At 65.2% G+C, this 56485-nt stretch carries 54 protein-coding genes and 1 pseudogene (1 of these 55 cut by a window edge); 35 read left to right on the forward strand and 20 right to left on the reverse strand.

Translation table 11 applies throughout. The features are described 5' to 3' along the window. Window positions 1–328: 328 nt before the first annotated feature. On the forward strand, window positions 329–646 hold the full coding sequence (locus BRX37_RS17935; RefSeq protein ID WP_125988541.1) for a reverse transcriptase-like protein: 318 nt from the start codon (window positions 329–331) through the stop codon (window positions 644–646). 109 nt (window positions 647–755) lie between these two features. Beyond that, a pseudogene (locus tag BRX37_RS27645) lies at window positions 756–1109 on the forward strand (tyrosine-type recombinase/integrase); the annotation flags it as partial. 620 nt (window positions 1110–1729) lie between these two features. Here BRX37_RS27645 and BRX37_RS17945 read toward each other — a convergent pair. Next, window positions 1730–2404, reverse strand: a complete 675-nt coding sequence (locus BRX37_RS17945; protein ID WP_125988543.1) for a DUF2490 domain-containing protein — start codon at window positions 2402–2404, stop codon at window positions 1730–1732. Between the two features lie 274 nt (window positions 2405–2678). Here BRX37_RS17945 and BRX37_RS17950 point away from each other — a divergent pair, with 274 nt between their 5' ends. Beyond that, window positions 2679–4793, forward strand: coding sequence for a TonB-dependent siderophore receptor (locus BRX37_RS17950; RefSeq protein WP_125988545.1), 2115 nt, complete (start codon window positions 2679–2681; stop codon window positions 4791–4793). A 19-nt stretch (window positions 4794–4812) separates the two neighbouring features. On the opposite strand, the gene BRX37_RS17955 is transcribed toward BRX37_RS17950, so the two are convergent. From BRX37_RS17955 to mnmA, 8 genes are all read right to left on the reverse strand, one after another. Further along, window positions 4813–6783 carry an alpha/beta hydrolase family protein gene (locus BRX37_RS17955; protein WP_486056647.1) on the reverse strand — a complete coding sequence of 657 codons (1971 nt, stop codon included), beginning with the start codon at window positions 6781–6783 and terminating at the stop codon, window positions 4813–4815. A 74-nt stretch (window positions 6784–6857) separates the two neighbouring features. Beyond that, complete coding sequence (locus tag BRX37_RS17960) at window positions 6858–8981, reverse strand: sodium-translocating pyrophosphatase (RefSeq protein ID WP_125988547.1); 2124 nt, start codon at window positions 8979–8981, stop codon at window positions 6858–6860. A 227-nt stretch (window positions 8982–9208) separates the two neighbouring features. Continuing rightward, window positions 9209–10126 carry a thiamine-phosphate kinase gene (gene thiL, locus BRX37_RS17965; protein WP_125988549.1) on the reverse strand — a complete coding sequence of 306 codons (918 nt, stop codon included), beginning with the start codon at window positions 10124–10126 and terminating at the stop codon, window positions 9209–9211. 155 nt (window positions 10127–10281) lie between these two features. Continuing rightward, window positions 10282–10728 (reverse strand): transcription antitermination factor NusB, encoded by a 447-nt coding sequence (nusB, locus tag BRX37_RS17970; RefSeq protein ID WP_125988551.1) that lies wholly within the window; start codon window positions 10726–10728, stop codon window positions 10282–10284. Window positions 10729–10812: 84 nt separating this feature from the next. Then, the gene (hisD, locus tag BRX37_RS17975) at window positions 10813–12099 is read right to left on the reverse strand and encodes a histidinol dehydrogenase (RefSeq protein ID WP_125988553.1); all 1287 of its coding nucleotides are present in this window, start codon (window positions 12097–12099) and stop codon (window positions 10813–10815) included. Then, window positions 12089–12751 (reverse strand): ATP phosphoribosyltransferase, encoded by a 663-nt coding sequence (hisG, locus tag BRX37_RS17980; protein ID WP_125988555.1) that lies wholly within the window; start codon window positions 12749–12751, stop codon window positions 12089–12091. The genes hisD and hisG overlap by 11 nt, the downstream gene beginning before the upstream one ends. A gap of 65 nt (window positions 12752–12816) precedes the next feature. Then, window positions 12817–14280, reverse strand: coding sequence for a CYTH and CHAD domain-containing protein (locus BRX37_RS17985; RefSeq protein ID WP_125988557.1), 1464 nt, complete (start codon window positions 14278–14280; stop codon window positions 12817–12819). 101 nt (window positions 14281–14381) lie between these two features. After that, window positions 14382–15488, reverse strand: coding sequence for a tRNA 2-thiouridine(34) synthase MnmA (gene mnmA / locus BRX37_RS17990; RefSeq protein WP_125988559.1), 1107 nt, complete (start codon window positions 15486–15488; stop codon window positions 14382–14384). A gap of 126 nt (window positions 15489–15614) precedes the next feature. Here mnmA and BRX37_RS17995 point away from each other — a divergent pair, with 126 nt between their 5' ends. From BRX37_RS17995 to BRX37_RS18005, 3 genes are all read left to right on the forward strand, one after another. Then, window positions 15615–15911, forward strand: a complete 297-nt coding sequence (locus BRX37_RS17995; RefSeq protein WP_097384715.1) for a hypothetical protein — start codon at window positions 15615–15617, stop codon at window positions 15909–15911. Between the two features lie 107 nt (window positions 15912–16018). Then, window positions 16019–16318 (forward strand): CtrA inhibitor SciP, encoded by a 300-nt coding sequence (gene sciP / locus BRX37_RS18000; protein ID WP_004208844.1) that lies wholly within the window; start codon window positions 16019–16021, stop codon window positions 16316–16318. Between the two features lie 195 nt (window positions 16319–16513). Continuing rightward, window positions 16514–16771: a GlsB/YeaQ/YmgE family stress response membrane protein gene (locus BRX37_RS18005; protein WP_004208845.1), complete on the forward strand. Its 258-nt coding sequence runs from the start codon at window positions 16514–16516 to the stop codon at window positions 16769–16771. Between the two features lie 60 nt (window positions 16772–16831). On the opposite strand, the gene BRX37_RS18010 is transcribed toward BRX37_RS18005, so the two are convergent. Beyond that, window positions 16832–17080 carry a GlsB/YeaQ/YmgE family stress response membrane protein gene (locus BRX37_RS18010; protein ID WP_069336366.1) on the reverse strand — a complete coding sequence of 83 codons (249 nt, stop codon included), beginning with the start codon at window positions 17078–17080 and terminating at the stop codon, window positions 16832–16834. A gap of 233 nt (window positions 17081–17313) precedes the next feature. Between BRX37_RS18010 and BRX37_RS18015 the strand changes: the two genes are divergently transcribed. The 3 genes from BRX37_RS18015 to BRX37_RS18025 all read left to right on the forward strand — a co-directional run bounded on the left by BRX37_RS18015 (window position 17314) and on the right by BRX37_RS18025 (window position 23090). Next, the gene (locus BRX37_RS18015; RefSeq protein WP_037521299.1) at window positions 17314–18486 is read left to right on the forward strand and encodes an efflux RND transporter periplasmic adaptor subunit; all 1173 of its coding nucleotides are present in this window, start codon (window positions 17314–17316) and stop codon (window positions 18484–18486) included. A 92-nt stretch (window positions 18487–18578) separates the two neighbouring features. Next, window positions 18579–21743 (forward strand): efflux RND transporter permease subunit, encoded by a 3165-nt coding sequence (locus tag BRX37_RS18020; protein WP_125988561.1) that lies wholly within the window; start codon window positions 18579–18581, stop codon window positions 21741–21743. An 81-nt stretch (window positions 21744–21824) separates the two neighbouring features. Beyond that, on the forward strand, window positions 21825–23090 hold the full coding sequence (locus BRX37_RS18025; protein WP_125988563.1) for a DUF445 domain-containing protein: 1266 nt from the start codon (window positions 21825–21827) through the stop codon (window positions 23088–23090). An 89-nt stretch (window positions 23091–23179) separates the two neighbouring features. Here the strand turns inward: BRX37_RS18025 and BRX37_RS18030 are convergent, their stop codons facing one another. Next, window positions 23180–23788, reverse strand: coding sequence for a hypothetical protein (locus BRX37_RS18030; RefSeq protein WP_125988565.1), 609 nt, complete (start codon window positions 23786–23788; stop codon window positions 23180–23182). A 186-nt stretch (window positions 23789–23974) separates the two neighbouring features. On the opposite strand from BRX37_RS18030, the gene BRX37_RS18035 reads away from it, so the two are divergent. The 6 genes from BRX37_RS18035 (at window position 23975) to ribH (ending at window position 28636) form a co-directional block, all read left to right on the forward strand. Further along, a complete protein-coding gene (locus BRX37_RS18035) occupies window positions 23975–24664 on the forward strand; it encodes an energy transducer TonB (protein ID WP_125988567.1) in 690 nt (229 codons plus the stop codon). A 49-nt stretch (window positions 24665–24713) separates the two neighbouring features. Then, a complete protein-coding gene (locus BRX37_RS18040; protein WP_004208853.1) occupies window positions 24714–25214 on the forward strand; it encodes a hypothetical protein in 501 nt (166 codons plus the stop codon). 35 nt (window positions 25215–25249) lie between these two features. Further along, window positions 25250–26203 (forward strand): bifunctional diaminohydroxyphosphoribosylaminopyrimidine deaminase/5-amino-6-(5-phosphoribosylamino)uracil reductase RibD, encoded by a 954-nt coding sequence (ribD, locus tag BRX37_RS18045; protein WP_125988654.1) that lies wholly within the window; start codon window positions 25250–25252, stop codon window positions 26201–26203. A gap of 36 nt (window positions 26204–26239) precedes the next feature. After that, window positions 26240–26848 (forward strand): riboflavin synthase, encoded by a 609-nt coding sequence (locus tag BRX37_RS18050; RefSeq protein ID WP_048938115.1) that lies wholly within the window; start codon window positions 26240–26242, stop codon window positions 26846–26848. Between the two features lie 73 nt (window positions 26849–26921). Beyond that, entirely contained in the window at window positions 26922–28202 is a 1281-nt protein-coding gene (ribB, locus tag BRX37_RS18055; RefSeq protein ID WP_125988569.1) for a 3,4-dihydroxy-2-butanone-4-phosphate synthase, read from the forward strand. 11 nt (window positions 28203–28213) lie between these two features. Next, the gene (gene ribH / locus BRX37_RS18060) at window positions 28214–28636 is read left to right on the forward strand and encodes a 6,7-dimethyl-8-ribityllumazine synthase (RefSeq protein WP_017501105.1); all 423 of its coding nucleotides are present in this window, start codon (window positions 28214–28216) and stop codon (window positions 28634–28636) included. Window positions 28637–28711: 75 nt separating this feature from the next. Here ribH and BRX37_RS18065 read toward each other — a convergent pair whose 3' ends face one another. Beyond that, window positions 28712–29803, reverse strand: coding sequence for an alkene reductase (locus BRX37_RS18065; RefSeq protein ID WP_125988571.1), 1092 nt, complete (start codon window positions 29801–29803; stop codon window positions 28712–28714). 68 nt (window positions 29804–29871) lie between these two features. Here BRX37_RS18065 and BRX37_RS18070 point away from each other — a divergent pair, with 68 nt between their 5' ends. The 7 genes from BRX37_RS18070 (at window position 29872) to BRX37_RS27355 (ending at window position 35607) form a co-directional block, all read left to right on the forward strand. Continuing rightward, the gene (locus BRX37_RS18070) at window positions 29872–30753 is read left to right on the forward strand and encodes a DMT family transporter (protein ID WP_125988573.1); all 882 of its coding nucleotides are present in this window, start codon (window positions 29872–29874) and stop codon (window positions 30751–30753) included. Between the two features lie 9 nt (window positions 30754–30762). Next, window positions 30763–31428, forward strand: coding sequence for a COQ9 family protein (locus tag BRX37_RS18075; RefSeq protein WP_125988575.1), 666 nt, complete (start codon window positions 30763–30765; stop codon window positions 31426–31428). A gap of 75 nt (window positions 31429–31503) precedes the next feature. Further along, the gene (locus tag BRX37_RS18080; protein ID WP_037521316.1) at window positions 31504–31761 is read left to right on the forward strand and encodes a FeoA family protein; all 258 of its coding nucleotides are present in this window, start codon (window positions 31504–31506) and stop codon (window positions 31759–31761) included. Next, entirely contained in the window at window positions 31758–33614 is a 1857-nt protein-coding gene (feoB, locus tag BRX37_RS18085; RefSeq protein ID WP_125988577.1) for a ferrous iron transporter B, read from the forward strand. The genes BRX37_RS18080 and feoB overlap by 4 nt, the downstream gene beginning before the upstream one ends. A gap of 89 nt (window positions 33615–33703) precedes the next feature. Then, window positions 33704–34330: a single-stranded DNA-binding protein gene (ssb, locus tag BRX37_RS18090; RefSeq protein WP_125988579.1), complete on the forward strand. Its 627-nt coding sequence runs from the start codon at window positions 33704–33706 to the stop codon at window positions 34328–34330. Between the two features lie 29 nt (window positions 34331–34359). Then, window positions 34360–35313: an NAD-dependent epimerase/dehydratase family protein gene (locus tag BRX37_RS18095; RefSeq protein ID WP_125988581.1), complete on the forward strand. Its 954-nt coding sequence runs from the start codon at window positions 34360–34362 to the stop codon at window positions 35311–35313. Between the two features lie 162 nt (window positions 35314–35475). Further along, a complete protein-coding gene (locus BRX37_RS27355) occupies window positions 35476–35607 on the forward strand; it encodes a hypothetical protein (protein ID WP_318276759.1) in 132 nt (43 codons plus the stop codon). Window positions 35608–35653: 46 nt separating this feature from the next. On the opposite strand, the gene BRX37_RS18100 is transcribed toward BRX37_RS27355, so the two are convergent. The 3 genes from BRX37_RS18100 to BRX37_RS18110 form a co-directional block, all read right to left on the reverse strand. Continuing rightward, window positions 35654–36532, reverse strand: a complete 879-nt coding sequence (locus BRX37_RS18100) for a UTP--glucose-1-phosphate uridylyltransferase (protein ID WP_004208866.1) — start codon at window positions 36530–36532, stop codon at window positions 35654–35656. A gap of 90 nt (window positions 36533–36622) precedes the next feature. Next, window positions 36623–37102, reverse strand: coding sequence for a hypothetical protein (locus BRX37_RS18105; RefSeq protein ID WP_069336381.1), 480 nt, complete (start codon window positions 37100–37102; stop codon window positions 36623–36625). A gap of 158 nt (window positions 37103–37260) precedes the next feature. After that, window positions 37261–37434, reverse strand: a complete 174-nt coding sequence (locus tag BRX37_RS18110) for a DUF1674 domain-containing protein (protein ID WP_125988582.1) — start codon at window positions 37432–37434, stop codon at window positions 37261–37263. 108 nt (window positions 37435–37542) lie between these two features. On the opposite strand from BRX37_RS18110, the gene htpX reads away from it, so the two are divergent. The 7 genes from htpX (at window position 37543) to BRX37_RS18145 (ending at window position 44610) form a co-directional block, all read left to right on the forward strand. Further along, window positions 37543–38490 (forward strand): zinc metalloprotease HtpX, encoded by a 948-nt coding sequence (gene htpX / locus BRX37_RS18115; RefSeq protein WP_125988656.1) that lies wholly within the window; start codon window positions 37543–37545, stop codon window positions 38488–38490. Beyond that, window positions 38490–38807 carry a hypothetical protein gene (locus BRX37_RS18120; protein ID WP_125988584.1) on the forward strand — a complete coding sequence of 106 codons (318 nt, stop codon included), beginning with the start codon at window positions 38490–38492 and terminating at the stop codon, window positions 38805–38807. Before htpX ends, BRX37_RS18120 begins: the two co-directional genes overlap by 1 nt. Window positions 38808–38844: 37 nt before the next feature. Continuing rightward, window positions 38845–40155, forward strand: coding sequence for an RsmB/NOP family class I SAM-dependent RNA methyltransferase (locus BRX37_RS18125; protein WP_125988586.1), 1311 nt, complete (start codon window positions 38845–38847; stop codon window positions 40153–40155). 51 nt (window positions 40156–40206) lie between these two features. After that, entirely contained in the window at window positions 40207–40692 is a 486-nt protein-coding gene (locus BRX37_RS18130; RefSeq protein ID WP_125988588.1) for a diguanylate cyclase, read from the forward strand. 72 nt (window positions 40693–40764) lie between these two features. Beyond that, on the forward strand, window positions 40765–41427 hold the full coding sequence (rpe, locus tag BRX37_RS18135; RefSeq protein WP_004208872.1) for a ribulose-phosphate 3-epimerase: 663 nt from the start codon (window positions 40765–40767) through the stop codon (window positions 41425–41427). Beyond that, window positions 41424–43190 carry a heparinase II/III family protein gene (locus BRX37_RS18140; RefSeq protein WP_125988590.1) on the forward strand — a complete coding sequence of 589 codons (1767 nt, stop codon included), beginning with the start codon at window positions 41424–41426 and terminating at the stop codon, window positions 43188–43190. The genes rpe and BRX37_RS18140 overlap by 4 nt, the downstream gene beginning before the upstream one ends. Before the next feature lie 232 nt (window positions 43191–43422). After that, window positions 43423–44610, forward strand: a complete 1188-nt coding sequence (locus BRX37_RS18145; protein WP_125988592.1) for a glycosyltransferase family 87 protein — start codon at window positions 43423–43425, stop codon at window positions 44608–44610. On the opposite strand, the gene BRX37_RS18150 is transcribed toward BRX37_RS18145, so the two are convergent. Next, on the reverse strand, window positions 44583–46529 hold the full coding sequence (locus BRX37_RS18150; protein ID WP_125988593.1) for a S9 family peptidase: 1947 nt from the start codon (window positions 46527–46529) through the stop codon (window positions 44583–44585). The genes BRX37_RS18145 and BRX37_RS18150 overlap by 28 nt on opposite strands. Window positions 46530–46688: 159 nt before the next feature. Here BRX37_RS18150 and purH point away from each other — a divergent pair, with 159 nt between their 5' ends. From purH to BRX37_RS18175, 5 genes are all read left to right on the forward strand, one after another. Further along, on the forward strand, window positions 46689–48281 hold the full coding sequence (gene purH / locus BRX37_RS18155) for a bifunctional phosphoribosylaminoimidazolecarboxamide formyltransferase/IMP cyclohydrolase (RefSeq protein ID WP_125988595.1): 1593 nt from the start codon (window positions 46689–46691) through the stop codon (window positions 48279–48281). Between the two features lie 228 nt (window positions 48282–48509). Continuing rightward, window positions 48510–48842 (forward strand): UrcA family protein, encoded by a 333-nt coding sequence (locus BRX37_RS18160; RefSeq protein WP_004208877.1) that lies wholly within the window; start codon window positions 48510–48512, stop codon window positions 48840–48842. Window positions 48843–49036: 194 nt separating this feature from the next. Beyond that, the gene (locus BRX37_RS18165; RefSeq protein ID WP_125988597.1) at window positions 49037–50563 is read left to right on the forward strand and encodes an NAD(P)/FAD-dependent oxidoreductase; all 1527 of its coding nucleotides are present in this window, start codon (window positions 49037–49039) and stop codon (window positions 50561–50563) included. A gap of 4 nt (window positions 50564–50567) precedes the next feature. Further along, window positions 50568–50987, forward strand: coding sequence for a GtrA family protein (locus tag BRX37_RS18170; RefSeq protein ID WP_010338689.1), 420 nt, complete (start codon window positions 50568–50570; stop codon window positions 50985–50987). After that, complete coding sequence (locus BRX37_RS18175; RefSeq protein WP_125988599.1) at window positions 50965–52734, forward strand: hypothetical protein; 1770 nt, start codon at window positions 50965–50967, stop codon at window positions 52732–52734. Before BRX37_RS18170 ends, BRX37_RS18175 begins: the two co-directional genes overlap by 23 nt. On the opposite strand, the gene msrB is transcribed toward BRX37_RS18175, so the two are convergent. From msrB to BRX37_RS18190, 3 genes are read right to left on the reverse strand one after another with little or no spacing between them, the layout of a single operon-like run. Continuing rightward, window positions 52721–53197 (reverse strand): peptide-methionine (R)-S-oxide reductase MsrB, encoded by a 477-nt coding sequence (gene msrB, locus BRX37_RS18180; RefSeq protein ID WP_037510022.1) that lies wholly within the window; start codon window positions 53195–53197, stop codon window positions 52721–52723. The two genes, BRX37_RS18175 and msrB, sit on opposite strands and share 14 nt — an antisense overlap. An 18-nt stretch (window positions 53198–53215) precedes the next feature. Beyond that, a complete protein-coding gene (locus BRX37_RS18185; RefSeq protein WP_125988601.1) occupies window positions 53216–54406 on the reverse strand; it encodes an ABC transporter permease in 1191 nt (396 codons plus the stop codon). Further along, window positions 54403–55368, reverse strand: a complete 966-nt coding sequence (locus BRX37_RS18190; protein WP_037522117.1) for an ABC transporter ATP-binding protein — start codon at window positions 55366–55368, stop codon at window positions 54403–54405. The genes BRX37_RS18185 and BRX37_RS18190 overlap by 4 nt, the downstream gene beginning before the upstream one ends. Before the next feature lie 22 nt (window positions 55369–55390). Here BRX37_RS18190 and queG point away from each other — a divergent pair, with 22 nt between their 5' ends. After that, window positions 55391–56449: a tRNA epoxyqueuosine(34) reductase QueG gene (gene queG / locus BRX37_RS18195; RefSeq protein WP_125988603.1), complete on the forward strand. Its 1059-nt coding sequence runs from the start codon at window positions 55391–55393 to the stop codon at window positions 56447–56449. Here the strand turns inward: queG and BRX37_RS18200 are convergent. After that, on the reverse strand, window positions 56430–56485 hold the end of the coding sequence (locus tag BRX37_RS18200; RefSeq protein WP_125988605.1) for a hypothetical protein. It continues 313 nt past the right edge of the window; the window shows 56 of its 369 coding nt (coding positions 314–369); the start codon falls outside the window, past its right edge; it ends in the stop codon at window positions 56430–56432. The two genes, queG and BRX37_RS18200, sit on opposite strands and share 20 nt — an antisense overlap.

The raw sequence follows: 56485 nt of genomic DNA on the forward strand, positions 1-56485 counted from the left end.
GCGAGGGCCGCTGGCCCTCCTGCCTTTCGAAACCTGTTTCGAATGTTCTTACATCATCAGCCACTACGATACCCCTCGGATGAGGGGCAAAACATAGACAGATCAGCAGCTACGAAAATGTGGGGAGATTTTGGCGCTTACGATTTTCGAGGTGGAAGCGCATCTTAACTATTTGTTAGTATGTTGCGTTGTATGCGTAGACGCATCAGGATGTTAGACCTGTGCAAACTATTCATATTTACTTTTCAATTAGTGTTGAATATATATTCACGCAGCTGAATTTTCGTGTGCATTCCAATCCTGCTCAACCGAGAATGAAAGGATTTGCATGAAAATTACTCCGCATGGCACCCTACATCGCCTGTCCAACGGACAAAATCTGATGACGGCTTTCGTCGATGGCGTGGCTTTTGATCAAGTCATTTGCTCGAACGGATCATCGACCGAAGCTGCCTATATCGCTACCGAATGCGCGTTGCGATTTGCTCGGGCGATTGGCGCGCGCAGCGTGACAATCTTCACGTCCAGCCGTCATGTCGTTCATCAGATGAATGGCTACTGGCGAGCGCGAAAGCGAGCGACCCGTCGGATGCGCGATAGGTGCCGCAGCTTGTGTGATGGAATGAAAGTCACTTTCCAATTCTGATATAAAAAAGGAGGCCAGGGCCTCCTTTTTTATATGCTTAGTCGATGTCGTACTTTGCCAATGGCACAGCTCTCGGCTCAAACCTTAGCGCGAGATCCAGAACGCCCTTCACAAGGTTCTGCTCTCCCGTCAGGTTCTTGGCCTGCTGGAAAAGCTGGAGGGCATGACCGGGAGCGGTCAGCTCCTGTTTCCCAGCCCCCGATCCGACAAACGCGCCATATCCGATAACACGCTCAATGCAGCGCTTCGCCGGATGGGCTTCAAGCAGGACGAGATGACTGCGCATGGCTTCCGGGCCATGGCGGCGACCTTGCTCAACGAATGCGGCAAATGGCATCCGGATGCCATTGAACAACAGCTGGGCCACATCGAAGGCAATGATGTCCGGCGCGCCCATGTGCGCGGCGAGCATTGGAGCGAACGCGTGCAGATGATGCAATATTGGTCGGATCGGCCCCGATGATGTCGTAGGCGCAGCGGACTCGAAGCTGACAGGGATATGCCCAATTCTTTGCACCTGCGCCGGCAACGAGGGAAAAACCGCCCTCGCGACCCTGGATGACGAGTGATTTGGGCCGTGGCTCGATCGCAGGGCGCGGTCGGACCGACTTTCGCCTGCGTTTTGCCTTTGGTTCAGCATTCTCATCGATGAGCGAGAAGAAGTCCACCAGGGCATCGGGATCCTTCTGCTCGATCCTGCCGCCGATCATCTGCTGAAGCTGCCGGGGCGCGTGAGGGCTCGGCCGCTTGCTCGCGCATCTAGTTCAGGCAAAGTCGAGCTAGCCAATGGAATGTCATACGAATTGTTGGAATTCTCCGGATTTCCTTAGATAATTTATAGATTATTTAAGAAAATAATTGACCGTGAGATCTAACCTAAATTATAATTTTCGGATACTGGTAGTATAACTGGTATGAAATTTTTGCTTTTGTGAAATTTGATCGTAAGATCGGAAAGATTTGTCATGGCAAATGCTCCGTACCCGGCACCATTTCCCAAATCATCGCAATTTCTTTCCTGCCAAGGGGCGGCGTTGATTATTTCAGCATTCGCCGCGGGATTCCCTCGACCCAGTCCAGCGATCAGAAACTAAAGCTGAGCGAGAGCGAGGCGACATTGTCGTTGCTGTCGTCGGCATCGGGGCGGAAGCCATGCTGATGGAGATAGCCGATCTCCGCATTCACATTCTTGGCCAGCGGCGTGGTGATCGCGATGAGGTTGCGCATCCGCTCCTCGCCCTGGACACGCTGGAAATTGGTCTTGTTGAGATCGATGAAGCTTTCATGGCTGAGGATCAGCGCGGTCTTGCCGCCTTCCTTGAAGGGCATTGTCAGCTTCACATAGGGACGCAGGCGCCAGGCGGTGCCGTCAATTCCTTCGCGCCAGCGCTGCTCCATCCGCATCCGCGCGCTGACCGACACCGGGCCGAGCTTGAGGATATTGTCGACCGTCACCTGTTCGCGGACGCGATGCTCCATCACGGTGAAATCGCCGCCATCATATTGCGGGTCATGGGTGTAGCCCGCCCAGACCGTCACCTGCTTGTCGAGCTTGTAGCCGACCAGCGTGTTGCTCTCGATCTCATACAGGCCATTCCGATCATTGCTGAAGCGGGCGACGATCTCCTGCTGGAGGCGCCAATGGTCGGACAGTTTCACCGTCGCGCTGGTCGTGGTCCAGAGTTGCTCATCCTCGCTGGCATGGGCGGTCGCGGGCAGCACCATCAGGGCGAAAAGACAGAGGGATAGGCGGCGCATCGGGCATTGCTCTCCAACAGGGTTGGCGGGCCTCTATGACGATTCGATTACATAACAGCGTCAGTTTGACTGCCATTTTGTGACAATGGCAGTCTGGACCATTGCTGATGCGCACATCCTCCGTGCGGCATTCAGCAGACCCGAACATGTCGTGCCAAATCAGCCTGTTACATATTGCAATATAGTCGCAATATCATTAGCCGGGCGACATTGGGGAGAGGCCAGAGGGAGCGAACGGGCTCCATTCTTCGTCCATTTCAACGGGATCGCCGCCTTGCCCAGCCTCCGCCTCGCGCGTCTTTGCGCCCTCCCCTTCCTGTTTGAACCGCTGCCCGTGCTGGCGCAGGCCCCGCTCGATGCGGCCGCCGGCGACAGCGACATCCTGGTAACCGCCCGCGCGCAGAAACTCTATCGCGTCGAGGATAGCGAGATCGGCAAGATTCCGGCTGATCCTATGGACATTCCCCAGTCGGTGCAGGTCATCACCAGCGAACTGATCCGCGATCAGGGCGCACGCGACATCACCGATCTTTATCGCAATGTCGCCGGCGTCAGCGCCAACCAATATGCCACCGTTACCTATCGCGGTTTCCGGCAGGAATCGATGTTCTATGACGGGCTGCGCGGCGACCCGTTCCAGGGCTTCGCCGTGCCGAACCTGTTCAGCATCGACCGGGTCGAGTTTCTGAAAGGGCCGGTCGGCATGCTTTACGGCGCCAGTTCGCCCGGCGGCATGGTCAATTATGTGACGAAGAAGCCGCAGGACAAGTTCGCCGCATCGGTGCGCGCGGTGGTCGGCAACTATGATCGCTATGGCGCGTCGGGCGAAGTGACCGGGCCGATCGACGCCAATGGCGTGGTCGCCGGGCGGGCCGGCCTGTTCTATGAAAGCTTCGACCCGGTGCAGCGCTTTTCCGGCAGCCGCAGCCTGGTCGCGGACGGCGGGCTGAAGTTCAAGCTGGCGCCCGACACCAGCCTGACGGTGCAGGCGACCCGTTATGACCAGGATCTGCCCGGCAACCGGCTGCGCGGCGTGGCGATCGATGCGGACGGGAATTTCCTGGCCGACCGGAGCTGGACCCATAATGAAAAGAACGACAGACTGGACCTGAAGGGCACCGTGCTGCAGGCGCGGCTCGACAGCCGGCTGTCGGATGCGGTCAGCATCAATGCATCGGTCCGCTGGTTCCGTTATACCGAATATCAGCGCTATCATGAACCGCTGGGGCCGATCGACACCGACGGCGATGGCGTGGTCGATACCCAGCCGCGCGAATTCCGATCGCAGCATCGCACGATCGAGGGCGCGAGCCTGGCGAGCAACATGATCGCTAGGCTGGAGACCGGCGGGATCAAGCATACATTGCTGGTCGGCGCCGACTGGTATCGCGAGACCCAGGATTTCAGCGGCGTGACGATCAAGGGCGTGCCGGGCCTGTCGCTGAGCAATCCCGTCTATGGCCTGAGCAACCCGACCGAGGCGGATCTGGCCGGCCTGATCCCGGAAGTGAATGCGTCGCGCGCCCATCGCTACGGCGTCTATGCCCAGGAACAGGCCGATATCGGCGACCATGTCATCCTGGTCGGCGGCGTGCGCCATGACTGGTTCGACGACAAGGACGAGATTGGCGGCGCCTATGCCGATGGCGGTCGCTGGAGCTGGCGCGTCGGCGGCATCTACAAGCCGGTGCAGTCGGTGTCCCTTTATGGCAGCTATGCCCAGAGCTTCGAGCCACAAAGCCCCGGCAACCAGAATCCGGCGGTCGGCGGCCCCTTCGCCCCGATCGCCAGCCGCCAGTTCGAGGTCGGCGCCAAGGGCGAACTGATGCAGGGCAAATTGCAGCCGACGATCGCGCTCTATCATATCGTGCGCAACGGCATCGTGCAGGTCGATCCCGATCTGGAACCGGTCAATGGCCTGGACCAGCTGTCGCCGGTCGGCGAAGTCACCAGCAAGGGGATCGAGCTGACGCTGGCGGCCGATATCAGCAAGAACTGGGTGCTGACCGCAAATTACGCCTATAATGACGCGCGCATCACCGACAGTGCGGACGGCGCGACGATCGACAATGCGGTCGGCGGCCGCTTCCCCAACGCCCCGCATCATCAGGCCGGGCTATGGTCCCGCTATCAGATCCCGGCCTGGGGCACGGCGCTGGCGCTGGGCGGCCAATATGTGTCGGGGCAGATCGACCGGCGCGGCGCGCATATTCCCGGCTTTACCGTGTTCGACGGCAGCATCACCCAGGATCTGGGCTTTGCCGAGGCGATGATCCGGGTCGAGAATATCTTCGACAAGACCTATGCCGTCGCCACCTTCGACGCGCGCAAGGGCGCCTTTGTCGGCCGGCCCCGCACCGTGTTCCTGGAATTGCGGCGCGACTTCTGACGGTCGCGCCGCGCCCCGATCAGGCGGGGTTATGCGCTTTCAGAAAGGCTTCGAGCTGTTGGAGAAATTCCAGCCGGTCGGCCTGGCGCGAGAAGAAATGGTCGGCCAGCGGCTGTTCGACATAGATATAGTCGCGGCCGTCCACCTTGCCGGCAGCCTTGAGCTTTTCCGCCATTTCGCGGGACTGGCCGACCGGTACGCGCCGGTCCTTCTTGCCATGCATCAGCAGGATCGGCGTCGAGAAGCCGGCAGCATAATTGATCGGCGAGACGACAGCAAAATCGGGCGCCTGCTCCTTCAGCCAGTCGCCGCTGGCACCGGAATTCAGGAAGCGCCGGTCATAGCGCATCATCGCGCCCAGATCCGACACGCCGGCATAGGAGACGGCGCAGCGATATTTGCCGCCATCGCGCTGGGCCGCGCGCATCGCGGCATAGCCGCCATAGGAGGCGCCGACGACGCAGACCCGCTTGGCGTCCGCAATGCCCTGCTTCACCGTCCAGTCGACCGCGTCATTGAGATCGTCCTGCATGGCACGGCCCCATTGCCCCTCGCCCTTGGCCGCGAACTCCGTGCCATAGCCCGACGAGCCACGATAATTGGGCTGGATCACCGCATAGCCGCGATTGGCCAGGAACTGCACCCACCAGTCCCAGGTCTCCGCATCGCGGGCGAAGGGGCCGCCATGAGGCATCAGGATCAAAGGAAGATCCTTCGCCTCCTTGCCATAAGGCAGGGTCAGCACCGCCGCGATCTCCAGACCGTCACGCGCCTTGTAGCGGATCGTCTTGACCGGGGAGAGTTGGGGCCGGACACCCAGCGTCTCGCTGACCTTCGACAGCAGCGACATGGCGCCATAATCGGTGTCATAATAATAATAGGCCCCCGGCTGGCTGGCGGCGCCGACATGCACGATCAGTTTCTTCAAATCCTGACTGGTCGAGATAATGCGCGCGCGGCGATCACCCACGGCCTTGTCGATATCCGCCTGGATTTTCGCCAAAGTCGGGTCGAACCAGTGAACGGCTGGCGCGTCGGCCGTGTAGCGCACGCCCGCCATGCCGGTGCCAGCGGCATCAACCTCCAGCCCGCCAAGATCGAAGCCGGGCGCTTCATAGAGCTTTTTGCCCAATTCAAGCGTGCCTAGGTCCAGTTCATAGAAGGCATCGGTGCCGTCGCGATCGTCGCTGGCGATCGCCTTGCCCGGATCGGCAGTGAACAGCATCGGCACGATCAGCGATTCATGGCGACGCCGATTGGCCTTGTCGACCACGCGAAAACTGCCGCGACCATCGGGGCGGTAGAGCAGTTTCGAGGAACGGGCCGTGTCATTATAGCCCACCCCCATGCGCACCGCGCCAGTCGCATCGGCATACCAGCTGCGCACATATTGGCGCGACGCAACGACGGTGCGCATCTTGCCGGTGCTGACGTCCACCTCGCTAACCTGCGGCCAGAAACCAAGATCATCATAATAGATGGAGGTCTGGTAGGAGAGCAGGATGCGCGGGCTGCCATCACGGGCGACCCAGATGACATCGTCGCCATTTTGCGCGGCGACAGCCTTGGCAAGGATGCTGGCCTTGGTGCCGTCCGCCTTGATGCTGGCGACGCGGCTGATCGACCAGGGCATGCCCTGCACATTGGTTTCTGCGCCGATGCCGACGATCAGCCAGTCATTATTGACCCAGCGCCACCAGTTGAGGTCATTTTCGCCCAGGCCCATGGTGCGAACATTGCCGCCTTTCACTTCGGCGATCACCAATTGCTGCACGCCCTTGATCGCGATCCGCGCGGCGACGCGCGCGCCATTAGGCGAGAGTTCGGGTGAATCCATTGCCGGCAGTTCGGCGAAGGCCTCGATCGGCCAGGTCTTGGCGACGGTCGCCGGCACCTTGGCAGCGTCGGCCTTGGTCGCATCGGTTTGCGCAGAGACAGCAGGTGCAAAAGCCGCGAGCGCGCAGGCTGCGGCGGATAGAATCGGTTTCAAACATACCCCCAGTCAAACATGACCCCGCCCGTTGCCGGGCGGGGTCATCGTCAGTCCGGCGATTTAAAACCGGGTTAAGCGCCGTGCGCAAGCGCCGCGAGCAGCAAGAGCGCGACGATGTTGGTGATCTTGATCATCGGGTTGACCGCCGGGCCGGCGGTGTCCTTGTAGGGATCCCCCACCGTGTCGCCGGTCACCGCGGCCTTGTGCGCCTCGCTGCCCTTGCCGCCATGATGGCCATCCTCGATATATTTCTTGGCATTGTCCCAGGCGCCCCCGCCCGACGTCATCGACAGGGCCACGAACAGGCCCGAGACGATGACGCCCAGCAGCAACGCGCCCAGCGCGGCAAAGCCGTTGGGCACGCCCGCGACCGCCGCGATGATGAAATAGACCGCGATCGGCGCCAGCACCGGCAGCAGCGAGGGGATGATCATTTCCTTGATCGCGGCGCGGGTGACCAGATCGACGGTGCGGGCATAATTGGGGCGCGACGTCCCTTCCATGATGCCCTTGTTGGTGGCGAACTGGTCACGCACGTCCTTGACCACGTCGCCGGCCGCGCGGCCGACCGCCGTCATCCCCATCGCGCCGAACAGATAGGGCAGCAGCGCCCCCAGCAGCAGGCCGACGATGACATAGGGGTTGGACAGGCTGAAATCGACCGGCTCGGTGAGGCCAAGGGCCGAATTGTAGAATTTGAGATCCTCCGTATAGGCGCCGAACAGCACCAGAGCCGCCAGGCCGGCCGAGCCGATGGCATAGCCCTTCGTCACCGCCTTGGTGGTGTTGCCGACCGCGTCGAGCGCATCGGTCTTCACCCGGACGCTGTCATCGAGATGGGCCATTTCAGCGATGCCGCCGGCATTGTCGGTGACCGGGCCATAGGCGTCGAGCGCGACCACCATGCCAGCCAGCGCCAGCATCGCGGTAGCGGCAAAGGCGATGCCGATGAGACCCGCCAGCTGATAGGCGACGATGATGCCAATCACGATCACGATCGTCGGCAGCGCCGTCGATTCCAGGCTGATGGCGAGACCCTGAATGACATTGGTGCCATGACCGGTTTCCGATGCCTTGGCGATCGAGCGGACCGGGCGATAATTGGTCCCGGTATAATATTCGGTGATGACGACCAGCAGCCCGGTGACGGCGAGGCCCACCATCATCGACCAGAACAGCGCCATGCCGGTATAGCCGCCAACGCCATCCAGGTCAGTGCCGAACGGCGTGCTCAGATCACCCAGCGTATAATGGGTGACGAACCAGAGCGCCGGGATCGACAGGATCGCGGTGGTCCAGAAGCCCTTGTAGAGCGCACCCATGATCGACTGGCTGACGCCCAGGCGGACCATATAGGTGCCGATGATGGAGGTGATGATGCACACGCCGCCGACGATCAGCGGCAAGGCCATCAAGCGCATCAGGAAGGCGTTGTCGACGCCGGTCACCAGCAATGCGGTCAGCACCATTGTGGCGCCGACGGTGACGACATAGGTTTCGAACAGGTCGGCCGCCATGCCGGCGCAGTCGCCGACATTGTCGCCGACATTGTCCGCGATCACCGCCGGGTTGCGCGGGTCATCCTCCGGGATGCCGGCCTCCACCTTGCCCACCAGATCGGCACCGACATCGGCCGCCTTGGTGAAGATGCCGCCGCCCAGTCGCGCGAAGATGGAGATGAGGCTGGCGCCGAAGGCCAGCGCGACCAGGCTGTCGATCACCAGCCGGTCATCGGGGGCATGGCCGGCCGGGCCGGTCAGATACCAGAAGAAGGTGCTGATCGCGAGCAAGGCGAGGCCCGCCACCAGCATGCCGGTGATCGCGCCGGCGCGGAAGGCGACGGTGAGGCCGCTCTGCAGCGTGCCGCGCGACGCCTCTGCCGTGCGCACATTGGCACGCACCGAGATGTTCATGCCGATGAAGCCGGCCGCACCCGACAGGATCGCGCCGATCAAGAATCCTACCGCAGAGGTGATCCCGAGGAAGAGGAAGACAAGGACGGCGACAACGATGCCGACCACCGCGATGGTGGTATATTGGCGGCCGAGATAGGCCTTCGCCCCCTCCTGGATCGCCCCCGCGATCGCCTGCATCGTATCGTTGCCCGCCGGTGCGGCCAGCACCTGGCGACTGGTGAAAAGCCCGTAGAGAACGGCCAGCAGGCCGCACCCTATGGCGATATGGACTATCTGCATGCTTGTTCCTCTCCCCCTATTGTTGCTGTCATCGATCGCTCCGCAGGGAATGACGGGCGGGCGAAGGGCGCAACAGCGGGCGGCCGGACGGAGAAACGCCGGCATCGGGCACCGCGTCAATCAGCAACAGGACGATGCGCATCGGGCGCTCCAACCGGCTGAGAATAGGGTGATAGGAAGCTACAGGTCAGGCGCCGCGCGTCAAGCCGGTAGCGCAATGATCCAGATCAGCCATGTTCCCAGCCGAGCCGGTCGGGCAGCGGCATGACCGCGCCGTCGATCAGCAGGGTCAGGCCCGCCCCTTCTGCGAAACGGCCGATCGGGATCGCGCGCACCGGCGGCGACATACCGGGCGGCAGCGCGAAAAGCAGTTCATAATCGTCGCCGGCACGGGCGGCGGCGAGCTGGATCGCGGTGCTGGCGCCGCGCACGCTCTCGAGCGCCGGGGAGAGCGGGATATGGTCGATGGTGACGGCGAGGTTGCTGGCCGCGCCCATGCGCGCGGCATCGATCAACAGGCCGTCGGACAGGTCCATCATCGCGGTCGCGACGCGAGCAAGCAAAGCCCCCTCTGCCAGACGCGGGCGCGGTCGGCGATAGGCGGCGACCAGCGGGCCGGACGCGGCAGGATCGGCGCGGGCAAGGTCGAGACCGATGCCGGCATCGCCGACCGGCCCGGTGACATAGAGGCGATCGCCCGCCTGCGCGCCGGCACGGCTGGGGACCAACGTGCTGGTCGCCTCACCAATCGCAGTCAGGCTGTAGCTGCGCGGTGCGCCGGCCGGCATGCTGACCGTGTCGCCACCGAGCAACGGCATGGCGTAGCGCTCCAGCGCCTCACCCAAACCTTCGAGGAAAGCTGCGTCCCAGCCATCGTCGCCCGACAGGCTGTAGTTGAGCAGGCAGCCCACGGGCTTCGCGCCTTTGGCGGCGAGGTCCGACAGATTCACCGCCGCCAGTTTCCAGCCGATATCGGCCGGCGGATCGGTGGGGAGATAATGAACGCCCTCCACCATCGTGTCGCTGGTGAGGATGAGGCGCGTGGCGCCGACCGGCAGCACCGCGACATCGTCCTGCAACCCCTGCGCGGCGGGATCATGGGCGAGCAGGCGCAGCAGGGTGAGGAAGCGGGATTCGGCGGACATGATGTAATCTCTATCCCAGCACCCGCTTCTACAGAAATCATCCGCCATCCCCGCGGACGCGGGGATCCATTGCGCGCTATGTTGGCGGGGAAGCGCTGAATGGATCCCGGATCAAGTCCGGGGTGACGTCCATTACAGAACGCGTCCGTGCAACCTTATTTCCGCACGTCCTTCGACACGCCGTCGAGCAGGCCGTTGACGAAGCCGGCTTCGCGCTTGTCGTAGAAGGCGTGGGCGACATCGACATATTCGCTGATGACGGTGCCGGTCGCGACATCCTGGCGGGCGAGCAGTTCATAGGTGCCCGCGCGCAATATCTGGCGCATCGGCTTGTCGAGGCGGTCGAGGGTCCAGCCGCTCGACAGGCGCGAACTGATCAGCCCATCAATTTCGGCGCGGCGGCGATCGACGCCCGACACGACATCATCGAAGAAATTCTGCTCGGCCTCGGCATAGGTCACGTCCTCGATCGTCGCGCCCAGGCGATGTTCGTGGAATTCGTGCAGCAGCAGATGGAGCGGCGTGCCCTCCATTTCGAGCTGATAGAGCGCCTGGACCGCGGCGAGGCGCGCGGCGGAGCGGGATTTGGAGCGGTCGTTCATGCGGCTTTCTAATCCGTGAATATCATGCCTGTCGAGAAGCCCGCATAACCGGTTCTCGACAGGCTCGAACCGAACGGGAAAAAATCAGAGCCGCAGCGCGACCGATGCGGCGTGAGCGGGCAACCCTTCCGCCTCCGCAAGAGCGACGGCCGCGGGGCCGATCGCCTGGATCGCGTCGGGGGTAAGGCCAAGAAAACTGGTGCGCTTCATGAAGTCGAGCACCGAGAGGCCCGAGGAGAAGCGCGCGCGGCGACCGGTCGGCAGCACATGGTTGGGGCCAGCGACATAATCGCCCACCGCCTCGGGCGTCATACGGCCAAGGAAGACCGAGCCGGCGTGGCGGACCTGCGCGAAATAGCGGTCGGGATCGTCTACTGCCAGTTCCAGATGTTCGGGCGCGAGCCGATCGACCAGCGGCATCGCTTCATCCAGGTCGCGGACCAGGATGATCGCGCCATTGGCGGCCCAGCTGGTGGTGGCGACGGCCTGCGTCGACAGCAACGGCAGGCGGCGCATGACGGCCTGTTCGACGGCGTCGGCAAAGGCGGCATCGTCGGTAAAGAGGATCGACTGGCTGGTCGGGTCATGTTCCGACTGGCTCAGGAGATCGGCAGCGATCCAGTCGGCGTCGTTCCGGCCATCGGCGACGACGACGATTTCGGACGGGCCGGCGACCATGTCGATGCCGACCACGCCATAGAGCTGGCGCTTGGCTTCGGCGACCCAGGCATTGCCGGGACCGGTGATGACGTCGACCGGCTTGATCCGTTCGGTGCCATAGGCCAGCGCGGCGACGGCCTGCGCGCCACCGACGCGCCAGATCTCCTCGATCCCCGCAATCTGGGCAGCGGCCAGCACCAGCGGGTTGATTTCCCCTTTCGGCGTCGGTGTCACCATGGCGATGCGCTGCACGCCCGCGACCTTGGCCGGGATGACGTTCATCAGCAGCGAGCTGGGATAGGCGGCGCGGCCACCCGGCACATAGAGGCCGGCAGCATCCACCGCGGTCCAGCGCGCGCCGAGGCGCACGCCGGCGGCGTCGATACCGTCACTATCCACCGGCCTTTGCTTTTCATGATAGGCAGTGATGCGCGCGGCCGCGAGTTCGAGCGCATTGCGCAGCGGCGTAGACAGGCCATCGAGCGCGGCGCGGCAATCGGCCGGGGCGACCGCCCAGCCGCTGACGTCCAGATCATGATGGTCGAAGCGGCTGGTATAATCGGCCAGTGCGGTGTCGCCATGGGCGCGCACCGCCTTCAGGATGGCGCCGACGTCGCGCGACACATCCTCGTCCGCCTCGCGCCGGGCATCGACCAAGGCGGTGAAATCGGCGGCGAAGCCGGCGACCTTACTGTCGAGCCTAAGCGGCATCGCGCACCTCCACGGCCTTGCGGAACGCCTCCACCAGCGTGGTGAGATCGGCCGAACGCATCTTGTAGGCGGCGCGATTGACGATCAGCCGGGCCGAGACCGGCATGATGATCGCGGTTTCAACCAGGCCATTGGCCTTGAGCGTGGCACCCGAGGACACAAGGTCGACGATGCGGCGCGACAGGCCGAGCGAAGGCGCCAGTTCCATCGCGCCATTCAATTTCACGCATTCGGCCTGAAGCCCGCGCGCCTCATAATATTTGCGGGTGAGATGGGGATATTTGGTGGCGACGCGGACATGGCTCATCGCGGCCTGATCCTCGTCCCCGGCATCCGCCGGTTCGGCGACCGACAGACGACAATGGCCGATATTGAGGTCCACCGGAGCGTAAAGTTCGGAATAATCGAACTCATCCACTACGTCGGAACCGACGATGCCGATCTGGGCTGCGCCATGGGCGACGAAGGTCGCCACGTCGAAGGCGCGCACGCGGATGATCGAGACATTGGGCCGGTTGGTGGCGAAGCGCAGCGCCCGGCTCTTCTTGTCATGGAATTCCGCCTCCGGTTCGATACCGGCTTTGGCGAGCAGGGGCAGCGCCTCTTCGAGGATGCGGCCCTTGGGGATGGCGAAGGTGATCGGGCGAGTCATGACCGGCGGGCCTTAGCCATCGACGCGCCAAAGCACAAGATTTTCGGGCTAGGAGAACGGGAAGCTCAGCCCCAGAAGCGCCTGGTGTCGAGCAGAGCGGCATAGGCCTTTTCGGCGCGGCGCAGCAGACGGCGCTGCGCCTTGTCATCTGGCGCGGGCCAATCGAAGCCGATGCCGGCCGCCGCGAGGGTGGCGGGCGCGGTCGCCAAATCGTTGAGCGCGCCCAGATCATCCTGCAGCTTTTCCAGCATGGCGGAGAAGGCCGCATGGCGTCGCTGCTGTTTGTTCTTCGGAAAAAGCGGCGCGAAAAATTCGTTGGCGTAGCGGAGTTTCTTGGCGGCGATGCGAGCCTGGTGGCGCCGCTCGTCGCTGCGCTTGGCAAGATTCTTCCCCTTGCGCTTCAGCCGCTTGCGTCGATCCGACAGGATTTCGGCAGCAAAGGGCCTGACAGGCGCATGCAGCAACGCGGCATCGGCCGGTCGGCTACACCAGTCACCCAGCGCCAGCCATTCGGCGAGATCCAGCATCAGGATGCGGGTCTCGCGCGCCTGCAGGCGAAGCTCGGCATCTGCCAGCGCTTCCGCACGAACAAGCGCGAGGCGGGCGGTGGCATCATCAGGCAGGCTGGGCAACAGCACGTCGATATTGCGGACCCGGCCCAGCGTGGCAGCGAGCGCACGCAGACCATCCTTGAGCGGCGCGAGCGCGAGATCGCCCGCCAGCACCGGCGCAAAGATCGACAGCGCCGAGCGCAGCCGGCGCAACCCCACCCGCGCCTGATGCAGCGCGCCGGGCGCACCGGTGGTGAACAGAAGATCCTCGTTCAGGCGGAATTGGCGGATGCAGCCCTGGGCGATGGCACGAAAGGCCTGCTCGACGGTTGCGTCGGGCGCAATCGCAATGGGTTCGGCCTTGGCCGGCTTGCGCCGTTCCTTCGCGAGCAGGGCATAGCCGCGCTCCGACTTGGAGCGCATGCCCAGACGCAGCGGCACCAGGTCGTTGAGCTGGCGGGCCATCGAAAAAAGCAGGGCCGGTTCACCCGACAATAATTCCAGTTCCACCTCTGCCAGCGGGGTGGCACGACGGCCGACCCGAACCCGGCCGATATCGATTGCGCATTCGACCCCCTGCCCGTCCCGATCGAGCCGATGCACGGTGCGTTCGATGTCGGTGACGAAAATCTTGTCGGCGGTCGCGACGGTGGCGGCGCCGACGGCCCGATCGAGCGGATCTGGAATCGCATCGAACAGCGGGACATTGCCGTCGACCGGCTTTTCCCATTCCGAGCGGGCAAAGAGGCCAGCCGCCCTGCCGCCATCAGCCTTGATCGTCTGGACATGGGCCCGCCCCTTGCGCCGGACGCGCAGCGAAAAACCGGCACGGTGCAGATCGAGCGCGGGCGTATCGAAATAGGTCGCAACCAGATGGGCCGCCTGCCCCTTCTGCCCTGCGAACAAAGGTGCATCGGCCAGCAGGGCGCGATCGGCCGGGTCAAATTCCAGCTTCAGCTCGACTTCGCGGTTGTCCATCCGTGCGCCCCTTGTTGCGAGCGGTGCCGTCAGGGCAGGGACGCTAGATCGAATCGGGCACGAAAGGAAATATAATTGTCACAATTGGCCGTGCCGCCGGCTCAGGCGGCCTCGGCCAGCGCAGCCTCGGTCGCGGCGATCCAGCCGCCGCCCAGTAACTGATCGCCGGCATAGAGGACTGCGGCCTGCCCTGGTGCGACACCATATTCGGGCGCGTCGAAGATCAGCCGATCGCCTTCGAGGCGCGCCGGAACCGGCTTGGCCATGGAGCGGACCTTGGCGGTCAGCGGCCCGGTAAAATCGCGACCAAGCCAGTTGATGTCGCTGAGGCGCGCGCCCGACACGGCCAGCGCAACCTTTGGCCCGACGATCACCCGCCGTCCTTCGGCATCGAGCCGCACGACATAGAGCGGTTCGGCCTGGCCACCGATTTCCAGCCCCTTGCGCTGGCCGACCGTGTAATGGATCAGCCCCTTGTGCCGGCCCAGTACCCGGCCGTCGACATGGACGATGTCGCCGCCCTCGTCCGCATTGGGGCGCAGCTTGCGCACGATCTTGGCATAATCGCCATCGGGCACGAAGCAGATATCCTGGCTGTCCGGCTTCAGTGCCACCGACAGGCCGAGTTCAGCGGCAATTTCGCGCACCTGCGGCTTGGGCAGACCGCCCAGCGGGAAACGCAGATAGTCGAGCTGGGCCTGAGTCGTGGCGAACAGGAAATAGCTCTGGTCGCGGGCCGGATCGGCAGCGCGGTGCAGTTCGGCGCCCTGCGGCCCTTCGACCCGGCGGACATAATGGCCGGTCGCCAGACAGTCGGCACCCAGGTCGCGCGCGATCTGGAACAGGTCGGTGAACTTCACCCCCATATTGCATTTGACGCACGGGATGGGGGTGCGCCCGGCCATATATTCATCGGCAAAGTCGGCGATCACCGAATCGCGAAACTGGCTTTCATAATCAAAGACATAATGCGCAATACCGATGCGATCAGCGACGGCGCGCGCATCGCGGATGTCCTGGCCCGCGCAACAGCTGCCGGTACGGCCGACGGCGGCGCCATGATCATAAAGCTGGAGCGTCACGCCGATCACTTCCGCGCCGGTCTTCGCGGCGAGCGCTGCGACGACGCTGCTGTCCACGCCGCCGGACATGGCAACGACAATGCGCCGCTGCGAGAGCGGCTCTGGGAGCTGAAATTCGGGCTGCATGGCCGCCCATATAGTCGCAGGCGGCGCCGCGTTCCAGCATCTTCCCCAAGAGGCGCATCGTTTCGATGACGAAAATGTGTCCGGCATTTACCGGACCTTATCGATTAGCCCGGTAGAAGCCTGGTCATGGATCTGAGTTTTCTCCGGACAGGCGGGCTGAAACCCGCCCTGACAAGGCCGACAGGCCGGGCACGCGTCCCGGCCTGGCCTTTCCTGCGGGCGGCTTCGGCTGCGGCGCAGGCGGCCAGTCCCACGGCCTTGGCGGTCGCGGGCGTCCTGCGGGGGCAGGACGGGATGGAGGACTGGATTCAGGAACTGGCCGAGCTTTTCGCGCCACGTTCCGACGGCAAGATCGAAGCCGTTCGTCTCGCAGGAAGCTTTAACCCGCTGATCGCGAGCCATTTAGGGGTGGGGCAAGGATGATGAAGCCTGTGTTTACCTTGGGGCTTTAGCCGATCTTCAGGGCTGATGTGACAACGAGGTTTCGCTGCTGAATTCGGCAACGCCAATGCCGCTAATTGAGGGTAAAGATGATAGAGAACCAGAAAATCAGGCCTGCACAGGTCGTAGGACCGCTCGGCGAACCCCTGACGCTGGAAAATCTGCCGCCCGTGAACACCACTCGCTGGGTGGTGCGTCGCAAGGCAGAAGTCGTCGCTGCCGTCAATGGAGGTCTACTGACCGTGGACGAAGCATGCGCCCGCTACAGTCTGACGCTGGAAGAATTTGCCAGCTGGCAACGCGCGGTGGACCGTTCGGGCATGCATGGCCTGCGCGTCACGCGCATCCAATATTATAAGTCGCTCTACGAGCGGCAGCAGAAATATTGAGGGATCGGGTGCCGCCGGCGGGCGGACACCGTAGAAAATGATGCGGGGGCCGCCGGACAGACCGTCCGGCGGCCCCTTTCGCGTTGCGGGTCGGGGATGGTTTCCAAGGCGGAATCATTTTGTGCGGGAACGCGAAGCCATGTTCCGGGTTGAATAGCCAGCAAACCCGTTGGGGGTGTGGTCAAGGAGAGTAACATGGGCATCATCTTGTGGCTTATCGTCGGCGGCATCATTGGCTGGCTCGCCAGCATGATCATGCGCACGGACGCGCAGCAGGGCATCTTGCTGAACATCGTGGTCGGCATTGTCGGCGCCTTCATCGGCGGCCTGATCTTCAGTGGCGGCTCGATCAACAATGCCGGGCTGACACTCTACAGCTTCCTCGTTTCGCTGCTGGGCGCGGTCATCCTGCTGGCGATCGTCAACTTGGTACGGCGCGGATCGGTCCGCTAACGACCGGACATTCCATATCAAAGGCCGTGTCCTTCCCAGGAAGGACGCGGCCTTTTTGCGTCAGCGCCGGACGCTGAACCAGCGATAGAGCGCCAGCACCGCGATCGCGCCCAGCACGGCGGCGATGAAGCTGGCACGCTGACCCGGTGCATAAAAGCCCATGATCTGCCCGACAAAGGCCGCCAGCAAGGCCCCGGCCATGCCCAACAGGATGGTGACGACGCAGCCCCCCGGATCGCGGCCCGGCATGACCAGCCGCGCCAATGCTCCAGCGAGCAGGCCCGTCATGATCCATCCCAGCAATTCCATGGCGCGCATCCTTCTTGTACTGTCCAGCCCGCCCCAAGGCGCGGCATAGCGACATAGTCCGGCCCCTTTGGCAAGAGACGGACAAGATGCAAGAGCCCGCCAGCCCCTTCGCAAGGGCACAATTGGCTTTGCGAAGGCCCGTCCAACCGTGATATTGGGGCTTGAGGGCGGTGATATATTCATATAACACAGTTCCGAGTTTGGGCGGAACCCGCCGGAGAGATGGAAACGGCATGAATTACGAAACTACGCTGACGGGCGAATCGTCCGCGATCCTGGTCGATGACGAAGACCGGATTCGCCGTCGCCGGCGTCTGCTGATCATCGGTGGCGTTGTTGCGGTTGCGCTGGTGGCGGCGGCTGCCGCGCTGTCGATGCGTGGCAAGGATGCCGCCGCCCCCGACGCCGCACCGCAGGCGCCGGTCGTGACCGTGCTGACCCCCGGCCAGACGATGGTCGCCCGCACCGTGAGCAGCACCGGATCGCTGGCCGCCCGTGTCGACATGCCGGTCGGCGTGGTCGGCGAAGGCGGCATGGTGACGCGCGTGCTGGTGCAGCCGGGCGACTGGGTCCGCGCCGGTCAGGTGCTGGCCACGGTCGAACGATCGGTCCAGAGCGAGCAGGTCAATTCGCTGGCCGCACAGGTCGAGGTGCAGCGTGCCAATGCCAAGCTGGCCCAGGCCCAGCTGGAACGCGCCAAGGCGCTGGTCGGCCGCGGCTTCATCAGCGCCGCCGACATCGACCAGCGCACCGCAACCCGTGACCAGGCCGTCGCCCAGGTCCGCGTGGCCGAAGCGCAACTGGCCGAGCAGCGCGCCCGCACCGGCCGGCTGGACATCCGCGCGCCGGCATCCGGCCTGGTGCTGACCCGCACGGTCGAGCCCGGCCAGATCGTCCAGGCCGGCGGCGGCACATTGTTCCGCATGGCCAAGGATGGCGAGATGGAAATGCAGGCACAGGTGGCGGAAGCCGATCTGGCGACGCTGCGCGCCGGCAACAGCGCGACCGTGACCCCAGTCGGCAGCAACCAGCATTTCAGCGGTCGCGTCTGGCAGGTATCGCCGGTCGTCGATCCGCAGACCCGCCAGGGCATCGCCCGCATCGCGGTCGCCTATAATGACGCGATCCGCCCCGGCGGTTTCGCGTCGGCGACGATCACCAGCGGCTCGGGCAATGCCCCGCTGCTGCCGGAATCGGCGGTACAGAGCGACGCCAAGGGCAGCTATGTCTATATCGTCAACGGCAAGAACCAGGTCGAACGGCGCGACGTGAAGGTGGGCCAGGTGTCCGACACGGGCGTCGCCATCACCAGCGGCATCACGGGTGCCGAGCGCATCGTGACGTCGGCCGGCGCCTTCCTGACCGTGGGGCAGAAGGTGAAGCCGGAAGCGCTCAAGGCGCGCTGACGCAATGGTCCCGGCCGGGTCACCATGCCCGGACCGGCAGGACTGACAATATTGGAAGCGGACGCGGTCGCGTCCGGTGAGGGAAGCCCGTCATGAGTTTTCGCAATATCTCCGCATGGGCGATCCGCAATCCGGTGCCGCCGCTGGTCCTGTTCGCCGCGCTGATGCTGGCCGGTGTCGTCAGCTTCCTGCGGATGGACATCAACCAGAATCCCGACATCAGCTTTCCCATGGTCAGCGTCACCGTGTCCCAGCCGGGCGCCGCGCCGACCGAACTGGAAACCCAGGTGACCCAGCGGGTCGAGGCCGCCGTGCGCGGCATCAGCGGGGTCGAGGACATCACCTCCTTCGCATCCGAAGGCCAGTCGCTGACCAATGTCCAGTTCAAGATCGGCACGCCGGTCGATCGCGCAGTCAACGACGTCAAGAATGCCGTCGACCAGATTCGCAGCGACCTGCCCGACGGCATCTTGGAACCGCAGGTCCAGCGCATTGACGTGGATGGCGGCCCGATCGCCTATTTCAGCGCCGAAGCGACCGACATGACGCTGGAGGAACTGTCTTGGTATGTCGACAATACGGTCGCCAAGCGATTGCTGTCGGTCAGCGGCATGGCGGCGGTGCGGCGCGGTGGCGGCGTCAGCCGCGAAATCCGCGTCATCCTCGATCCCGCCCGCCTGCAGGCCTATGGCGTCACTGCCGCGCAGGTGAATGCGCAGTTGAGCCAGGTCAATATCAACGCGGCCGGCGGTCGCACCGAAATTGCCGGTGCCGAACAGTCGATCCGCGTGCTGGGCAATGCGCGTAACGCCCATGATCTGGGCCAGACGCAGATCGCCATTTCCGGCGGCCGCACGGTCAAGCTGGCCGATATTGCCGATGTTCGCGACATGTATGCCGAACAGCGCAGCCTGGCGCTGATGAACGGCCGGCAGGTGACCAGTTTCAGCCTGGAAAAGGCCAAGGGATCGTCCGACGTCACCGTCTATGACGATGCCATGAAGGTGCTGGACAAGCTGAAGAAGGAAAATCCCAAGGTCCAGTTCAAGCAGCTCTATTCGAGCGTCGAATATACACGCGGCCAGTATCACAGCGCCATGTCGGCGATGATCGAGGGCGCGGTGCTGGCAGTCGTCATCGTCTTCCTGTTCCTGCGCGACTGGCGCGCGACGATGATCTCTGCCCTCGCCATCCCGCTGTCGGCGATCCCGTCCTTCTGGTTCATGGACATGCTGGGCTTTACGCTGAACGGCATTTCGCTGCTGGCATTGAGCCTGGTGGCGGGCGTGCTGGTCGATGACGCGATCGTGGAGATCGAGAATATCGTGCGCCATATGCGCATGGGCAAATCGGCCTATCAGGCGTCGATCGACGCGGCCGACGAAATCGGCCTGGCCGTGCTGGCGACCACCATGGCGATCGTCGCGGTGTTCCTGCCGGTCGCGCTGATGCCGGGTATTTCGGGCCAGTTCTTCATCCAGTTCGGCATGACCGTGGTCGTGTCGGTGCTGATGAGCCTGGCCGTGGCGCGCCTGATCACGCCGATGATCGCCGCCTATTTCCTGAAGGCTCATGGCGAGGCGAGCCATGGCGAAGGCTGGCTGATGGACCGCTATATGAGCGTGCTCCACTGGTCGCTGGACCAGCGCAAGGCGAAGGCGCGGCGCGCGCGCGGCGGGTTCCGCAATCGCTTCGTCGCCTTCTTCGTCGACCATCGCGTGTGGACGCTGGGCATCGGCATGCTGGCCTTCGTGGCGACCCTGTTCGCCTTCGGCACTTTGCCCATGACCTTCCAGCCGACGATCAACACCGATTTCAGTCAGGTGAAGATCGAGACCGTGCCGGGCAGCACGCTGGAGCAGACCACCGCCATCACACGCAAGGTGGCCGACATGCTGGCCGCCGACACGGATGTGGTCGAGGCCGCCTTTGCCGATATCGAGCCGACCAGCGCCGACATCTTCCTGACGCTCAAGAAGACCCGGCCGATGTCGTCGGTGGAATGGGAGCGCAAGATCGCGCCCAAGTTCCAGACGATCGCCGACGCACGGGTCAATTTCCAGTCGCAGTCGGGTGGTGGCTTCGGCCGCGACATCATCATGATGTATGGTTCGGACGATCCGGAGCTGCTGGAAAAGACCGCCAACCAGCTGGTGCATGAAATGGCCGGCATCCGCGAACTGCGCGCGCCGCGCGTACAGGGCGACATGCAGCGGCCCGAGATCATCATCAAGCCGCGCCTCGACCTGGCCGCCAGCATGGGCGTGACGACCGCTGCACTCAGCCAGTCGATCCGCATCGCCACGATCGGCGACATCGACCAGAATGTCGCCAAATTCTCGCTGTCCGATCGCCAGATTCCGATCCGCGTCGCCTTGGCCGAAGATAGCCGCAAGGATATCGCCACGATCGAGAATATGCCGGTGCCGACGGTGTCGGGTGGTTCCGTGCCGCTCAAGGTCGTGGCCGACATCAGCTTTGGCGCAGGCCCGACACAGATTCGCCGCTACAACCAGATCCGCCGCGTCGTCGTCGGCGCGGATCTGGCGCCCGGCATCGTCACCAGCCAGGCCAACCAGAAGATCAACGAACTGCCGACGATGAAGGCCATCAAGGAAGGCCGCATCCAGGGTGTGCAGAAGATCGAGGCGGGCGACAGCAAGTTCCAGGCAGAGATGCTGACCAACTTCGTGATCGCCGTCTTCTCCGGCATCATGCTGGTGCTGGCGGTACTGGTGCTGCTCTACAAGCGGATCATGCCGCCCTTCGTGAACCTGGGGTCGCTGCTGCTGGCGCCGCTGGGCGGCGCGATCGCGCTGCACATTGCCGGCCAGCCCATGTCGCTGCCGGTGTTCATCGGCCTGCTGATGCTGCTGGGCATCGTCGCCAAGAACTCGATCCTGGTGATCGACTTCGCGCTGGAGGAAATGGAAAAGGGCGTACCCAAGCAGGAGGCGATCCTCGACGCCGGCCACAAGCGCGCCCAGCCGATCGTGATGACCACGGTCGCGATGGTCGCGGGCATGGTGCCCACAGCCCTGTCGCTGTCGGGTGACGCCGCCTGGCGCGCGCCGATGGGCATCACGGTGATCGGCGGCCTGCTGCTGTCGACGGTGCTGACGCTCGTGATCGTGCCGGCCGTGTTCAGCCTGGCGCTGGGTGTCGAACAATGGGCCGGGCCGCGGCTCAGCCGCCGCTTCCTGACCCACAAGTCGCATGACGACCATTCGGGCAGCCATGCCCAGCCGGCGGAATAAGGAGCCGGGATCGCGCGAGCAGCCCCATGGCAAAATATAGGGCTTGCCTGAACGAAACGGGCGCGTAACCGTTTCACCGTCATGAAGCTGCTGCGCATGCCCCGTTCGCCCCTCGACGCCGCCGCCCATCCCGCGCGGCGCATGCGGCTGGTGGCGACGGGGATGTTGCTGGCGATGGCGGCGATCTTCATCGCGGCGCGCGCCACCGTCCATCTCCATCCCGCGATCGGCTTCGTCCAGGCCTTTGCCGAAGCGGCGATGGTCGGCGGCCTGGCAGACTGGTTCGCGGTCACCGCCCTGTTCCGCCATCCGCTTGGCCTGCCGATCCCGCATACGGCGATCATTCCGCGCAACAAGGACCGGATCGGCGACACGCTGGCGATCTTCCTGCGCGACAATTTCCTGACCCCGGCCGTCGTCGCGCGGCGGATGCGCGGCATGGACGTGGCCGGCGCGGCCGGCCGTTTCCTGGCCAGCCCGTCCGCCGGCGACGGGCGACTGCGCGTCGGCGCATCCCGGTTGCTCGCCGACATGCTGGAGGCGCTGGACCAGGAACGGCTGGGCGGGATGGTGAAGGGCGCGATCGGCCAGCGACTGCGCGCGATCAATGTCGGCCCGCTGGTGGGGCAAGCAATTGAGGCGGCGATGCGCGACGGCCGCCATGCGCCGGTGATGGATGGCATCATCCAGTGGGCGGACAGGGCGCTGGAGGCGAACGACCATCTGATCCGCCAGATGGTGCATGAGCGCGCCGGCACGGTGCTGCGCTGGACCGGGCTGGACGAAAATCTGGCCAATGCCATCGTCAACGGCCTGCGCAAGTTGCTGGCGGACATGGCCGCCGATCCCGGCCACAGCCTGCGCCTCAAGGCCGAGGAAGGCATGGCCAAGCTCGCCTTCGACCTGCAATTCGACATCGAGATGCAAGCGAAGGCCGCAAAGATTCGAGACGAGATACTCGACAATCCGGCAATGCAGCGCTGGATCGAGGGGATGTGGGAACAGGCCCGCACCGGCCTGCTGCGTGCGGTGCGCGATCCGGGCAAGGCGATGGCCGGGCGACTGGGCGAGGCGTTGCAGCAACTGGGCGGCACATTGCAGGAGGATGCCCGGCTGAAACTGGTGATCAATCGCTTCGTGCGGCGCGGCGCGGTCGGCGCCACGGCGACCTATGGCGATTCGATCGTCAAGCTGGTGAGCGAGACGGTGCGCGGATGGGATGCCGGCACGGTCACCAGCCGGCTGGAGAATGCGGTCGGCCGCGACCTGCAATATATCCGCATCAACGGCACGCTGGTCGGCGGACTGGTAGGGCTCGCGATCCACGCCATCGACACATTCTTCTGAGAAATGGTCGGGGGCGCCGGGCCAAAATCGGCGCACCCCGACCGGAACCGGTCGCACAGAGGAGACGGCTTCCGGTTCCTAGCTGAACATCAGTCTTCGGGACCGCCCTCTCCCCCCGGTGGCGGCGGCGATGGCGGCAGTTCGTCGGCGCTCAGTACGCCGTCACCATTGCGGTCGAGATCATGAAACATGGCGAGCGACGGCGCGGAAAATTCGGCGCGATCGATCACGCCATCCTCATTGCCATCCTCGGGATAGGGCATGGCGCGGCCCGGAGGTGGGGGTGGCGCGGTCTCGCCACCTTGGCCGCCCGGTCGCGGGCCGGGTGGCGGACCGCCGGGCGGAGGGCCGCCGGCGCCACCGGGGCCACCGCCAGGACCGCCTCGGCCATGCCGGCGTTCGCCCTGCCCTTCCTGCCGCGGGCCGCGCTGATGCCCCAGCATCTGCTGCATGGCTTCAGCCGAAATCGCGCCATCGCCGTCCGAATCCATCGCCGAGAAACGGCGGTCAAGCCAGGCCTGCATCTCGTCCCGCGTGATCCGGCCATCACCGTCGGCATCGGCAGCCCAGGGCCCATCGGGTCGTGCCCCGCCGTCATGCGGACCTTCCGTCCGCGCAGACAGGTCGGCCGGCTGCTGGGCGAACAGTGGCACCGGCAGCAACAGGGTCGACAATAGCAGCATCGTGGGAAGGCGCATCGGGGTTCCTGGATTTGCGTTGCCGCAGTGTCTCGCATCGCCGCATTGCCCCGATATGTCCCGAGGCGACGCGAATATTTCAGGCGCACCGCCCCTTGAAAATTGATGTTGCAACATATCATGTTTTGATGTTGTATCATTCCATGGACGCCAGAGAGTTGGCGCCGCGAGAGGAGGGTGCAGTCCATGTATATGACGATGCAACCGACACAGGATGCGACCCGGTCGGGCTATGCCGCGCGGCGCAAATCACCGATCGGGATCGGCGGAGCAATTGCGGTCCATGCCGTGGTCGTCGGTGCCTTCCTGCTGATGCCCAAGGAGGTCATCGACTGGGTCCGCCCGACGCCGCCGATCACCGGCTATCCCGTACCGCTGCCTCCGCCGCCTGAACCGGCACCACCGGAACCGACCACCCAGACGGTCCAGACCAACCCGCTGCCGCAAAAGCCGACCATCACCGATCCGATCGTACCGATGCCCGTTCCGGCCGGCCCGACGATCGAAACCGGCCCCTCCTCACCCTTTGACGGCTCCGGAACCGGGACGGTCATCGATCCCCCCCTGCCCCCGCCACATATCCCGGTCCTGATCGATGCGACGATAGCGCCAAACGCGCTGGGGTCTTTCCAACCCGATTATCCCGGCGCGATGATCCGCCAGGGGCTGGAAGGCAACGTCACCGTGCGTGTCACCATCAGCCCGGAAGGGCGCGTCAGCGACATCGTCAAGATTTCGGCGACCGACGAGAGCTTCTGGCTCGTGACCCAGAAGCATGCGCTGCGCAAATGGCGCTTCCGCCCGGCGACGCGCGACGGCGTCGCCGTGAGCAGCGTCAAGACGCTGACCGTGCGCTTCACCCTGACCGATCGCTGAGCAAAGGACGGGCGGGCATAGCCCGCCCGTCCTTCATGGAGGGAGTTCGATGGATCATTTTGCATCCGCGCCCGCCCTGCCCTATAAGCGCGGCATGGCGATATTTCCCCGTCCCGTTTCTCCCAAGAGCGCCTTTGGTGATTTCTGGAGCTATTTCCGGCAGCAGCGCCAGCATAAATGGCCGCTGCTCGGCGTGTCCGCGGCCTTCACCTATGTGATCGTCTGGGCCTTCATCGTCGACGCGAACACCAACACGATGCCGACCCGCAACAAGATCATCTATGTCCAGAGCTGGGACGCGAACCGGTCCGACGCGGCGGTAATCCTGCAGCAGAAGATCGACTTCGCCAAGCGCGAAGCGGCCCTCGTCAAGCAGCAGAAGAAGATGCAGGGCTTTGCCGACGCCTTCGGCATCGAATGGCGCGACGAAGAGGCCCGCAACACCGCGCGGCGCAAGGAAGCCGTCCGCCAGATCAATGGCTTGCTGGACCAGCGGCTGGCCAAGGCGGAGGCCGAGCAGAAGGTCGACGCGGCGACCGCCAAACCCTGACCATGACCACCGACGTCGCCGCTGACCGTCGCTATATGGCGGCGGCGATCGCCCTGTCGGAACGTGGCCGGGGCCTGTCCACGCCCAACCCCAATGTCGGCTGCCTGATCGTGCGCGACGGCCATGTCGTCGGCCGCGGCTGGACCCAGAAGGGCGGCCGCCCCCATGCCGAGGCACAGGCGCTGGACGAGGCGATGGACCGGGCCGAGGGGGCCACCGCCTATGTGACACTGGAACCCTGTTTTCACCTGAGCCCGCGCGGACCGCGCTGCGCCGACCTGATGGCGCGGGCGGGTATTGCCCGAGTCGTGATTGCGCTGCGCGATCCCGATCCGCGCACCGATGGCCAGAGCGCAGCCTGGCTGCGCGAGCGTGGCGTTGCGGTCGAGATGGGGCTGATGGCGGCTGAGGCCGCCGAAGCGATGCGCGGTTTCGTGCTGCGCCAGACGCTCGGGCGCCCGGCAGTGACACTGAAGCTGGGACTCTCGCTCGACGGACGGATCGCGCTGGCTGACGGGTCAAGTCGCTGGATCACCGGGCCGGATGCCCGTGCCCATGCCCATCTGGAGCGGGCGCGACATGACGCCATCCTGGTCGGCGGCGGCACGCTGCGCACTGATGCGCCGAGCCTGAACGTGCGCCTGCCAGGGCTGGAAGATCGATCGCCCCGCCGACTGCTGCTGAGCCGCGGTCCAGCGCCCGAAGGCTGGAGCGCGATTGCAGACCCGGAGGATATCGCGACGCTCGACCGGGTCGATCATCTGATGATCGAGGGCGGCGCCGAAACTGCCGCCGCCTTCCTGCGCGCCGATCTGGTCGACCGGCTGCTGCTCTATCGCGCGCCGATCCTGATCGGGTCGGGCCTGGCCGGGATCGGCGATATCGGCCTGACCGACCTGGCCGATGCCCATGGGCGCTGGCGCCAGACCGAGGAGCGCCGGTTCGGCCCGGACCGGCTGGAGGTTTACGCGCGCACGCGCAGCGCCTAGATCAGCGCAAATTTCTTTCCCAAGGATCTGGGCACCATGTTCACCGGCATCATCACCGACATCGGCACCATCCGCACCCATGAGCAGCGCGGCGACCTGCGCCTGGTCATCGAAAGCGGCTATGACATGGATACGGTCGCGATCGGCGCATCGATCGCCTGTTCGGGCGCCTGCCTGACGGTGGTGGAAAAGGGGTCGGGCTGGTTCGCGGTCGACCTGTCGGCCGAGACCGTCGCCCGCACCGCGCCGGGCCTGTGGGCGCAGGGCGGCAAGCTCAACCTGGAACGCGCGTTGAAGGTCGGCGACGAGCTGGGCGGCCATATCGTCACCGGCCATGTCGACGGCATCGGCCATCTGGTGTCGGCCAGCCGCGAGGGCGATTCGATCCGCCTGGTCATCAGCGCACCGGCAGAACTGGCCGCCGCACTGGCCGCCAAGGGATCGATCACATTGGACGGTATCTCGCTGACCGTGAACAGCGTCGAGGACCAGCCCGACGGCAGCGTGCATTTCGGCCTCAACATCATCCCGCACACCGCGATCGCCACCACGCTGGACAGCCTGCCCGACGGCCGGGCATTCAATCTGGAGATCGATGTGCTGGCCCGTTATCTCGACCGGATGCAGAGCCTTCGCAGCAAATGATGTGATTTCACCCTTGAAGAAATCACATTGCAGTGTGATATAACCCTCATACCCGATCCGGGAAGGAGTGTTTATGTCGTCCTCGCTTATCGATTCCGTCCGCGCCCTCGTCACCGATGGCGGCATGTCCCGATCGGGCCTGGCGCGCGCCGCCGGACTGCACGCCAACAGCCTGCGCAAGCTGGGCGAAGGCGACTGGAACCCGACGGCCGAGACGCTGGGCAAGCTGGAAGCCTATCTGCTCAAGCGCGAGGGCGGCACCGCGCTCGCAAGCCCCGAGGAAATCATCAACGAGGCCCGCAACGGCCGCATGTTCATCCTGGTCGATGACGAGGATCGCGAAAATGAGGGCGATCTGGTCATCCCCGCCCAGATGGCGACCCCCGACGCGATCAATTTCATGGCCACCCATGGCCGCGGCCTCATCTGCCTGGCGCTGACCAAGGATCGCGTCGACCAGCTGGGGCTCGACCTGATGAGCCGCAACAATGGCACCCGCCACGAAACGGCGTTCACCGTGTCGATCGAGGCGCGTGAAGGCGTCGACACCGGCATCAGCGCCGCCGACCGCGCCCGTACCGTATCCGTCGCCATCGACGCATCCAAGACGCGCGCCGACATCGTGACGCCTGGCCATGTCTTCCCGCTGATCGCCCGTGACGGCGGCGTGCTCGTGCGCACCGGCCATACCGAGGCGGCGGTGGATGTCGCCCGCCTGGCCGGCCTCAATCCGTCCGGCGTCATTTGCGAAGTGATGAAGGACGACGGCACGATGGCGCGCCTCGACGACCTGATCATCTTTGCCCAGAAGCACAAGATGAAGATCGGCACGATTCGCGACCTGATCGCCTATCGCCGCCGCCACGACCATGTCGTCGAGCGTCGCGCCGAAACCAGCTTCGAAAGCAAATGGGGCGGCGAGTGGAAGGCAATCACCTTCTTCAACCGCGCCACCCAGTCCGAGCAGCTGGTTTTACAGAAGGGTCGCATCAGCCCCGACCAGCCGACCCTGGTGCGCATGCACCAGCTGGCTCCGCTGAGCGACATTTTCGGTGCCGAAGGCCCGCGTGGCGACATGCTGGCCCGATCGATGGAAATCATCGACAAGGAAGGCGCCGGCGTGGTCGTACTGCTGCGTGACGGCGAACCCGACATGCTGACCCGCATGATCCAGGCCCATGCCGGCAAGGCACCGGCGGGCATGGACGAACTGCGCGACTATGGCGTGGGCGCGCAGATCCTGGCGGAGCTGGGCGTGCATGACATGATCCTGCTCAGCAACACCCAGCACAGCCTGATCGCCCTTGACGGCTATGACCTGGCCGTGGTTGGGCAGCGTCCGATCGAGCTCTGAAGGATATTCGCATGGCCAAGTTTCTCATCGTCGAAGCCCGCTTCTACGACCATCTCAACGACCTGCTGATCGAAGGCGCAAAGGCTGCGCTGGATGAAGCCGGCCACAAATATGAGGTGGTGACCGTTCCGGGCGCGCTGGAAATCCCCGGCGCGATCGCACTGGCAGCCGAGACCGGCCGCTATGACGGCTTCGTCGCGATCGGCGTGGTGATCCGCGGCGAAACCTATCATTTCGAAGTGGTGTCGAACGAAAGCGCGCGCGGCCTGATGGCACTGAGCATGGACGCGATCGCAATCGGCAACGGCATCCTGACCGTCGAAAATGAGGAGCAGGCCCTGGTCCGGGCCCGTCCCGACCAGAAGGACAAGGGCGGCGAAGCGGCCAAGGCAGCGATCGCCATGTTGGGCCTGCGCGAGCGTTTCGCGATCTGATCCCCGGCCTTTTGGCAGACACAAGGAAGGGCGCGCTCCGCGAGGAACGCGCCCTTCTTCATGGGTGACGAGGGATCAGGCGGCCGCCTTTTCCTCGGCTAGGGTCGGGTAGTCGGTATAGCCTTCCGCACCTTGGCTGTAGAAGGTCGCCATCTGCGCCTGGGTCAGCGGCGCGCCTTCGCGCAGGCGATCGACAAGATCGGGATTGGCGAGGAAGGGACGACCAAAGCTGATCGCGTCGGCCAGGCCAGAGGCGAGATCGGCCTGCGCGCGACCCAGCCCATAATCGCTGTTGAGAACCAGCGGCCCCTTGAAATGCTGGCGGATCAGCGGCGACAGACGCGGCACGTCGGTGGCGCCGAAGGTGCCGTCCGGGCCGGGCTCGCGCAGTTCGAGGAAGGCGATGCCGATCTGATTCAGCACATCGGCGGCGGCAGCAAACAGCGGCTCGGGATTGCTGTCATTGACGCCTTGGGTATCGCCATTGGGCGACAGGCGTACGGACACGCGATCGGCGCCGATCGCATCGACCACCGCCTGCGTCACTTCACGCAGCAGGCGGACGCGATTTTCGATGCTGCCGCCATAGATGTCATCGCGGAAATTGCTGTTGTCGCGCAGGAACTGGTCGATCAGATAGCCGTTCGCAGCGTGGATCTGGACCCCGTCGAAGCCGGCGGCGATCGCATTGTTGGCCGCCTTCACATAGTCGGCGATGATGCCGGGAATTTCGTCGATCGCGAGCGGACGCGCGACCTCATAAGGCTTCTTGCCCTCATAGGTATGGGCGTCGCCCGGCGTCGCGGTGGCACTGGAGGAAACCGGCTGCTCGCCGGTGACGGCCGAATGGACGGCACGGCCCATATGCCAGAGCTGGGCGACGATCAGCCCGCCCTTGTCATGCACGGCCTGGGTGACCGGCTTCCAGGCCTCGACCTGTTCGTCGGACCAGAGGCCCGGCGCATAGGGCCAGCCCAGGCCCTGGTGCGAAATGCCGGTCGCCTCGCTGATGATGAGGCCGGCCGAGGCGCGCTGCGCATAATAATCGACCATGATCGGGGTCGGGACATGATCGCGGGTGGCGCGGCCGCGGGTGAGCGGCGCCATGATGGCGCGGTTGGCGGCGGTGTCGGCGCCGAGCTGTATCGGATCGAAGATTGTGGTCATGAAACCTCCCTCATGAACGTTGCAATTTGCAACGGGACTTGATGCAGAAAGCCAGCTAGGGAGCCGCCATGGCCGCTTCAACCCCCATGGCGCATATCGCGACGCCCAGACTCGCTTTTCCGGCGCTGATCCTGGCCAATATCATTCTGGCGCTGGGACCGGTGCTGGTAAGGCTGGCCGATGTCGGGCCGGTGGCTGCCGCCTTCTGGCGGCTGGCGATCGCCATGCCCTTCCTGTTCATCCTGGCATTGCCAATACTGCGCAAGAGCCGCTTGTCGCGCGGCCAGTGGACGATCGTGATTCTGGCCGGCGTCTGCTTTGCCGCCGATCTGGCTGCCTGGCATCTGGGCATCGGCCATACCAAGGTCGCCAACGCGACGCTGTTCGGCAATATGAGCGCACTGATGCTGCCGCTGTGGGGCCTCATCGTGCTGCGGGAGCATGTATCGAAGCTGCAGATCGGCGCACTGATCCTGGCGGCGATCGGCGCGGCCATATTGATGGGCAGCAGCTATGAGCTGTCGCCTGTCAACTTGAAGGGCGACCTGTTCTGCCTGCTCGCCGGGCTGCTCTACACCACCTATCTTCTGCTGATCCAGGGCGCACGCAAGCGGCTGGACAGCTGGTCGGTGCTGGCGGTCGTCAGCGCGGCCGGGGCCTTGCCGCTGCTGCTCGCCGCCAATGCGATGGGCGAAACAGTGATGCCGCAAGACTGGACGCCGCTCATCATCCTCGCCCTGTCCAGCCAGATCGTCGGCCAGGGGTTGCTCACCTATGCGCTTGGCTGCTTTTCACCGCTGGTGCTGGGGCTCAGCCTGTTGCTGCAACCCGCCGTCGCCGCGCTGGCCGGGTGGCTGCTGTTCGGCGAAACATTGAGCGCGACCGACATTGTCGGCGGCGTGGCCGTGGCGGTCGCACTGGTGCTTGTGCGCCTGCCCCGACGGGCCTAGGTTACGACCATGAGCGACCAGACCCAAGACCTGACCCTGGACGAAATCCGCGCACTGCTGGCGCCGGTACTGCCGCGCCACGCCGCCTTTGATGGCTGGCGCCCCGAAGCGGTGGCGATGGCGGCGGCGGAAAAGGGCATCGATGCCGATGTCGCCGCGCTGGCCTTCGACGGCGGCGCCATGGGCATGATCGAGGCCTGGTTCGCCAGCATCGACGCACGGATGCTGGAGGCGTTTCCGCCCGAAAAGCTGGCCGCCATGTCGATCCGCAAGAAGATCAGCGCGCTGATCGAGACCCGCCTGGCCCTGCTGGCGCCCGACCGCGAGGCACTGCGCCGGGCGCAGGCGATCCTGGCGATGCCGACCAATGCCGTGCGCGCCGCCAAGCTGGGCTGGCACGCCGCCGATATCATGTGGCGCGCGGCGGGCGACACCGCCACCGACCTCAACCATTATAGTAAGCGTGCGACGCTGGGCAGCATCTATGCTGCGACGCTGCTGACCTTCGTCAATGACGAGAGCGAAGATCATGCCGATAGCCGCGCCTTCCTGGCTCGGCGGATCGAGGGGATCATGCGTTTCGAGAAGATGAAGGCCCGGTTCAAGGGCGTGGGCGATGGCGAGCATCTCAGCCTGTCGCGCTTCATCGGCCGGCTGCGCTATCCGGCGGTGTGAAGTTCGGGCTGGCCTTCACCAGACGTAATTGATAGTCAGTCGCAAATCTGATTTCTGGTTAAGAGTCCATCCTCCTTGCGCCTGACCGATCTGCCCCTGCGCCAACCCGCATTTGTTGAAACCATCGACTGGGAGTCGCTGTCGTCCGTGGAAGGACAGCGACTGCGCGAGTTCGGCCTGTGCGAAGGCGCCAGCGTCGAGGCGCTGCATCATGGCGGCCTGCTGGGTCGTGGACCGCTGGCGGTGAAGATCGGGCGAATGACGGTGGCTATGCGGCGCGCCCATGCCGCCGCCGTGGAGGTCAGCACCGGCCCGCAGGAGGCGCAGGCATGAGCGGCCTTCCCCTCGTCGCGCTGGTCGGCAATCCCAATGCGGGCAAGAGCGCCCTGTTCAACGCGCTGACCGGCGCGCGGCAGAAGCTGGGCAATTATCCGGGCGTCACGGTGGAGCGCAAGGCGGGCCGCCTGTCGCTGGCCGACGGCCGGCCGGTCGAACTGGTCGACCTGCCCGGCACCTACAGCCTGTCGCCGGCCAGCCCCGACGAACAGGTGACGCGCGACTTCGTGCTGGGCAAGCAGGTCGGCGAGAAGCTGCCCGATGCACTGGTGATCGTCGTCGACGCGTCGAACCTCGACAATCATCTGCGCTTCGCGCTGGAACTGATCGCACTGGGCCTGCCCACCGTGGTCGCGCTCAACATGGTCGATCTGGCCACCCGCGACGGGCTGGAACTGGACGCCAATGTGCTGGCGCAGGAACTGGGCGTACCGGTGGTGTCCACCGTGGCGGTGCGCAAGCGCGGCCTGGATCATCTCAAGACCGAACTGGAAACGCTGCTCGGCGCCCAGACGGGCATGTTGCGCGCCTCTGCCGGTGAGCCCGATTTCGACGCCGTGCGCCGCGAGGCCCGCCGCATCGCCCGCGCCGCGATCGTGCGCGAAACCCCGTCGCGCCGGCTGACGGCGGCGGTCGACCGGGTCGCGCTGCACCCGGTATTGGGCCTCGCCCTTCTACTGGGCCTGCTATTCGTGATGTTCCAGGCGGTCTTCTCTTGGGCATCGGTGCCCGCCGACATGCTGGAAGGTTGGGTCACGGCGCTGGGCGAGGCGGTGACCAACACTTTGCCGCCGGGCATCATCCACGATTTCCTGCTGCAAGGCGTGGTCGGCGGCGTCGGCGCGGTGATCGTGTTCCTGCCGCAGATCCTGATCCTCTTCTTCTTCATCCTGATGCTGGAGGCAACCGGCTATATGGCCCGTGCCGCCTTTCTGATGGATGGCATCATGGCGAAGGTCGGCCTGTCGGGCCGGGCCTTCATCCCGCTTCTCTCCTCCTTCGCCTGCGCGGTGCCCGGCATCATGGCGACGCGCACGATCAGCGATCCCAAGGACCGGCTGACCACGATCCTGATCGCGCCGCTGATGACCTGTTCGGCCCGCCTGCCGGTCTATGGCCTGATCATCGCCGCCTTCATCCCGGCGCGCAGCGTGGGCCCCGGCATCGGCCTGCAGGGGCTGGTGCTGTTCCTGCTCTATGTCGCCGGCATCGTCGGTGCCATGCTGGCCGCCTGGGCGCTGCGCCTGACCGTGGCCAAGGGCCGCAGCGGCGGGTTCCTGATGGAAATGCCGAAATATCAGTGGCCCCGGCCGCAGGATATCGTGATCGGCCTGTGGCAGCGCGGCGTCATCTTCCTCAAACGCGCCGGCACCATCATCCTGGCCACCAATATCGTGCTGTGGGTGCTGGCCAGCTTCCCCCATGCCCCCGAAGGCGTGCGGCAGAGCGAATATTCGATCGCCGGGCGGATCGCGGGCGGCATCAATGTTCTGGTCGAGCCGATCGGCTTCAACCGCGACATTTCGCTGGCCCTGCTACCCAGCATGGCGGCGCGCGAAGTCGCCGTCTCCGCCATCGCCACCGTCTATGCGATCGATGCCGAGGATGATGCCGAGGCGCTGGAACAGGGACTGGGCGACCGGCTGGCCGGCCGCTGGAGCCTGGCCACAGCCCTCGCCTTCCTGGCCTGGTTCGTGTTCGCACCGCAGTGCATTTCGACCATCGCCGTCACAAGGCGCGAGACCAATGGCTGGAAATGGCCATTGTTCATGATCGGCTATCTGTTCGTGCTGGCCTATGCGGCGGCGGGCGTGACATATTGGGCAGCGGTCGCGATGGGACTCGGCTGATCCCAAGCCCCGGACATTTGGCCTAGCTTTGTTCTTTACCGCCAAGGCGAGGCTTCTATAACGGCGCCTTTAGTGCTTTCGGAGGAATCATGGCAGGCTCGGTCAACAAGGTCATTCTCATCGGGAATCTGGGGGCCGACCCGGAAGTGAAGAGCTTCCAGAATGGCGGCAAGATCTGCAACCTGCGGATCGCGACCTCGGAAAGCTGGAAGGATCGCATGTCGGGGGAGCGCAAGGAGCGCACCGAATGGCATAGCGTCGTCATCAATTCCGAAGGCCTGGTCGGCGTCGCCGAGCGCTTCCTGCGCAAGGGATCGAAGATCTACATCGAAGGCCAGCTGCGCACCCGCAAGTGGCAGGACAATAATGGCAATGACCGTTACACCACCGAAGTTGCCCTGTCGGGCCCCGGCGCGGTGCTGACCATGCTGGACGGCGCGCCGGGTGGCGGAGGCGGCCAGGGCGGCGGCTTTGGCGGTGGTCGCTCGTCGGGCGGCGGCAACCAGGGCGTCAGCGACTGGGGCGCGAGCAGCGGCGGCTTCGGCGGCGGCGATTATGACGATTTCGGCGGCGGCAACAGCGGCGGCGGCTTTGGTGGCGGGCGCTCTTCGGGCGGCGGCAACCAGGGTGGCGGCTTTGGCGGCGGACGCTCCTCGGGCGGCGGTCAGGGCGGCCCGAACTTCGACAACGACCTGGACGACGAAGTCCCGTTCTGATCGGTCCTTTCCACAGGGATTGACCTGACATGCATGTCCTGCTGACCGGATCGTCGGGCTGGCTGGGCCGTTTCCTGGCGCCGATGCTGCGCGCGGCGGGACATGCAGTGACCGGCCTGGACGTCGCGTCAGGCCGGGGCACCGACATCATCGGATCGGTCGCCGACCGGGCGCTGATCGACCGGGCCTTTGCCGAGCGCGGGATTGAAGCGGTGATCCATGGCGGCGCGTTGCACAAGCCGGACATCGCCCGCTACCCCGCCCAGGCCTTCATCGACGTCAATGTCACCGGCACGCGCAACCTGCTGGAAGCAGCGACCGCGGCTGGGCATGACCGCTTCGTCATGACATCCACCACGTCGCTGATGATCAGTCAGGCAGTACGCGACGAGGCCGGCGAGGCGGCGGTGTGGCTGGACGAGCAGAGCGGGCCGCTGGAGCCGCGCAACATCTATGGCGTGACCAAGCTGGCGGCCGAGGGGCTGTGCCGGGTGCAGCAACTGGAGTGCGGCATCGGCTGCACCATCTTGCGCACTGCCCGCTTCTTCCCGGAGGATGACGACACGGACGCCAGCCTGACGGGACAAAATCTGAAGGCCAATGAATTTCTCCATCGCCGGCTGACGGTCGAGGATGCGGCGCGGGCGCATCTGGTTGCGCTGGAACGGACGCCGCCAGCGCGCTGCGAAACCTATCTGGTTTCCGCGCCGACGCCTTTCGCCCGCGAGGAAGCGACGGAGCTGAAACGCGATGCGGCAGCGGTGATCGCGCGGCATTTTCCCGAAGCTGCGGAGCTATATGCCCGGCGCGGCTGGCAACTGCCCGCGTCGATCGGCCGGGTCTATGATGCGGGATTGGCGCGGCGCCAGATGGGGTTTCGCTGCGCGACGGACTTTGCCGCGATCCTGACGGCGCTGGCGAATGATGCGGCGATGCCGTTCATCCACGACGCCGATTATGTGTCACCGGCGGTGCAAAGTTGACAGCGAAGCTGACAGTTTGAGCCCATTGTTGCGTTACTGATTTGAGAGCGGCCATTCCGATCATTCGTTACTTATAATCACGAATGATGATCGATCCGCTGCATCAGTGTGAGTGGAGAGATGGGTGTGACTCTCCGTTCGCTTTATGCGATAATGATTTGCATGAGCAAGATTGAAGCTGCCATCGGTGTGCCAATCCGGCAGATAGTCCGCCCGCTGCAGCTGGCCATCGGGGGCACCATCACCCTGTCGGGCATCGGAATTCTGCTGGCACAGGCCGTCCGCCTGTTCTGACGGGCAGCAGCAGGGGTGACCAGCGGCCACCCCTGCGGATCGAAGCTTAGTTGGCCAGTTCGGCCTTCGCGAAGTCGCGAATATGGGCGCCGATATCCTCGCGCTCCAGCGCCAGGGCGAGGTTCGCCTCGATATAGCCGGCCTTGGAGCCGCAGTCGAAACGGCGGCCATCGAAGGTGACACCGTGGAAGGGCTGCTTGCCGATCAGCGAGGCCATGGCATCGGTCAGCTGGATCTCGCCGCCCGCGCCCTTTTCCTGGGTTTCCAGGATCGTCATGACGTCGGGCTGCAGGATATAGCGGCCGGGCAGGATGAGGTTGGAGGGGGCGGTGCCGAGCTTGGGCTTTTCCACCAGGCCCTTCACCTCGGTCAGGGCGCCGTCGCGCGCGCCCGGATCGATCACGCCATAGCTGGGCGTCTGGTCCATCGGGATTTCGAGCGCACAGACCAGATTGCCGCCGACCTTTTCATAGGCCTCGACCATCTGTTTCATGCAGCCATTGCCGGGCGCGCCCTTCATGAACTCGTCGGGCAGGATGATGGCGAACGGCTCGTCACCGACGATATCGCGGGCGCACCAGATCGCGTGGCCCAGGCCCAGCGGCTCCTGCTGGCGCAGGAACACTGCATCACCGGGCGCCAGGCGCGTCCCTTCCAGCGCCGACAGATCCTTGCCGCGCTCGCGCTGGGTGATCTCGCATTCGAAGGCGATGTCGAAATAATCCTCGATCGCGCCCTTGCCGCGTCCGGTGACGAAGATCATCTGCTCGATCCCGGCCTCGCGCGCTTCATCCACGGCATATTGGATCAGCGGACGGTCGACCACGGGCAGCAATTCCTTGGGCACCGACTTGGTGGCGGGCAGGAAACGCGTGCCAAGACCGGCGACAGGAAAGACGGCTTTGCGAATCGGTTTGTTCGACATGGGACTCCGTTCTCGATGAGTGCCGGCTCGCTGGGGGGATCGCGAACCGGGAGAAAAAGGTCAAGCGCTACGGCAACTTGTCTTTATGGGTCAGATCGTCAGAAGACGCTGTGCAACCTGTTCCAGCGCCGCAATTTCATTATCCAAATGCTCCAGGCTTACATATTGAGCATTGTTACGTAAGTCGCGGCACAGAAAGCCTTCAGGTGACGGCTGCTGAAAGCCGCCGATGATGAGGGTACGGAAACGATCGATCCGCTGGAGATCGCGCTCGACCTCCGCAATTTCGGTCAGCCCGGCCGCGTTGCGCCGATCGCGCATCGCGACGGTCGTGCGCAATTCGGTCATCAGCTTGGTCATGGTCGGCCGGGTGCGCGCGCCCACGGTGCGCACATCGCCCATGGTCTCGCGCAACTCGGCCAGCCGTGCCTCCAGACTCTGTTCCAGCATCGTCCAGGCGCAGACCAGCCGACCGATACCGCACAATAATGCCGCATCTTCCGGCGCATAGGCCGCAACCGGCTTCGTCACCTTGTCGTCCTGCGCCAATTCCGCGCTCACGCCCCGCATACTCCTCATGCCCCTGAATCTGCGCAGACCCAGCCGGAAAGGCCAGAGCAAGGGGTCGCGCTCGCCCGCTAGCCGGGCACGGGCCAGCGGAATATGTGCTGAAACGTCGGCAAGCCGAACTAGTTGCGTTCAGCGCTGGCCGATTAGAAGGCGCCAGATCAGAAATCGATGGCGATGCCCTTGCGCTCCCAGTCGCCATAGCGGACCGGGCTCAGTTCCTCGTCCAGCACCGGCTGCTGGTCGATCGGATCGGGCTGAGGCACGGGCGGGCTCTTGGAGAGGTGCTCGGGGGCCTTCACATGCGCCGGGCGCTTGCCGTTGAAATGTCCCATGTCGGGCCTTTCGATTGCGGAGCGCGCGCGGCAACCCCATATTCAGTACAAGGCCCGCTATCTGGGCCGCAAAGGAGCGATGTGCAAGTGAGTGGTTTTCGCACGGTGATGCTGTTGTCGGCGCTGACGGCGCTGTTCATGGCGCTGGGCTATACGCTGGGCGGCAGCGGCGGCGCGGTGATTGCCCTGCTGGTGGCGGCGGGGATGAACCTGTTCACCTTCTGGAATGCCGACAAGATCGTGCTGTCCATGCACAATGCGCGCGAGGTGGATGCCCAGAGCGCGCCCGAATTTTACGGCCTGGTCCAGGCGCTGAGCCAGCGCGCCGGCCTGCCGATGCCGCGCGTCTATGTGATCGACCAGGATGCGCCCAACGCCTTTGCCACTGGCCGCAATCCGGAAAATGCTGCCGTGGCGGCGACCACCGGCCTGCTGAACATGCTGACCCGCGACGAGGTGGCCGGCGTGATGGCGCATGAACTGGGCCATGTGAAGAATCGCGACACCCTCATCATGACAATGGTGGCGACCATTGCCGGCGCCATTTCGATGCTGGCCAATTTCGGCCTCTTCTTCCGTGGCGGCGGCAATGAGGAAAATGGCCATAGCAACATGATCGCGACCTTGCTGGCGGTGATCGTCGCCCCCTTTGCCGCGATGATCGTGCAGATGGCGATCAGCCGCACCCGCGAATATGGCGCCGACCAGGCCGGGGCGGAGATCAGCGGCAATCCGCGCGCGCTCGCCTCCGCCCTCGCCAAGATTTCCGGCCGGGCCGAGCTGATCCCCAACCCGGTGGCCGAGCGCAATCCCGCCGCCGCGCAGCTCTATATCGTGCCGGTACATGTGAGCGAGTTGTTCTCGACCCATCCGGCGACCGAGAAGCGCATCGCCGCACTGGAGGAGATTGCGCAGGATATGGGGCAGAAGGACGGCCCGCCGCCCATTAACATGGCGTCGCAGACTTCGACGCGCGCATCGGCGCTGTCTCCAGTGGTGCCGCCGGCGGCAGCGCCCAAGCCGCGCCGCAGCGCGCTCGATCCGCACGGGCGCTGATGCCGGTCGACGAGATTGGCGAGATCGCCTTCCGCGCCGCCGGGTTCGTGGCGCGCGAGGCGGCTGGCCTGGTTGTCGATATTGCCGTCGACTATATCTTTTCCCGCCACACGCCGCGCCTGTTCCACGCGATCGGCCGGCGGACGATCGCGATCGCCACGCTGGGCCGCAAACGCATCCCTTCTTCCTTGCGGGTCGTACCGAAGGGGATGGTGCCGCGCCCGCGCCGGTCGGACTGGTTGGCGCTGTGGGTCGGCGTCGCGACCAGCATCGCCCTGGTTGCGGCAGTGATCTACACGGCCATCTGCTTCGTTTGAAGATGACCCCAAGGGCAAAAGCGCGTAGGGGCCTTTGATGTCCCGTCGTCCCAACGCCCGTTCCGGTGCCCCGCGCGCCGATGATGTCCCCGGCCTGCCCGCGCGCCGTGCTGCACTCAAGCTGCTGGACGCCGTCTTGCGTCGGGGCGATCCGCTGGAGATCGCACTGCATGGCGCGACCCAGGGGCTGGCCGACCGGGCCGACCGCGCACTGGTCCATGCCATCGTCGCCGAGACGTTGCGCCATTTGCCCGATCTCGACGCGCTGATCGACGGCGCGACCAAGCAGCCCCTGCCCGACGATGCCAAGGCGCGCATGGTGCTGCGCATCGCGCTGATCCAGGTGCTGGCGCTGGGCACCGCCCCCCATGCGGCGATCGCCACCGCGCTGCCGCTGGTCGATGGCGGGCCGCGCAAGCTGGTCCATGGCGTGTTCGGCACCGTGACCCGTGCCGAGCCGAGCCTGCCCGTGCCGCCCACCCTGCCCGCCGAGGTCGCCGAACGCTGGGCCGGACAATGGGGCGAGGCGATGCCGCTGGCCGCCGCCCACGCCTATGCCGTGCGCCCGCCGGTCGACATCAGCCTGCGCGATCCGGCCGAGACCGGCCAATGGGTCGAGGCGCTGGGCGGCACCAGCTTTGCGCCCGGCCATGTCCGCCTGCCCGAGGGGGCAGTCGTGCCCGACCTGCCCGGCTTTGCCGAGGGCGCCTGGTGGGTGCAGGATATCGCCGCCTCCTGCCCGGCCCGACTGCTAGGTGCGGGCGAAGGCCGGACCGTGCTGGACCTGTGCGCCGCGCCGGGCGGCAAGACGATGCAGTTGGCGGCCGCCGGCTGGGCCGTGACCGCGGTCGACCAGTCGAAGAAAAGGCTGGAGCGGCTGAGCGAAAATCTCGCGCGCACCGGCCTGTCGGCCGATGTCGTGCAGGCGGATCTGCGGCAATGGGCACCCGAGGCGCCGGTCGATGCGCTGCTGCTCGATGCGCCCTGCACCGCCACCGGCATCTATCGCCGTCATCCCGACGTTTTGCACCGCATCGGCCCGCGCCAGATCGCGGAACTGGCCGAACTGCAGGGCGAACTGCTGGCCCGCGTCGCCGACTGGGTGAAGCCGGGCGGGACGATCCTCTATGCCACCTGCTCGCTGGAACAGGCCGAAGGCGAGGCGCAGATGGCCCGTTTCCTGGCGGTGCGCCCCGATTTTCAGCTCCGGCCAGTGCAGGCAGGCGAACTGCCCACAGGCATGGCGCCCAGCGCCGACGGCTGGCTGCGCACCCTGCCCGACACGCTGGCGGAGCAGGGCGGCACCGACGGCTTTTTCGTTGCAAGGATCGTGCGCATCGGGAACTAAGGCTTAACCATGAGGGGCTTAAGGTGAGGCCCTTCGCTGGAAAGGCCCGTCTTGCGTCCGACCGAACCCCTGCCCCTGCATCATAGCTGGCCACTCTACGACCTGCGCGAGCATCTCGCGCCGGTGGTTCTGGACCAGGATATTGCGGGGAATGAGGCGGCGCTGGCCGACCGGGGGCTGGGCCTGTGGCATTGCAATCTGGCCGACAACAGCATCAGCTGGACCCAAGGCGTCTATGACATATTCGGGCTGGAGCCGGGCAGCATCGTGCCCCGGCCATTGTCGGTGTCGCTCTATGCCCATGACAGCCGCGAGGCGATGGAGCGGCTACGCGCCTATGCCATCCGCCACCAGCGCGGCTTCACCCTGGACGTCGACATTCGCCGCCCGGACAGCAGCGATTGCGCGATGCGCCTGATCGCCGCGCCGGTGCTGCTGGACGGCGAAACGGTAGCGCTGCACGGGGTCAAGCAATGGCTGGCGAAGGATGTCGGCGCGCCGGTCCGACTGGAACCCACGACCTTCTTCATCCCCTGACGCGACTCATCGCCGCACCGCGCAAATCATGCGTTGCCCTCGCCCCAAGGGAGGGCTAATGCGGGCGGTCAAATGACCCATCCCATTCTCATCTCTCCGTCCATCCTGTCCGCCGATTTCGCACGGCTGGGCGAGGAAGTCCGCGCCATCGACGAAGCCGGTTGCGACTGGATCCATATCGACGTGATGGACGGCCATTTCGTGCCCAACATCACCATCGGCCCGGCCGTGGTGAAGGCGCTGCGTCCGCACACCAAGAAGCCGTTCGACGTGCATCTGATGATCTCGCCTGTGGACCAATATCTCGACGCCTTCGCCCAGGCCGGCGCCGACATCATCACCGTCCATCCCGAGGCCGGCCCTCACATCCACCGCACCGTGCAGCACATCAAGTCGCTGGGCGTGCAGGCTGGCGTGGTGCTGAACCCCGGCACCCCGGCCAAGATGCTGGACTATCTGATCGACGATATCGACCTGATCCTGGTGATGAGCGTCAATCCCGGTTTCGGCGGCCAGAGCTTCATCGAGAATCAGCTGCGCAAGATCGAGGCGTGCCGCAAGATGATCGAGAAGAGCGGCCGTGACATCCGCCTGCAGGTCGATGGCGGCATCGACATCAACACCGCGCCCAAGGCGATCGCGGCGGGCGCCGACGTGCTGGTGGCCGGCACCGCAACCTTCCGTGGCGGCCCGGCCGCCTATGCCGACAATATCAGGACGCTGCGGGGCGGGTGACGAACCAGCGGCGCCAGTCCTCCCCTGTCGCGGTCGACGCCGGTCATGACCCGGCCGACGACGGCATCGAACAGGGCAAGCGGCTCATCCGCGTCGCGGATGACAAGGGCCTGTCGCTGGCCGAGCGGATCGCCAATCATTTCTATCGGCTGAGCTGGAAGACGCCGCTGCACAGCCGGCGGCTGAAAGGCAAATATCCGCTCAAGCTGCTGGCGGTGCCGGACGATGTCGTGCCCGGCGACCCGCGCGCCGGCCAGGCGATCCGCGCCGGCTATTTCCTGTTCCGGGGCCAGAAGCTGGCGATCGATACGATCGATTTCGGCAAATTGGCGGTCGGGCCGGCCTTTACCGACTATCTGCACAGCTTCCGCTGGCTGCGCGACCTGTCGACCGCCGCGACGCGCGAGCAGGGCGCGCCGGTGGCCGAGGCGCTGATGCGCAAATGGCTCGCCGCCCACGCCGAAACGCCGAGCGACCCGGCCTGGCGCGCCGACAATGCGGCCTGGCGGCTGCTGTTCTGGACCGCCCATGCGCCGCTGATCCTGTCGTCGAGCGACCTGGTCTATCGGTCGCTGGTGCTCAACTGCATCGCCCGCACCGCGCGCCATCTGGACCAGAGCGCGGACAAGGCCGCGCCGGGCCTGCCGCGCCTGGTCGCCTGGGGCGGGATCGTCGCGGCGTCGATGCTGATGCCCGGCGGCAATCCGCGCAAGCTGTTCGGCGAAGCGGGCCTGAAGCGCGCGATCGACAGCGCCTTCCATGCCGATGGCGGCATCATTTCCCGGTCGCCGCTGGCGCAGTTGGAAGGCGTGATGCTGCTGGCGATGGTGGTCGCGGTCTATGAGGTGCGGCGCGAACAGGTGCCCGGCTTCCTGATCGACGGGCTGAGCCGCGCGGTGCCGGCCTTGCTGGGTCTGACCCATGGCGATGGGGGGCTGGGCAACTGGCAGGGCGCGGGTGCGGTCGACCCCGACATGGTCGAGGCGCTGGTGCAGGCCAGCCGGGTGCGGACCCGGCCGCTGCGCCAGGCGCGCGACTGGGGCTATCAGCGGATCAGCGCGGGCAATACGGTGGTGCAGATCGATGCGGCGCCGCCGCCGGTCGCACGCCTGGCGGCCGCCGGCTGCGCCTCCACCGGCGCGATCGAGATCAGCGACGGGCGGCTGCGGCTGGTGATCAATTGCGGCGGCGCAGCGCTGGAAGGCGCCTATATCCCGCGCGATCTGGCCCAGGCGCTGCGCTCCACCGCGGCGCACAGCACATTGGTGCTGGACGACAGCAATTCGACCGCGCTGATGCCCGACGGCACGCTGGGCAAGGGCGTGACCGAGGTCGAGCTGAACCGGCAGGAACAGGATAATGGCAGCCGGGTGGAGCTGAGCCATGACGGCTATGTCCGCCGCATGGGCTATGTCCACCGCCGCCTGCTGATGATGAGCGGCGATGGCAAGGAAGTGCGCGGCGAGGATATGCTGACCCCGGCGACGCGCGGCAAGAAGCCGGTCAAGCGGCCGGTGCAGCTGCGCTTCCATCTGGCGCCCGGCGTGGAACCGACCCTGACCGCCGACAGCCAGGGCGCGCTGCTGCGGATCGAGTTGGGCGCGCTATGGCAGTTCCGGACCGGGGCCGGCATGCTGAGCGTCGAGGACAGCCTGTGGGTCGATGGCGACGGCCGCCCCCACCCGACAAGGCAGCTGGTGGTGACGAGCGAAGCGCTGCCGGGCGGCTCCAGCATCGGCTGGCTGTTCAAGCGGGTCGGCTGACCCGCATCGCATTGGCCATCACGCGGGCGCTATTGTTCAGCCAACTATCGATGTCCGTTTTTTCCTATGAACGACCCGGACAAGGGCGCATGCAAGAGGGGCGACCCGAGGCCCGTTTGCTACCAATCAACGACCTCGCTCTCAGGCCCGGCCACTTTCAGCGGCCGGGCCGTTAGCGCCTCACCTAGTCGCGCCTAATCCGATCTTCATTCTTTCATCCTAGGCAGTCCGCATGATGGCGGGGCTTTACGACCGGATGGGATCGATCCCGACCGCGCAGTTGCGACGGATTGCGCATATATGGTGCGTGGTCGCGGGCGTGCTGTTCCTGACCTACCTCGCCCGACAGCTGCGCCAGGGCATGACCGATGGCGCCGGCCATCCCTTTGGCGAGGATTTCCTGAATTTCTGGTCCGGCGCGCATCTGGCGGTGACGGGACAGGCCGGCATCATCTATGATCTGGCCGCTTTCAATGCGTTCGAGACCGGGATCGCCGGCAGTCCCATCGACCTTTATCATTACAGCTATCCGCCGGTCATGTGGCTGATCTCCGCCCCTTTCGGCCTGCTGCCCTATCCGCTGGCCTGGGCCGCCTGGCAATTGCTGGGATGGGGCGCCTTCGCGCTGGCGGTGCGGCGACTGGCGCCGGTTCAGTGGGTGCTGGTCGCGCTGGCGGTGCCGGCGGTGTTCATCAATGCGATGGGCGGCCAGAATGGCTGCTGGACGGCGGCCATGATCGGCTGGGGCCTGATCCTGTTGCGCGAGCGGCCAGCGGTGGCGGGCATGATCCTGGCGCTGTTCGTGGTAAAGCCGCAACTGGGCTGGCTGATCCCGCTCGCCCTGCTGGCCGGGCGGCAATATCGGGCGCTGGGCGCGTTCATTGGGACGGCGCTGGCGCTGACCCTCATCACCCTGCCGCTGTTCGGGATCGATGCCTGGATCGCCTATGCCCAGCAGGGCAGCCTGCTCAAGAGCGTGATACTGGAACATGGCGACGGCACATGGCACCGGATGCTGTCCATCTTCGTGCTCGTCCGGCATGTCGGCGCACCGATCCCGCTGGCCTATGCCGCGCAGGCGATCGCCAGCCTGACCGTCGCCCTGCTGGTGCTGCGGGTCTGGCACCGCGAGGGACCGACGGCGCGAGCCAAGGCGCTGCTGGTGCTGGGTGTGCTGGCAGGGTCGCTCTATGTCAGCGACTATGATTGCGTGATGGCGCTGCTCGCCGCGCTATGGCTGTGGCCACAGGCAACGGCGGGGCTGCGTGGGCGAATGATGTTGCTGCTGGCGATGCCCTTGTTCGCCGCGCCGCTGGCGCTGATAAGCAGCGTCGCGCTGGGCGCTTTGGCCTTGTGGCCGGCGCTGCTGGGCGCCGGCCAGCGCCGCACGCCCTATTTGGCGGACGACGGCTTGAGATAAGTATCGAACCAGGCGACGGTGCGGGTCAGCGAATCGAGCTGATTCTCCTTCTTCTGGAAGCCATGGCCCTCGGCCGGGTAGAAGATCGTTTCCACCACATTGCCCTTCGCCTTCAGGATGTCATGCACCTCCTGCGCCTGGCCGCGTGGCACGCGAATGTCGTTTTCGCCCTGGATGGTGAGCAGGGGCGCCTTCGCCGCGCGGATATAGGTGAGCGGCGAGGCGGCGTCATAGACCTTGGGATCGCTCTCCGGCGTGCCGAGCAGGCTGCGCTGATAGGCCTTCAACTCCTCATCCTGGTCGCGATACATGGTGCGCCAGTTGATGATGCCGAACCACTGGACGGCGGCGGCGAACTCGTCGGGCGCCCGGCCGATCGCCATCAGGGTCATGAAGCCGCCATAGCTGCCGCCGAAGATGCCGACCCGCTTGGCGTCGACATAGCCGCTATCGACCAGGAAATGCTTGGCCGCGACCGTGTCCTTGAGGTCGGCGCCGCCCAGATCCTTGACATTGCCGTCCTGGAACGCCTTGCCATAGCCGGTCGAGCCGCGGAAATTCGGCTGGATCACGACATAGCCGCGGCTGGCAAAGGCGGTGGCGTAGCGGCTGTAACCATCCTGCGCCTGACCGGTGGGGCCGCCATGGGGCAGGACGATGGCGGGGTTGCTGCCGTCGCGCTTGAGATTGGCCGGCATGGTCACGATCGCGCTGATCAGCGTACCGTCAAAGCTCTTGTAGGTGACGACGTCGGACTTGGGCAGCGCGGCGGGCTGGAGGCTGGCGATGGCGAGTTGCGTCGCGGGGCGCGCAGCGCCGGCCGCAAGATCATAGAGATAGAGATTGGCCGGCGAGTCGGCGCCCGAATGGTTGAGCATCAGCATGGTGCCGTCGGGCGAGCGCGGCTCGCTCCCGACCAGATAATTGACGCCCGGCGGGATGGCGAGCGGTGTTTCCGCGCCGCTCGCCAGATCGAAGTGATAGAGAGTGCTGCGCGTGTCGGCGTTGATACGGAAGATGAGCGCCCTGCCGTCGCGGGTGAAGCTGGCCGGCACCTGTTCCCAAGGCGTGGATTTGAGCCAACGCCATTTGCCGGTGGCCGCTTCAAGCAGGCCGCCATGAATCTGGCCGTTGCCTTCATCGGTTGAGACGGCGATCCATTGGCCGTCCACACTCGCATCGGTCGCGGCATAGACGGTGTCGGCCTTGCCGAGCAATTTCGCCGCCTTGCCGCTGGCGACGTCGATGCGCCAGATTTCGCTCACCTTGGAATCGATCCGCATGCGGTTGGCGATCAGCGCCTTGCCATCCGCGATCCAGGCGACCGGTGACCAGCTGAACTGCGGGTCGGCCTCCTGCGTGAGGTCACGCACCCTGCCCGCCCCATCCATCACCGCGACATTGGATTGGCCCTGGGTCTTGAGCTTGGTGACGAGCGCGACCAGCCCGCCGCTGGGGCCGACCAGCAGGTCGCTTTCGCGCCGGTCGGGGGTGTTGGTGAGATTCTCGACCGCGCCGCCGTCCACCGGCACGCGATAGATGTCGCTATATTCATTGCCGCCGACATCCTGCTGGAACAGCAGGTAGCGGCCGTCGGCCGAGGCGGCGAGGCCGGTCTGGGCATCGTCCGACTGGGTCAGTTGCACCGGCCAGCTGCCGGCGGTGTCGGTGCGCCAGATATTGGTGCGGCCGGTGAGGTTGGTGGCGACGAAAATCTGTTTGCCGTCGGCGCTCCACGCCGCGCTCGACAGGCTGCGCGAAGCGCCGATGTCTGCCAGCGGCACGGCGCGGGCATCGGGATTGACCGGCGAGGTCAGGCTCTTTGGATCGGTAACTGCCCGTTCCGGCGTCGGAATTTGCGCCAGCACCGGGAAGGCAACGAGCAAGGGCAAGGCGGTGGCGGCGAGCAGATAGCGCATGTCAGATCCCCCAACTGTTATGCGATCACAATACAGTAGCGGCAAAAGCCCGCAAGATCGGGAAATTCCCTGCGCGTGAGGACTGTATTTTTGCGCCGCGCGCGACTAGAGGGCTGCGGCAAGCCTGAAGCGGCATCCCGAACAGCAGGAAGCATCCCCATGACCACCGACGTCACCATCAAGCGCGCCCTCCTTTCCGTATCGGACAAGACCGGCCTCATCGAACTGGGCCAGGCACTGGGCCAGCATGGCGTCGAACTGGTGTCGACCGGCGGCACTGCCAAGGCACTGCGCGAGGCGGGCCTGGCCGTGAAGGATATTTCCGAGCTGACCGGCTTCCCCGAAATGATGGACGGCCGCGTCAAGACGCTGCACCCCAAGGTCCATGGCGGCCTGCTGGCGGTGCGGGGTAACCCCGAGCATGTCGCGTCGATGGACGAGCATGAAATCGGCGCGATCGACCTGGTGATCGTCAACCTCTATCCCTTTGCCGCGACCGTGGCCAAGGGCGCCGATCGCGACGAGATCATCGAGAATATCGACATTGGCGGCCCGTCGATGGTCCGTTCGGCCGCGAAGAATCATGAGAGTGTCGCGATCGTTACCGATCCGACCGACTATGCCCGCCTGATCGCCGAAATGGCCGAAAAGGGCGGCGCCACCAGCTATGATTTCCGCCGGATGCTGGCGGCCAAGGCCTATGCCGCCACCGCCGCCTATGATTCGATGATCGCCAGCTGGTTCGCCTTTGCCGACCAGGGTGTCGCCTTCCCCGAAAGCCTGTCGCTGTCGAGCAAGCTCAGCACCACGCTGCGCTATGGCGAGAACCCGCACCAGTCGGCCGCGCTCTACCTGCCCAACGGCCCGACCGCGAACGGCATCGCCCAGGCCAAGCAGATCCAGGGCAAGGAACTGAGCTACAATAATTATAACGACGCCGATGCGGCGCTGGAGCTGGTCAGCGAATTCCGCGACGGTCCGCCGACCGTGGTGATCGTGAAGCACGCCAATCCCTGTGGCGTGGCCACCGGCGAAACGCTGATCGAAGCCTATGAAGCGGCGCTCGCCTGTGACAGCGTGTCGGCATTCGGCGGCATCATCGCCGTCAACCGTCCGCTCGACGGCCCGACCGCCGAGGCGATCAGCGGCATCTTCACCGAAGTCGTCGCCGCGCCCGATGCCGATGACGAAGCCAAGGCGATCTTCGCCAAGAAGAAAAATCTGCGCCTGCTGCTGACCGGCGAACTGCCCGATCCGGCCCGCCCCGGCCTGATGGTCAAGAGCATCGCCGGCGGCCTGCTGGTCCAGAGCCGCGACAATGGCAAGGTCGACCTGGACGCGCTGAAGGTCGTGACCAAGCGCGCGCCGACCGAACAGGAGTTGAAGGATTGCCTGTTCGCCTGGACCGTGGCCAAGCATGTGAAGTCGAACGCGATCGTCTATGCCAAGGGCGGCAGCACCGCCGGCGTCGGCGCGGGTCAGATGAACCGTCTGGAATCGGCCCGCATCGCCGCCTGGAAGGCGAAGGACGCCGCCGAGAAGGCCGGCTGGAGCGAACCGCGCACCATCGGTTCGGCGGTCGCGTCCGACGCCTTCTTCCCCTTCGCCGACGGCCTGCTGGCGGCAGTGGAAGCCGGCGCGACGGCGGTGATCCAGCCGGGCGGCTCGATCCGTGACGAGGAAGTCATTGCCGCAGCAGACGAAGCGGGCCTGGCGATGGTCTTCACCGGCATGCGCCACTTCCGCCATTAAGGCTTGTTTCCCAACGCGCTAGATGGCGCGTCGGAACAATACTTCGATCACGTTTATGCGGGTGCGAAACGATCCTGTTCGCACCCGCAAAATCGCAGAAAACTGCCATTTTTTGGCAATTGGCCTCTTTTCAATGTCACCGGGCAATCCTATTTAGGATGACGACCCCGCACCCACGTCAGGCGTTGGGCACGACATAAGAAAAAGCATGTTCGACAGGAGAATAGGATGACCAAGAAGACGCTGGTGGCGATGGCCGCCACCCTGGCCCTTGCGCTGCCTGGCATGGCTATCGCCGGCAACAGCAGCAACGAAGTCGTCGTTGACGGCACCACCGGCCTCACCACCCGCACCATCGCCGTATCGGTGGCCGACCTGAACCTGGCCAGCAACAATGGCCTGCGCCGCGCCGATTATCGCATCAGCCGCGCCGCCAAGCAGGTGTGCGGCTGGGTCAACGGATCGATCCTGCCGGCGACCCCCGACTATCGCGACTGTGTCGGCAGCGCGCTGGACGGCGCACGCAGCGACCTCAACGCGCTGGCCCAGCGCCAGGGCTGATCTTCACCCATCCCGCAAGGGAAGCCTTCCCCGTCACGGGGACTGCAGGGGGCCGTTCCGCACATGCGGGGCGGCCCTTTGTCCTGTCGGTCGGTCCTGCCGGCGCCCCATTCATGCTTACCGGCGATTAACCACTCCTTAGAGGATTTCCTTCACTCAGCGAGACACGAAGGACCATCCAGGGGATATAGAGCATGTCGCGTGTCGACCAGAGTGTGGACGTCGCCATCATCGGGGCAGGCCCGGCCGGCCTTACCGCCGCCTATCTGCTGACGAAAAAAGGCTTTTCCGTCACCGTCATCGAGAAAGACCCGGTCTATGTCGGCGGCATCAGCCGCACGGTCGAGCTGGATGGCTATCGATTCGATATTGGCGGCCACCGCTTCTTTTCCAAGTCGAAGGAAGTGGTCGACCTGTGGAACGAGATTCTGCCGGACGATTTCATCCAGCGCCCGCGCATGAGCCGCATCTATTATGAGGGGAAATTCTACTCCTATCCCCTGCGCGCGTTCGAGGCGCTGTGGAATCTGGGCATCTGGCGTTCGACCCTGTGCATGGCAAGCTTCGCCAAGGCCAGGCTGTTCCCCAACCGCAATGTCCGATCGTTCCAAGACTGGACCGTCAACGCATTCGGCCACAAGCTCTTCTCGATCTTCTTCAAGACCTATACCGAAAAGGTCTGGGGCATGCCGTGCGACGAGATGTCGGCCGACTGGGCGGCGCAGCGGATCAAGGGCCTGTCGCTCTGGGGTGCGGTGGTCGATGGGCTGAAGCGGAGCCTCGGCCTCAACAAGAAGCCCAATGACGGTATGGCGACCAAGACGCTGCTCGAAACATTCCGCTATCCGCGCCTTGGCCCCGGCATGATGTGGGAAGCCGCGCGCGACCGGGTAATCGAGGGCGGCAACCAGATATTGATGGCGCACAGCCTGAAGCAGCTGGCGCAGGACCAGGGCACGCAGCGCTGGCGCGTGGTGGCGGACGGCCCGGATGGCGATGTCATCATCAACGCCGCCCATGTGATTTCGTCCGCGCCGATGCGCGAACTGGCCGCGCGCATCCATCCGCTGCCCGAAACCCTGCCCGAGGCGATGGAGCTCAAATATCGCGACTTCCTGACCGTGGCGCTGATGATCAAGTCGGAAGATCTGTTCCCCGACAACTGGATCTATATCCATGACAGCAAGGTGCAGGTCGGCCGTATCCAGAATTTCCGCAGCTGGTCGCCCGAAATGGTGCCCGATGAATCGGTCGCTTGCGTGGGCCTCGAATATTTCTGCTTCGAGGGCGATGGCCTGTGGGCGTCGGCTGACGCCGATCTGATCGACCTGGCTAAGAAGGAAATGGCCATATTGGGCCTGTGCAATCCCGACGATGTCGTCGGCGGCGCGGTGGTGCGGCAGGAGAAGGCCTATCCGGTCTATGACGATGCCTATGCCGACCATGTGCTGGCGATGCGTACCGAGCTGGAAGCCGTCGCCCCGACGCTCCATCTGGTCGGCCGCAACGGCATGCACCGCTATAACAACCAGGATCATGCGATGATGACGGCGATGTTGACGGTGCGCAACATCGAGGCCGGCACCCGCGTCTATGACGTCTGGGGCGTCAACGAGGATGCCGAATATCATGAATCGGGCGAGGAAGGGCAGGATGTCGAAGGACAGCGCGCCGCCCTTGCCAGCGAACGACTGGTGCCCTCTCGCCTAAAGGCCGCATGAGCCGATGGGCGAGCCGTTGCGCGCCCTGACCGCCCGGCTGGGCGCCATCGCTGCGCGCTTCATGTTCGCCCGCTACCTGCTGGCCAGCATCTGCGCGCTGTCGAGCGACATGGCGACCTTCCTGATGCTGAGCCGGGCCGGTACAACGCCGACTCTGGCCGCGTTCGGGGGCTACGCGATCGGCCTGGTCGTGCATTGGGTGATCAGCATCCGTTTCGTATTCGACACGGGCGCCGGCCCCAGTCACGCCCAGCGGTTCGGCTTCGTGGCCAGTGCGCTGGTCGGCATGGGGATCACCATGGTCCTGGTTGGCGGGCTGAGCGCGGTCGGCATTGCCCCGGCGATCGCCAAGCTGATATCGGTGCCAGCCAGTTTCCTGAGCGTCTATGCGATCCGCAAATATGGCATTTTCGCGCGCAGCTGAGCGTCATGGCCGCTGGCTGATCCTGCTCGCCTGGCTGGCGTGCAGCGCGGTCATGCTGTGGCTGTTCCATGGCGATTTCGCCGCGCTGGGCTTTCGCGATCCCGATGATGCCATGCGGCTGGTGCAGGTGCGTGACTGGATCGGCGGACAGGGCTTCTGGGACGTCAGCCAGCATCGGGTAAACCCGCCACTGGGCGGACCGATGCACTGGTCGCGCATCGTCGACATGCCGGTGGCAGGGCTGATCCTGCTGGCGCGGCCGCTATTGGGGCCTGCGACCGCAGAGCTGGTCGCCTGCATCACCGTGCCGCTGCTGTTGCTGGGCGGGTTGGCCGCCGCCGTGCATCTGGCCGCCCGGCGGCTTGGCGATCCTGTTCTGGCGCTGGTGGCCGTGGCCTTGCTGCTGACGACACCGTCGATCCTGGTGCAGTTCACGCCGCTGCGGATCGACCATCATGGCTGGCAGATCTGGATGGCGACGATCGCGCTGGCCGGCGCACTGGATAGCGGCCGGGTGCGTGGCGGCGTGACGAGCGCGCTGGCGCTGGCGGTCTGGTTGCAGATTTCGAGTGAAGCCCTGCCCTATGTCGCGCTGTTCGCCGGGCTGTTTGCGCTGCGCCAATGGCTCGACGGCCGGGAAGCATCGCGCTTCATAGCCTTTGCGGCGACGCTGGGCGGGGCGGCGCTTGCGCTGCTGGCTTTGCTGCGCGGAAAGGCGGCCTTGCTGCATGACCAATGCGACGCACTGTCGGCCGCCTATGTCTGGCCGCTGGTGGCAATGGCGGTGCTGGTGCCGCTGGCCGGCAAGCTGATCGGCACGGCCAGCATGACCCGGCGCTTCCTGATCGCGACGATCGGCGGCGGGGCCGCCATCGCGATCCTGCTGGCGATCGGTGGCCCCTGCCTGTCGGGCGATCCGTTCCAGGCGCTCGGGCCACTGGCCTATAAATATTGGTATTTGCAGGTGATGGAGGGCCGGCCGATCTGGGACCAGAGCCTGTCATTGCGCGGCGTCATCCTGTTGCCCGGGCTGGTTGGGCTGGCCGGCGCAATGGTCGCCGCGCGGCAAACCGTAAACCGCGATGCGCGCATGCGCTGGCTGGCGTTGACCCTGTTGCTGCTGGGGGCGATGGCGGTGTCGCTACTGGTGATGCGCGCCGTGTCGGTCGCCCATGTCTATGCCCTGCCCGGTGTCGCCTGGTTGCTGATCGCCCTGTTCCGCAAGGTACAGGCGTCGTCGCAGGCGCTGGTGCGCGTCCTGGGATCGGTGGCGCTGATCCTGCTGACCCCGGCCGGAATCTGCGCGCTATGGATTGCCCTGATCCCCGAAGCCCCGTCGGCCAAGACCAGCGCCGTCAATTGCCGGGCTGCTGCCACGCTGGCGCCGCTGCACACCCTGCCCCCGTCCACCCTGTTCGCGCCGCTGGACCTTGGCCCCGACATATTGGTGCAGACGCCGCACCGCGTGATCGGCACTGCCCATCATCGCAATGCCGCCGGCATTACCGCCGTGATCGAAGGATTCATGGCGACGCCGGAAAAGGCGCGCGCGGTGATCCAGTCGGTCAATGGTGGGCGTGGCGCCGACTATGTCGTGACCTGCGCGTGCCTGACCGAATATGCGCTCTATGCCAAGGAGCATCCCCAGAGCCTGTCGGCGCAATTGTCGCGTGGCAATGTACCCGACTGGTTGCAGCCGCTGCCCACCAAGGGGCCGCTGCGCATCTACAAGGTCAGGCGGGACTGAAGGCCAGCGCGACGCCGTTCATGCAGTAGCGCAGGCCCGTGGGCTTGGGCCCGTCGTCGAACACATGGCCGAGATGGCCGCCACAACGGGCGCAATGGACTTCGGTCCGGGGCACGCCCAGGCTGAAGTCGCGCGAGGTGCCGATGGCGCGGGGCAAGGGCGCATAGAAGCTGGGCCAGCCGGTGCCGCTGTCGAACTTGGTCTTGGAACTGAACAGATTCTGGGCGCAGCCGGCGCAGGTGAAGGTGCCGGCGCGATGTTCCCGGTTGAGCGGGCTGCTGTCGGGAAATTCGGTCGCGCCCTGGCGCAGCACCTTATAGGCCCAGGGGCTGAGCTTGTTGCGCCATTGCGCGTCGGTCAGGCGATAGGGATAGGCGGCTTCCGCCGCGTCGGGGCGGAATTGCCACAGGGCCAGTGCAGAGGCGCCGGTCGCGACGCCATAGAGAAAATGCCGCCGGTTCATTATCCCTCCCTAGCCTGTTCAGCCTGTCGAGCTCCTGAACAACTGCTTCCACCAGCGGCCGCCCGATTTGAGCACATGGCGACGGAACAGCAGCACGCCGATGCGGATGATGAGCGCCACCCAGACGCCCTGCCACAGGATCGCCACCAGATGCGGCCAGAGCGCCCCATCCTGCGCCGCCCGCGCGATCATCGCGAAGGGGGAGGAGAACGGAAAGACCACCGACGCCACTTCCAGCGGCGATCCCATATGGTCGACCGTGTAGGAGACGAAGAAGAAGATCATCATCTGGCCCATGGTGATGGGCATGTTGAGCGTCTGCACCTCGCGCACGGTCGCCGCCTGTGCGCCGATGCCCAGGAACAGCGAGCCGAGCAGCGTGTAGGCCATGGCGAAATAGATGATGCCGAGCGCGATGAAGGCGGGCCAGCCCACCGCCGGATCGGGCAGGACCGTGCCGGGCGCCTTCAACGCCATGAAGATGGTGAAGGCGGTGCCGCCCCAGAAGGCGATGCCGACGAAGCTCATCCCCAGCATGGCGATCAGCTTGCCGAGGAAGATCGCGTCCACCGGCACGGCGGCAGCCAATATCTCGATGATCTTGTTCGTCTTTTCCTCGACCAGATTGGACAGGATCATGCCCGCCAGCAAGATGGTGAGGAAGAAGATGACGATCTGGCCGGTGCGGCCGATCAGCAAACGGGCCTGCGACTGAGCGCCGAGACTGGTCGCCACTTCCTGCCGCTCGACCTTGACCATGTGCAGCACCTTTTCGGCCTGCGCCGCGCTGGCAATCAGGCTGAGATCGCCCTGTAGCCGGTCCAGATCCTCTGGCTTGCCGATCAGGACCGGGCGGGAGACCGTGCCCGAGAGAATGGCGACGACGTCGGAATCGGGCCGGGCCAGCTGGGTGCGCGGCGGGGTGCCGAGCGGCACGGCGTGGAGTCGCGGCAGTGCCTGCGGCCCCATGCGTTCGGTCAGGCGCTTGTGGGCCCGTTCGAGCGCGCCGACATCGGCCGGCGCCATGGCGATGCCGACGACCGGGCGCAGGTCGGTGCTGGAAATCTTCTGGGTGAAACCGGCAAAGACCATGCCGATGACGATCGGCACCAGCGGCCCGATCAGGAACAGGATGAAGGTGCGTGACAGGACGACGGCGGTGAAATCCCGCCGGGCGATCACGCTGGCGGCGCGCAGCAATTCCTTCATGCCCCGGCCTCCTGCGTGGCGTCATCGCGCATCTGGCGCGCAGCAGCCTCCCCCGCGATCGCGACGAATGCGTCATGCAGGCCCGGCCGTTCGATCGACAGGCTTTCGATGCCGGCCTGACCATCGAGCAGGGCGCGCAGCAGCGGTTCGATGCCGTCATCGGGCAGCGCGAAATGCCAGGCGCCATCCTGCGCCAGCGTATCGGTCGGCAAGGCGCGGCGCCAGGCGCCGTCGCTCAGCCGCGTGCGCAATGTCACCTGGGGCGGCAGACGGTCGCGCGCGTCGCTGACCGATCCTTCGAACCGGATGCGGCCGCCCGCGACAATGGCGATGCGTTCGCACAATCGTTCGGCATGGGCGATGACATGGGTGGAAAAGAGGATGGTGACGCCCTTGCGCGCCTGATCGCGGATCAGCGCCTCCAGCTTTTCCTGATTCATCGCGTCGAGGCCGGAGAAGGGTTCGTCGAGGACGATGAGGCGCGGTTCATGGACGATCGTGCCGAACAATTGCACCGTCTGGGCCATGCCCTTGGAGAGTTGGCGGATCGGCTTTTCGACCGAGGCACCCATGCCATAGTCCTGGAGCATGGCGCGCGCCCGTTCGCGCCCGACATGGAGCGGCAGGCCGCGTAGCGCGCCCATGAAGGCGATCGCCTCATAGGCCTTCATCGACGGGTAGAGGCCGCGCTCCTCGGGCAGATAGCCGACCTGCTTGGCCATGCGCAGCGGCGCGCTATCGCCCAGCAGGGTGCGGTGGCCCTCGTCAGGGTCGATGATCCCCAGCAGGGTGCGCAGCAAGGTGGTCTTGCCCGCGCCGTTCGGCCCCAAAATGCCGTAGATGGTGCCGGCGGGCACGGCGATATCGACGCCATCCACCGCGCGAAAATCGCCGAACGCCTTGACAAGGGCATGGCCTTCGACGGCATAGGGGGCGGCAGGAGCCGGAGTGTCACCGATCATCCGCCCCTGATAATCCCGGACCATGCCAGTGCAAAACGAAACATTGGAGCAGCGCCTGAAAGCGCAGGCCGCGCAGTTGGGCTTTGCCGCCTGCGCGATCGCGCGCGCCGATGCCGCGCCGCGCACGGCCGAGCGGCTGCGCCAATGGCTGGAGGCCGGCCATCATGGCGACATGCTATGGATGCAAGAGCGGGCCGAGCAGCGCGGATCGCCCACGGGCCTGTGGCCCGAGGCGCGCAGCGTCATCATGCTGGGGATGAGCTATGCCCCCGGTCGTGATCCGCTGGCGCTGGCTGAGGTCGGCGATCGGGGCCGCATTTCCGTCTATGCGCAGGGTCGCGACTATCATGATGTGGTGAAGAAGGCGCTGAAAGCGCTGGCCCGCTGGCTGGTCGATCAGCAGCCGACCGCGCTCAAGGTGTTCGTCGATACAGCGCCCGTGATGGAGAAGCCGCTGGCGCAGGGCGCGGGGCTGGGCTGGCAGGGCAAGCACAGCAATCTGGTGAGCCGCCAGCATGGCAGCTGGCTGTTCCTGGGCGCCATCTATACCGAGATCGCATTGGAACCCGACGCGCCGGAGGTGGACCATTGCGGCAGTTGCACCGCCTGCCTGTCATCCTGCCCGACCGATGCCTTTCCCGCGCCCTATATCGTCGATGCGCGGCGCTGCATCTCGTACCTGACGATCGAGCATAAGGGGCCGATCCCGGAAGAGTTCCGGGCGAGGATGGGCAACCGCATCTATGGCTGCGACGATTGCCTTGCGGCCTGCCCCTGGAACAAGTTCGCGCAGGGGGCAGCGGCCAACCGCGCCTTCATCGGCCGGGCGGAGCTGGCGGCGCCGGCGCTGGGCGACCTGCTCGACCTGGACGATGCGGGCTTTCGCGAGATTTTCTCAGGCTCGCCGATCAAGCGGATCGGGCGCGACCGGATGGTGCGCAATGCGGCGATCGCGGCGGGCAATAGCGGCGACCTGGGGCTGGTCGACCGGCTGCGGCCGCTGACCTCCGATCCCGATCCGGTGGTGGCGGAAGCGGCCGAATGGGCGCTAGGCCAATTGCTCAGCGCTGCTGGAGCGTAGTCGCGCAGGAAGCGTGGTCGACGTCTGTGCCGGCGG

The organism is Sphingomonas sp. S-NIH.Pt3_0716 (assembly GCF_003950715.1).
Taxonomy (GTDB): Bacteria; Pseudomonadota; Alphaproteobacteria; order Sphingomonadales; family Sphingomonadaceae; genus Sphingobium; species Sphingobium yanoikuyae_A.

Coding starts and splice junctions, on each gene's coding strand:
- BRX37_RS17935 (WP_125988541.1), top strand. CDS start 329: ATGAAAATTACTCCGCATGGCACCCTACATCGCCTGTCCAACGGACAA.
- BRX37_RS17945 (WP_125988543.1), bottom strand. CDS start 2,404: ATGCGCCGCCTATCCCTCTGTCTTTTCGCCCTGATGGTGCTGCCCGCG.
- BRX37_RS17960 (WP_125988547.1), bottom strand. CDS start 8,981: ATGCAGATAGTCCATATCGCCATAGGGTGCGGCCTGCTGGCCGTTCTC.
- thiL (WP_125988549.1), bottom strand. CDS start 10,126: ATGTCCGCCGAATCCCGCTTCCTCACCCTGCTGCGCCTGCTCGCCCAT.
- nusB (WP_125988551.1), bottom strand. CDS start 10,728: ATGAACGACCGCTCCAAATCCCGCTCCGCCGCGCGCCTCGCCGCGGTC.
- hisD (WP_125988553.1), bottom strand. CDS start 12,099: ATGCCGCTTAGGCTCGACAGTAAGGTCGCCGGCTTCGCCGCCGATTTC.
- hisG (WP_125988555.1), bottom strand. CDS start 12,751: ATGACTCGCCCGATCACCTTCGCCATCCCCAAGGGCCGCATCCTCGAA.
- BRX37_RS17985 (WP_125988557.1), bottom strand. CDS start 14,280: ATGGACAACCGCGAAGTCGAGCTGAAGCTGGAATTTGACCCGGCCGAT.
- mnmA (WP_125988559.1), bottom strand. CDS start 15,488: ATGCAGCCCGAATTTCAGCTCCCAGAGCCGCTCTCGCAGCGGCGCATT.
- BRX37_RS17995 (WP_097384715.1), top strand. CDS start 15,615: ATGGATCTGAGTTTTCTCCGGACAGGCGGGCTGAAACCCGCCCTGACA.
- sciP (WP_004208844.1), top strand. CDS start 16,019: ATGATAGAGAACCAGAAAATCAGGCCTGCACAGGTCGTAGGACCGCTC.
- BRX37_RS18005 (WP_004208845.1), top strand. CDS start 16,514: ATGGGCATCATCTTGTGGCTTATCGTCGGCGGCATCATTGGCTGGCTC.
- BRX37_RS18010 (WP_069336366.1), bottom strand. CDS start 17,080: ATGGAATTGCTGGGATGGATCATGACGGGCCTGCTCGCTGGAGCATTG.
- BRX37_RS18015 (WP_037521299.1), top strand. CDS start 17,314: ATGAATTACGAAACTACGCTGACGGGCGAATCGTCCGCGATCCTGGTC.
- BRX37_RS18020 (WP_125988561.1), top strand. CDS start 18,579: ATGAGTTTTCGCAATATCTCCGCATGGGCGATCCGCAATCCGGTGCCG.
- BRX37_RS18025 (WP_125988563.1), top strand. CDS start 21,825: ATGAAGCTGCTGCGCATGCCCCGTTCGCCCCTCGACGCCGCCGCCCAT.
- BRX37_RS18030 (WP_125988565.1), bottom strand. CDS start 23,788: ATGCGCCTTCCCACGATGCTGCTATTGTCGACCCTGTTGCTGCCGGTG.
- BRX37_RS18035 (WP_125988567.1), top strand. CDS start 23,975: ATGTATATGACGATGCAACCGACACAGGATGCGACCCGGTCGGGCTAT.
- BRX37_RS18040 (WP_004208853.1), top strand. CDS start 24,714: ATGGATCATTTTGCATCCGCGCCCGCCCTGCCCTATAAGCGCGGCATG.
- ribD (WP_125988654.1), top strand. CDS start 25,250: ATGGCGGCGGCGATCGCCCTGTCGGAACGTGGCCGGGGCCTGTCCACG.
- BRX37_RS18050 (WP_048938115.1), top strand. CDS start 26,240: ATGTTCACCGGCATCATCACCGACATCGGCACCATCCGCACCCATGAG.
- ribB (WP_125988569.1), top strand. CDS start 26,922: ATGTCGTCCTCGCTTATCGATTCCGTCCGCGCCCTCGTCACCGATGGC.
- ribH (WP_017501105.1), top strand. CDS start 28,214: ATGGCCAAGTTTCTCATCGTCGAAGCCCGCTTCTACGACCATCTCAAC.
- BRX37_RS18065 (WP_125988571.1), bottom strand. CDS start 29,803: ATGACCACAATCTTCGATCCGATACAGCTCGGCGCCGACACCGCCGCC.
- BRX37_RS18070 (WP_125988573.1), top strand. CDS start 29,872: ATGGCCGCTTCAACCCCCATGGCGCATATCGCGACGCCCAGACTCGCT.
- BRX37_RS18075 (WP_125988575.1), top strand. CDS start 30,763: ATGAGCGACCAGACCCAAGACCTGACCCTGGACGAAATCCGCGCACTG.
- feoB (WP_125988577.1), top strand. CDS start 31,758: ATGAGCGGCCTTCCCCTCGTCGCGCTGGTCGGCAATCCCAATGCGGGC.
- ssb (WP_125988579.1), top strand. CDS start 33,704: ATGGCAGGCTCGGTCAACAAGGTCATTCTCATCGGGAATCTGGGGGCC.
- BRX37_RS18095 (WP_125988581.1), top strand. CDS start 34,360: ATGCATGTCCTGCTGACCGGATCGTCGGGCTGGCTGGGCCGTTTCCTG.
- BRX37_RS27355 (WP_318276759.1), top strand. CDS start 35,476: ATGAGCAAGATTGAAGCTGCCATCGGTGTGCCAATCCGGCAGATAGTC.
- BRX37_RS18100 (WP_004208866.1), bottom strand. CDS start 36,532: ATGTCGAACAAACCGATTCGCAAAGCCGTCTTTCCTGTCGCCGGTCTT.
- BRX37_RS18105 (WP_069336381.1), bottom strand. CDS start 37,102: ATGCGGGGCGTGAGCGCGGAATTGGCGCAGGACGACAAGGTGACGAAG.
- BRX37_RS18110 (WP_125988582.1), bottom strand. CDS start 37,434: ATGGGACATTTCAACGGCAAGCGCCCGGCGCATGTGAAGGCCCCCGAG.
- htpX (WP_125988656.1), top strand. CDS start 37,543: ATGCTGTTGTCGGCGCTGACGGCGCTGTTCATGGCGCTGGGCTATACG.
- BRX37_RS18120 (WP_125988584.1), top strand. CDS start 38,490: ATGCCGGTCGACGAGATTGGCGAGATCGCCTTCCGCGCCGCCGGGTTC.
- BRX37_RS18125 (WP_125988586.1), top strand. CDS start 38,845: ATGTCCCGTCGTCCCAACGCCCGTTCCGGTGCCCCGCGCGCCGATGAT.
- rpe (WP_004208872.1), top strand. CDS start 40,765: ATGACCCATCCCATTCTCATCTCTCCGTCCATCCTGTCCGCCGATTTC.
- BRX37_RS18145 (WP_125988592.1), top strand. CDS start 43,423: ATGATGGCGGGGCTTTACGACCGGATGGGATCGATCCCGACCGCGCAG.
- BRX37_RS18150 (WP_125988593.1), bottom strand. CDS start 46,529: ATGCGCTATCTGCTCGCCGCCACCGCCTTGCCCTTGCTCGTTGCCTTC.
- purH (WP_125988595.1), top strand. CDS start 46,689: ATGACCACCGACGTCACCATCAAGCGCGCCCTCCTTTCCGTATCGGAC.
- BRX37_RS18160 (WP_004208877.1), top strand. CDS start 48,510: ATGACCAAGAAGACGCTGGTGGCGATGGCCGCCACCCTGGCCCTTGCG.
- BRX37_RS18165 (WP_125988597.1), top strand. CDS start 49,037: ATGTCGCGTGTCGACCAGAGTGTGGACGTCGCCATCATCGGGGCAGGC.
- BRX37_RS18170 (WP_010338689.1), top strand. CDS start 50,568: ATGGGCGAGCCGTTGCGCGCCCTGACCGCCCGGCTGGGCGCCATCGCT.
- BRX37_RS18175 (WP_125988599.1), top strand. CDS start 50,965: ATGGCATTTTCGCGCGCAGCTGAGCGTCATGGCCGCTGGCTGATCCTG.
- msrB (WP_037510022.1), bottom strand. CDS start 53,197: ATGAACCGGCGGCATTTTCTCTATGGCGTCGCGACCGGCGCCTCTGCA.
- BRX37_RS18185 (WP_125988601.1), bottom strand. CDS start 54,406: ATGAAGGAATTGCTGCGCGCCGCCAGCGTGATCGCCCGGCGGGATTTC.
- BRX37_RS18190 (WP_037522117.1), bottom strand. CDS start 55,368: ATGATCGGTGACACTCCGGCTCCTGCCGCCCCCTATGCCGTCGAAGGC.
- queG (WP_125988603.1), top strand. CDS start 55,391: ATGCCAGTGCAAAACGAAACATTGGAGCAGCGCCTGAAAGCGCAGGCC.